47 protein-coding genes and 3 pseudogenes (2 of these 50 running past the window's edge) are annotated in these 56867 nt (G+C 74.4%); 18 read left to right on the plus strand and 32 right to left on the minus strand.

Translation table 11 applies throughout. From position 1 onward, the window contains the following. From ACE1OA_RS30975 to ACE1OA_RS31020, 10 genes are all read right to left on the minus strand, one after another. Nucleotides 1-2147, minus strand: partial view of an amino acid adenylation domain-containing protein gene (locus ACE1OA_RS30975; RefSeq protein ID WP_432753721.1) — the 5' portion only. The gene continues 1207 nt to the left of window position 1, outside the view; 2147 of the gene's 3354 nt are visible here — the first part of the coding sequence; its start codon is at nt 2145-2147; its stop codon lies beyond the left edge, outside the window. A 32-nt stretch (nt 2148-2179) separates the two neighbouring features. Then, nucleotides 2180-3535, minus strand: a complete 1356-nt coding sequence (locus ACE1OA_RS30980) for a M20/M25/M40 family metallo-hydrolase (RefSeq protein WP_432753722.1) — start codon at nt 3533-3535, stop codon at nt 2180-2182. 20 nt (nt 3536-3555) lie between these two features. Then, nucleotides 3556-4641, minus strand: coding sequence for an acyl-CoA dehydrogenase family protein (locus tag ACE1OA_RS30985; RefSeq protein WP_361314611.1), 1086 nt, complete (start codon nt 4639-4641; stop codon nt 3556-3558). Next, nucleotides 4638-5873 (minus strand): acyl-CoA dehydrogenase family protein, encoded by a 1236-nt coding sequence (locus ACE1OA_RS30990; protein WP_432753723.1) that lies wholly within the window; start codon nt 5871-5873, stop codon nt 4638-4640. Before ACE1OA_RS30990 ends, ACE1OA_RS30985 begins: the two co-directional genes overlap by 4 nt. Then, nucleotides 5870-9286 carry a non-ribosomal peptide synthetase gene (locus ACE1OA_RS30995; RefSeq protein ID WP_432753724.1) on the minus strand — a complete coding sequence of 1139 codons (3417 nt, stop codon included), beginning with the start codon at nt 9284-9286 and terminating at the stop codon, nt 5870-5872. Before ACE1OA_RS30995 ends, ACE1OA_RS30990 begins: the two co-directional genes overlap by 4 nt. Before the next feature lie 2 nt (nt 9287-9288). Then, nucleotides 9289-10161, minus strand: a complete 873-nt coding sequence (locus ACE1OA_RS31000) for a [LysW]-aminoadipate kinase (RefSeq protein WP_384870012.1) — start codon at nt 10159-10161, stop codon at nt 9289-9291. Nucleotides 10162-10250: 89 nt separating this feature from the next. After that, nucleotides 10251-11276 (minus strand): N-acetyl-gamma-glutamyl-phosphate reductase, encoded by a 1026-nt coding sequence (argC, locus tag ACE1OA_RS31005; protein ID WP_356605431.1) that lies wholly within the window; start codon nt 11274-11276, stop codon nt 10251-10253. A gap of 3 nt (nt 11277-11279) precedes the next feature. Beyond that, nucleotides 11280-11450, minus strand: coding sequence for a lysine biosynthesis protein LysW (gene lysW, locus ACE1OA_RS31010; RefSeq protein WP_147980279.1), 171 nt, complete (start codon nt 11448-11450; stop codon nt 11280-11282). A 155-nt stretch (nt 11451-11605) separates the two neighbouring features. Beyond that, a complete protein-coding gene (locus ACE1OA_RS31015) occupies nt 11606-12622 on the minus strand; it encodes a BtrH N-terminal domain-containing protein (protein ID WP_356779698.1) in 1017 nt (338 codons plus the stop codon). Beyond that, nucleotides 12612-13205, minus strand: a complete 594-nt coding sequence (locus tag ACE1OA_RS31020) for a hypothetical protein (RefSeq protein ID WP_432753725.1) — start codon at nt 13203-13205, stop codon at nt 12612-12614. Before ACE1OA_RS31020 ends, ACE1OA_RS31015 begins: the two co-directional genes overlap by 11 nt. A 21-nt stretch (nt 13206-13226) precedes the next feature. Here ACE1OA_RS31020 and ACE1OA_RS31025 point away from each other — a divergent pair, with 21 nt between their 5' ends. After that, complete coding sequence (locus tag ACE1OA_RS31025) at nt 13227-14084, plus strand: GNAT family N-acetyltransferase (RefSeq protein WP_432753726.1); 858 nt, start codon at nt 13227-13229, stop codon at nt 14082-14084. Nucleotides 14085-14115: 31 nt separating this feature from the next. Here ACE1OA_RS31025 and ACE1OA_RS31030 read toward each other — a convergent pair whose 3' ends face one another. From ACE1OA_RS31030 to ACE1OA_RS31060, 7 genes are read right to left on the minus strand one after another with little or no spacing between them, the layout of a single operon-like run. After that, nucleotides 14116-15117, minus strand: a complete 1002-nt coding sequence (locus tag ACE1OA_RS31030; protein ID WP_432753727.1) for a transketolase family protein — start codon at nt 15115-15117, stop codon at nt 14116-14118. Continuing rightward, complete coding sequence (locus tag ACE1OA_RS31035; RefSeq protein ID WP_384870019.1) at nt 15114-16070, minus strand: transketolase; 957 nt, start codon at nt 16068-16070, stop codon at nt 15114-15116. The genes ACE1OA_RS31030 and ACE1OA_RS31035 overlap by 4 nt, the downstream gene beginning before the upstream one ends. Next, nucleotides 16067-17419: a DegT/DnrJ/EryC1/StrS family aminotransferase gene (locus ACE1OA_RS31040; RefSeq protein ID WP_356605419.1), complete on the minus strand. Its 1353-nt coding sequence runs from the start codon at nt 17417-17419 to the stop codon at nt 16067-16069. The genes ACE1OA_RS31035 and ACE1OA_RS31040 overlap by 4 nt, the downstream gene beginning before the upstream one ends. Next, nucleotides 17416-17802 (minus strand): hypothetical protein, encoded by a 387-nt coding sequence (locus ACE1OA_RS31045; protein WP_384870021.1) that lies wholly within the window; start codon nt 17800-17802, stop codon nt 17416-17418. Before ACE1OA_RS31045 ends, ACE1OA_RS31040 begins: the two co-directional genes overlap by 4 nt. Then, entirely contained in the window at nt 17799-18671 is an 873-nt protein-coding gene (gene lysX / locus ACE1OA_RS31050; RefSeq protein WP_384870023.1) for a lysine biosynthesis protein LysX, read from the minus strand. Before lysX ends, ACE1OA_RS31045 begins: the two co-directional genes overlap by 4 nt. Then, on the minus strand, nt 18668-19798 hold the full coding sequence (locus tag ACE1OA_RS31055) for a M20/M25/M40 family metallo-hydrolase (RefSeq protein ID WP_356605413.1): 1131 nt from the start codon (nt 19796-19798) through the stop codon (nt 18668-18670). The genes lysX and ACE1OA_RS31055 overlap by 4 nt, the downstream gene beginning before the upstream one ends. An 8-nt stretch (nt 19799-19806) precedes the next feature. Next, the gene (locus ACE1OA_RS31060; RefSeq protein ID WP_384870025.1) at nt 19807-20589 is read right to left on the minus strand and encodes a 2OG-Fe dioxygenase family protein; all 783 of its coding nucleotides are present in this window, start codon (nt 20587-20589) and stop codon (nt 19807-19809) included. Nucleotides 20590-20754: 165 nt separating this feature from the next. Between ACE1OA_RS31060 and ACE1OA_RS31065 the strand changes: the two are divergent. The 4 genes and pseudogenes from ACE1OA_RS31065 to ACE1OA_RS31080 form a co-directional block, all read left to right on the plus strand. Continuing rightward, nucleotides 20755-22206 (plus strand): annotated as a pseudogene (locus ACE1OA_RS31065) (condensation domain-containing protein); the annotation flags it as partial. Beyond that, a pseudogene (locus ACE1OA_RS31070) lies at nt 22195-22887 on the plus strand (AMP-binding protein); the annotation flags it as partial. The pseudogenes ACE1OA_RS31065 and ACE1OA_RS31070, both read left to right, overlap by 12 nt. A gap of 3 nt (nt 22888-22890) precedes the next feature. Then, a complete protein-coding gene (locus ACE1OA_RS31075; protein ID WP_432754112.1) occupies nt 22891-26055 on the plus strand; it encodes a MupA/Atu3671 family FMN-dependent luciferase-like monooxygenase in 3165 nt (1054 codons plus the stop codon). Beyond that, nucleotides 26052-26633, plus strand: coding sequence for a flavin reductase family protein (locus ACE1OA_RS31080; RefSeq protein ID WP_356605407.1), 582 nt, complete (start codon nt 26052-26054; stop codon nt 26631-26633). Before ACE1OA_RS31075 ends, ACE1OA_RS31080 begins: the two co-directional genes overlap by 4 nt. On the opposite strand, the gene ACE1OA_RS31085 is transcribed toward ACE1OA_RS31080, so the two are convergent. Beyond that, nucleotides 26621-27625 carry a helix-turn-helix domain-containing protein gene (locus ACE1OA_RS31085; protein WP_147980270.1) on the minus strand — a complete coding sequence of 335 codons (1005 nt, stop codon included), beginning with the start codon at nt 27623-27625 and terminating at the stop codon, nt 26621-26623. The two genes, ACE1OA_RS31080 and ACE1OA_RS31085, sit on opposite strands and share 13 nt — an antisense overlap. Before the next feature lie 362 nt (nt 27626-27987). Between ACE1OA_RS31085 and ACE1OA_RS31090 the strand changes: the two genes are divergently transcribed. Together ACE1OA_RS31090 and ACE1OA_RS31095 are read left to right on the plus strand one after the other, a co-directional pair. Then, nucleotides 27988-28221 (plus strand): hypothetical protein, encoded by a 234-nt coding sequence (locus ACE1OA_RS31090; RefSeq protein ID WP_356605405.1) that lies wholly within the window; start codon nt 27988-27990, stop codon nt 28219-28221. Nucleotides 28222-28284: 63 nt separating this feature from the next. Beyond that, nucleotides 28285-29193 (plus strand): LysR family transcriptional regulator, encoded by a 909-nt coding sequence (locus ACE1OA_RS31095; RefSeq protein WP_356605403.1) that lies wholly within the window; start codon nt 28285-28287, stop codon nt 29191-29193. Nucleotides 29194-29200: 7 nt separating this feature from the next. On the opposite strand, the gene ACE1OA_RS31100 is transcribed toward ACE1OA_RS31095, so the two are convergent. The 9 genes and pseudogenes from ACE1OA_RS31100 to ACE1OA_RS31140 all read right to left on the minus strand — a co-directional run bounded on the left by ACE1OA_RS31100 (nt 29201) and on the right by ACE1OA_RS31140 (nt 38452). Continuing rightward, nucleotides 29201-30241, minus strand: coding sequence for an oxygenase (locus ACE1OA_RS31100; protein WP_386541499.1), 1041 nt, complete (start codon nt 30239-30241; stop codon nt 29201-29203). A gap of 5 nt (nt 30242-30246) precedes the next feature. After that, entirely contained in the window at nt 30247-31380 is a 1134-nt protein-coding gene (locus tag ACE1OA_RS31105; protein WP_384870032.1) for an aspartate kinase, read from the minus strand. Further along, entirely contained in the window at nt 31377-32417 is a 1041-nt protein-coding gene (locus ACE1OA_RS31110; protein ID WP_386541501.1) for an aspartate-semialdehyde dehydrogenase, read from the minus strand. Before ACE1OA_RS31110 ends, ACE1OA_RS31105 begins: the two co-directional genes overlap by 4 nt. 76 nt (nt 32418-32493) lie before the next feature. Next, nucleotides 32494-33435 carry a transporter substrate-binding domain-containing protein gene (locus tag ACE1OA_RS31115; RefSeq protein ID WP_386541503.1) on the minus strand — a complete coding sequence of 314 codons (942 nt, stop codon included), beginning with the start codon at nt 33433-33435 and terminating at the stop codon, nt 32494-32496. Continuing rightward, complete coding sequence (locus tag ACE1OA_RS31120; protein WP_432753728.1) at nt 33432-34745, minus strand: methylaspartate mutase; 1314 nt, start codon at nt 34743-34745, stop codon at nt 33432-33434. Before ACE1OA_RS31120 ends, ACE1OA_RS31115 begins: the two co-directional genes overlap by 4 nt. Continuing rightward, complete coding sequence (locus ACE1OA_RS31125) at nt 34742-35200, minus strand: cobalamin B12-binding domain-containing protein (RefSeq protein ID WP_386541507.1); 459 nt, start codon at nt 35198-35200, stop codon at nt 34742-34744. Before ACE1OA_RS31125 ends, ACE1OA_RS31120 begins: the two co-directional genes overlap by 4 nt. Nucleotides 35201-35473: 273 nt before the next feature. Continuing rightward, nucleotides 35474-36070 carry a DUF4328 domain-containing protein gene (locus ACE1OA_RS31130; RefSeq protein WP_386541509.1) on the minus strand — a complete coding sequence of 199 codons (597 nt, stop codon included), beginning with the start codon at nt 36068-36070 and terminating at the stop codon, nt 35474-35476. Between the two features lie 191 nt (nt 36071-36261). Then, a pseudogene (locus ACE1OA_RS31135) lies at nt 36262-37811 on the minus strand (glycoside hydrolase family 53 protein). A 98-nt stretch (nt 37812-37909) separates the two neighbouring features. Next, on the minus strand, nt 37910-38452 hold the full coding sequence (locus ACE1OA_RS31140) for an NUDIX domain-containing protein (protein WP_384870045.1): 543 nt from the start codon (nt 38450-38452) through the stop codon (nt 37910-37912). Between the two features lie 152 nt (nt 38453-38604). Here ACE1OA_RS31140 and ACE1OA_RS31145 point away from each other — a divergent pair, with 152 nt between their 5' ends. The 4 genes from ACE1OA_RS31145 (at nt 38605) to ACE1OA_RS31160 (ending at nt 41763) form a co-directional block, all read left to right on the plus strand. Continuing rightward, nucleotides 38605-39015, plus strand: a complete 411-nt coding sequence (locus tag ACE1OA_RS31145; protein WP_384870047.1) for a PadR family transcriptional regulator — start codon at nt 38605-38607, stop codon at nt 39013-39015. Further along, nucleotides 38981-39556, plus strand: coding sequence for a hypothetical protein (locus ACE1OA_RS31150; protein WP_432753729.1), 576 nt, complete (start codon nt 38981-38983; stop codon nt 39554-39556). The genes ACE1OA_RS31145 and ACE1OA_RS31150 overlap by 35 nt, the downstream gene beginning before the upstream one ends. Before the next feature lie 295 nt (nt 39557-39851). Next, on the plus strand, nt 39852-40055 hold the full coding sequence (locus tag ACE1OA_RS31155) for a cold-shock protein (protein WP_147980257.1): 204 nt from the start codon (nt 39852-39854) through the stop codon (nt 40053-40055). 268 nt (nt 40056-40323) lie between these two features. Next, on the plus strand, nt 40324-41763 hold the full coding sequence (locus ACE1OA_RS31160; RefSeq protein WP_384870050.1) for a DEAD/DEAH box helicase: 1440 nt from the start codon (nt 40324-40326) through the stop codon (nt 41761-41763). 222 nt (nt 41764-41985) lie between these two features. Here the strand turns inward: ACE1OA_RS31160 and ACE1OA_RS31165 are convergent, their stop codons facing one another. Further along, nucleotides 41986-42726 carry a hypothetical protein gene (locus ACE1OA_RS31165; RefSeq protein ID WP_432753730.1) on the minus strand — a complete coding sequence of 247 codons (741 nt, stop codon included), beginning with the start codon at nt 42724-42726 and terminating at the stop codon, nt 41986-41988. Next, the gene (locus tag ACE1OA_RS31170) at nt 42723-44363 is read right to left on the minus strand and encodes a serine/threonine-protein kinase (RefSeq protein WP_386541431.1); all 1641 of its coding nucleotides are present in this window, start codon (nt 44361-44363) and stop codon (nt 42723-42725) included. Before ACE1OA_RS31170 ends, ACE1OA_RS31165 begins: the two co-directional genes overlap by 4 nt. A gap of 424 nt (nt 44364-44787) precedes the next feature. On the opposite strand from ACE1OA_RS31170, the gene ACE1OA_RS31175 reads away from it, so the two are divergent. Further along, a complete protein-coding gene (locus ACE1OA_RS31175) occupies nt 44788-46851 on the plus strand; it encodes a phosphocholine-specific phospholipase C (RefSeq protein ID WP_432753731.1) in 2064 nt (687 codons plus the stop codon). Nucleotides 46852-46993: 142 nt separating this feature from the next. Here ACE1OA_RS31175 and ACE1OA_RS31180 read toward each other — a convergent pair whose 3' ends face one another. Continuing rightward, nucleotides 46994-47797, minus strand: coding sequence for a DeoR/GlpR family DNA-binding transcription regulator (locus ACE1OA_RS31180; protein WP_356605371.1), 804 nt, complete (start codon nt 47795-47797; stop codon nt 46994-46996). A 345-nt stretch (nt 47798-48142) separates the two neighbouring features. Between ACE1OA_RS31180 and ACE1OA_RS31185 the strand changes: the two genes are divergently transcribed. Further along, nucleotides 48143-49180 carry an SIS domain-containing protein gene (locus ACE1OA_RS31185; protein ID WP_432753732.1) on the plus strand — a complete coding sequence of 346 codons (1038 nt, stop codon included), beginning with the start codon at nt 48143-48145 and terminating at the stop codon, nt 49178-49180. Beyond that, nucleotides 49180-50034, plus strand: coding sequence for a class II fructose-bisphosphate aldolase (locus ACE1OA_RS31190; protein WP_384870056.1), 855 nt, complete (start codon nt 49180-49182; stop codon nt 50032-50034). The genes ACE1OA_RS31185 and ACE1OA_RS31190 overlap by 1 nt, the downstream gene beginning before the upstream one ends. Here the strand turns inward: ACE1OA_RS31190 and ACE1OA_RS31195 are convergent. Next, complete coding sequence (locus ACE1OA_RS31195) at nt 49982-51808, minus strand: VanW family protein (protein ID WP_386541424.1); 1827 nt, start codon at nt 51806-51808, stop codon at nt 49982-49984. The two genes, ACE1OA_RS31190 and ACE1OA_RS31195, sit on opposite strands and share 53 nt — an antisense overlap. A gap of 127 nt (nt 51809-51935) precedes the next feature. Here ACE1OA_RS31195 and ACE1OA_RS31200 point away from each other — a divergent pair, with 127 nt between their 5' ends. Both ACE1OA_RS31200 and ACE1OA_RS31205 read left to right on the plus strand, forming a co-directional pair. Beyond that, nucleotides 51936-52268 carry a putative quinol monooxygenase gene (locus ACE1OA_RS31200; protein WP_356605365.1) on the plus strand — a complete coding sequence of 111 codons (333 nt, stop codon included), beginning with the start codon at nt 51936-51938 and terminating at the stop codon, nt 52266-52268. A gap of 114 nt (nt 52269-52382) precedes the next feature. Then, the gene (locus tag ACE1OA_RS31205; RefSeq protein WP_384870062.1) at nt 52383-53411 is read left to right on the plus strand and encodes a LacI family DNA-binding transcriptional regulator; all 1029 of its coding nucleotides are present in this window, start codon (nt 52383-52385) and stop codon (nt 53409-53411) included. A gap of 188 nt (nt 53412-53599) precedes the next feature. Here the strand turns inward: ACE1OA_RS31205 and xylA are convergent, their stop codons facing one another. After that, entirely contained in the window at nt 53600-54769 is a 1170-nt protein-coding gene (gene xylA / locus ACE1OA_RS31210) for a xylose isomerase (protein WP_432753733.1), read from the minus strand. A 176-nt stretch (nt 54770-54945) separates the two neighbouring features. On the opposite strand from xylA, the gene xylB reads away from it, so the two are divergent. Together xylB and ACE1OA_RS31220 are read left to right on the plus strand one after the other, a co-directional pair. Next, the gene (gene xylB / locus ACE1OA_RS31215; RefSeq protein WP_432753734.1) at nt 54946-56433 is read left to right on the plus strand and encodes a xylulokinase; all 1488 of its coding nucleotides are present in this window, start codon (nt 54946-54948) and stop codon (nt 56431-56433) included. Nucleotides 56434-56681: 248 nt separating this feature from the next. Then, nucleotides 56682-56867, plus strand: partial view of a phosphatase PAP2 family protein gene (locus ACE1OA_RS31220; RefSeq protein ID WP_432753735.1) — the 5' portion only. Its footprint extends 831 nt past the window's final position; only the first 186 of its 1017 coding nucleotides appear in the window; it begins with the start codon at nt 56682-56684; the stop codon falls past the right edge of the window.

Here is a 56867-nt window from a genome sequence, read left to right on the forward strand (position 1 = left end):
GCCAGCACGCACCGGCCGCCGACCATCAGCGGCCAGAACAGCTCCCACACGGACACGTCGAACCCGACGGGGGTCTTCTGCAGGACCCCCTCGCCCTCGGCCAGGCCCAGGGTGCGGTGCATCCACAGCAGCCGGTTGACCACCGCGCGGTGCTCGTTCATGGCGCCCTTGGGGCGGCCCGTGGAACCGGACGTGAAGATCACGTACGCCAGGTCGCCCGCGCCGGCCCCGGAGTCCGGCCGGTCCTCCGGCCGTCCGTCGATCAGGCCGGCGTCCTTCCGGTGGCAGAGCACCCGGGCCCCGGCCGCCGTCGCCGCACCGACCAGTCCGGCCGGCACGGCCGTGGTGTCGGTGACCACCACCTCGGCCCCGGCGTCGGCGAGCATCGTCTCGATGCGGGCCTGGGGGTAGTCCGCCTCCAGCGGCAGGTACGCGCCGCCCGCCTTGAGCACCGCGAGGAGGGTGACCATCAGCTCCGGAGAGCGCGGCAGCGCCACGCCGACCGGCTTCCCCGGCCCCACCCCCAGCTCCCGCAGCGCCCACGCCAGCCGGTTGGCCCGGCGGTCGAGCGCGGCGTACGTCAGGGTGCGGCCCTCGCACTCCACCGCGACCAGGTCCGGAGTGCGGTCCGCCTGCGCCTCGATGTGCGCGTGCACCGTCGGCCGCGGAGCGGGGACCGGGGGCACCCCGGCGCCGCTCCAGTCCGCCACGAGCCGGGTGCGGTCCTCCTCGGTGAGCACGGCGAGCGCGGACAGCGCGGTCTCCGGGTCACCGGTCTCCAGCACCAGGCGCAGGGCCGTGCCGATCCGGGCCGCGGTCTCCGCGTCGAACAGCTCGGTGCTGTACTCGATCAGCCCGTCGAAGCCGCCGTCGGCGCGCGGGGTGAGGTCGACGGCCAGGTCGAACTTGGCGGTCCCGGTGTCGAGCCGTACCGGCACCATCTCCAGCTCGCCGACCACGACGGACGCGCGCGGGCGCTCGTCGCTCTGGAAGAGGTGACGGACCAGCGGGGTCCGGCCGCCCGCGTCGCGCTGCGGGCGCAGCTCCTCCACGAGGTGGTCGAAGGGCAGGTCGGCGTTGCCGCGCGCGTCCAGGACCTCGTCCCGCATCCGGGTCACCAGGTCCCGCAGGCTCGGGTCTCCGGACAGGTCGATCCGCACCGGCAGGGTGTTGACGAAGAAGCCCACCAGCGAGGCGACCTCGGCCCGCCCCCGGCCCGCCACCGGCGTCCCCACCACCACGTCCCGCTGTCCGCTGAACCGGCCGAGCACGGCCGCGAAGGCGGCGATGCCCACCACGAACGGGGTGGTGCGGCAGCTGTCCGCCAGGTCGGAGATCCGGCGTCCGGCCTCGGGCCCGACCCGGAAGCGGGTCTGGGCGCCGGCGAACGTCGGGGCCGCCGGGCGCGGCCGGTCGGTGGCGATCTCCACGAGGGCCGCCCCGTCGAGCCGGGACCGCCAGTGCCCCAGCTGACCGGCGGCGGCGGGGGACTCCAGCCACCGGGACTGCCACGCCGCGTAGTCGGCGTACTGCACCGGCAGCTCCGGCAGGCGCGGCTCCGTCCCCGTCGTGTACGCGCCGTACAGCTCCACCAGCTCCCCGACGAGGACCTGGAGCGACCAGCCGTCGGACACCGCGTGGTGCATCGCCAGGACGAGCAGGTGCTCTCCCTCGGCGCTGCGCAGCAGCCGGCAGCGCAGCAGCGGCCCCTCCGTCAGGTCGAAGGGTTCGGCCGCGATGCGTCCGGCGAGCGCCACGGCGGCGTCCGCGCCGGCCTCGGTGACGGCGACCAGCGGGATGGGCGTGTCCGCCGCGGGCAGCACCAGCTGTTCCACGGACCCGTCGGGACCCGGCCGGAACACCGTGCGCAGCGCCTCGTGGCGGCGGACGATCGCACCGAGCGACCGTTCCAGGGCCGCCGTGTCGAAGGGTCCGCGCAGCCAGACCCCGCAGCCGATGTTGTACACCGGGCTGCCGGGGCGCAGTTGGTCGAAGAACCACAGCCGGCGCTGACCACCGGACAGGGCGGCGGGGGCGTCGGGGTCGGGACGCCGGGTGACGCCGTCCGTGGCGACGGCGAGGCCGCGCTGCTCGCGCAGCCGCTTCAGCAGCGCGGCGCGCCGGGGGGAGAGGAGGTCGGAATCCATGAGGTCACGGGCCTTCGTCCGCAGGGGCCGGGTCAGGGGTGGCTGCGCAGCAGCTCGATGAGGCGCTCGGTGCCGAACTCGAGGGCGTCGACGGGCACCCGCTCGTCCGCGCAGTGCAGCAGCCGTCGGTGGTCGCTGCCCGCGGGCAGCCGCAGCGGCAGCCAGCCGTAGCAGCGGATGCCGAGCCGGGCGAAGATCCCGGCGTCCGTGGAGGCGGGGCTTACCATCGGGAGCGGTACGGCCTCGGGGTCCGCCGTCCGCAGGATCGACTCCAGGCGGTCGTAGAACGCCCCGAACTCCGGTTCCGCGATCAGCTCCGGGCGCACCCGGGGGTCCTCGTGGAGGAGCTCGACGGCGACGTCCTCACCGATCAGCGGACGGATCTCGGCGATCAGGTCCGCCACCTCGAACGCGCCAGGCAGGATCCGCCCGTCGACGTCCACGGTGATCTCCGCCGGGATCACGTTGATCTTCCGCCCGGCGCGTACCACGGTCGGGTTGACCGTGTGCCGCAGCACCGAGTCCAGTTGGAGGGCCTCCTCCAGCGGCAGCCCGGTGGGCGGCGCGTCGTCCGCGTCGTCCGTCCGCAGGCGCTCGACGGAGGCGGCGAGCGGGCCGGGCAGCGCCCCGGCGAGGGAGGCGAGCATCCGGTCCGCGGCCGGGGTGCGGTGGCGGGGCAGCCGCACGCCGCTCAGCGCCGTGAGCACCCCGCCGAGCCGGGCCACCGGATTGCCCGGGGCGGCCAGCCGTGAGCCGTGCCCGCCCGGGCCGCGCAGCGTGAGCCGCAGCCAGCCGGGACGCTTCTCGGCGACGACGACGGGGTGGAAGCGGACGCCCGCCAGCTCGATGCCGGCGCCGCCCTCCTCGCCGATGCCGTAGCGGACGCCGTCGAAGAGTTCGGGATGGTTCTCCACGAGGTACGTCGCCCCCGCGGTGCTGCCGTTCTCCTCGTCGGCGACGACGGCCAGGATCACGTCCCCGGCCGGCCGCTCGCCCCGCTCCCGCAGCCGGAACAGGGCCGCCAGCATCATCGCCAGGCCGCCCTTCATGTCGATGGCGCCCCGGCCCCAGACCTCGCCGTCGACGAGGCGACCCTCGAACGGCGGATGCGTCCACCGCTGCCCGGTCACCGGGACGACGTCCGCGTGGGCGTGCAGCAGCAGGGGGGGAGCCTCGCCCCGGCCGGGGAAGCGGACCACGAGATTGGCGCGTTCCGGGCTCGGGCCCACCACCTTGTACTCGCTCACGCCCGCGTCCACCAGGAGGCGTTCGAGGTGGGCGATGAGGGCGCTCTCGTCGCCGGGCGGATTGGTGGTGTCGATACGGATCAGGTCCCGCAGCAGGGGCACGGGATCGAGGAACGGGGACACGGCGGGATCGGCCGGCATGGAAGGGGGACCTTTCGGGGTCAGGGGGCCCGGTGGGCGGCGGTCAGCAGCGCGGCCGTCTCCCGCAGCAGCTCCGTGCCCGTGCCGAGCCACTGGGCGTCGACGGCGGCGCGGCGGTGGAAGAGCTGGGCGTCGCACTCCTCGGTCATGCCGTACGCGCCGTGCAGGTGGACCGCCTCGGCCGCGGTACGGCGGGCCAGCTCGCCCGCCAGGTGGAGGACCTGGGCACCGTGCCGGCGCACGTCCTCCCCCCGGTCGGCGGCGGCCGCGCACGCGCGGGCGAAGGCGAGGACGGTGGAGATCTCGGCGGCCAGCGCGGCCAGCCGGTACGCGGGCGCCTGATGGCGCGCCAGCGGCTCGCCGAAGACGTGGCGGGAGAGGAGCCGGTCCCGGGTGAGCTCCAGGGCGCCGCGGGCCGAGCCCGCGAGCAGCGCCGCCTGCCGGACGCGGGCGCGGGCCAGCACCGCGGGGTAGGCGGCGTCGACGTCGTGGACCGAACCGAGCACGGCCGCGCGGTCGAGGACCACCTCGTACAGGTCGCCCCGCCCGATGTCGTCCTGGCGGCGCAGCCGCACCCCCGGACCGTCGGCCGGCACCAGCGCGAGCACCACGCGGCCGTCCACGGTGCCCGTCACGGCCAGCCGGCCGCAGTCGGCGGCGAAGGCCACGAAGACCCGGGTGCCGCTCACGGTGGGCGCGCCCGGCTCGCCCTCGATCACGAGCGGACCGGGGGTGGCCGGCCCGGTGCGTCCCTCGGCACGGACGGCGAGGGCCACCGTCGCGGCGCCCTCGGCGATCGCGTCGAGCACCGGCCGGTACTCCGGCGCCCCGGTCGCCGTCAGGAGTTCGGCCGCCGTCACCGTGTCCGCGAACGGACTCTGGTGCAGGGCCGCCCCCATGAGCTCGACGGCCTCGACCAGGTCGGCCTGCCGTTCCAGGCGCAGCGCGCCGAGCTCGGCCAGGGTGGCCCACACGGCCGCCCGGATCCCGGCGTCCTCCTCGTCCGGAGGCGCGTCGGCGCCCGCGCCGCGAGGGCGCTCGCCGAGCCGGCGCAGTACCGGGGCCAGGTCGTCGGTGTACAGCTCCTGCAGCGCGGTCGTCGTCACAGCAACCCCAGCCCGTTGGTGGCGATCAGGTAGAGCATGACCTCCGAGGTCCCGGAGGCCAGCCGGTGCGAGGGGCCGAGGCGGATCCCCGCCTCCAGCAGGCCGCCGTCGGGCGCGCCGCCGTCCCACGCGGTGAGGACGCCGTCGAGGCCGCCGACCTCCAGGCCGGTCTCCAGGACGGGCCGGATCTGCTCGGAGACGTACCACTTCGCCATCGCCGAGGAGACCGGGTCGGGGCGGCCGGCGCCGAGCCGGCGGACCTGCTCCCAGGCCATCGCGTGCCCGGCGTTGAGCCGGGCGTCCAGTGCGGCGATCGGCAGCGCGTAGGCGGGGTCGTCGAGCCGGCCGCCGGCCGCGGCGCGCTCGATCACGAGATCGAGCAGGCGGCGTGCCTTGGCGTGGAAGTCGATGCCGGTGCGCTCCAGTTGGAGCAGTTCGGTCATCAGCCGCCAGCCGTCGTCGACCTCGCCGACGACGTCCGCCCCGGTCAGCCGCACGCCGTCCATCACCACCAGGTTGAACCGGTCGTTGCACATCGCGGGGACGGGCTCGACGTGGACGCCGGGGGAGCGCAGGGGCAGCAGGAACAGCGTGATCCCGTGCATCGCGACGGGCGAGTCGGTCGTGCGCGCGGCGCACAGCGCCACCTCGCCGTACAGCGACTTCATGTTGTAGATCTTGCGGCCGTACAGCCGCCAGCCGTCGCCGTCCGGGCGGGCGGTGGTGCGCAGCCCGGACAGGTCGGACCCGGCCTCCGGCTCGGTGAACAGGACGGTCGCGATCTCCTCTCCGGCGGCCAGCGGCGGCAGGTGACGCTTCTTCTGCTCCTCGGTGCCCACTTCGAGGAGGAACCGGCCGACGATGTCGACGCTCAGGACATGCACGTCGTCCGGGATCCCGGCGCGGGTCATCTCCTCGGTGACGATCGCGGCCTCGGCCGCGCCCAGACCCGAACCGCCGTACTCCTCGGGCCAGTTCGGGGCGAGCCAGCCGCGTTCCCCGAGACGCCGGCGGACGTCCAGATGGGCGGCCTCGACTCCCGGGGGGTACGCGGCTATCTCCTCGGCCAGGCGCCGGACGGAGTCGTCCGCGAGGAGCTCGCGGACCTGGTGGCGGAACGCGGCCTCGCCGGCCGAGAGCCCGGCGAGGGTGCCGGCGCCGGCCCGGGTCCCGGTGCCCGGGAGGGAGCCGGTCGGAGCGGGGGTACGGGTCGGGGTCCCGGGGGCGCTCATCGGGCGTCGTCCTGTTCCGCGAGCTCCAGCAGGGCCAGCAGCTCGGCTTCGTCGACGGACTCCAGCTCACGGCGCTCGATCAGGTCCGCGAGCTGACCCAGCGTGCTGTTGACGAACAGGTCCCGCAGCTCCAGCTCGACCCCGAACCGGGCCCGGACCCGGGCACCGAACTGGGTGATCTTCAGGGAGTTGCCGCCGACGCCGAAGAAGCTGTCGTGCACGCTGAAGCCGTCGCGGCCGAGGATGTCCGTCCAGATCCCGGCGAGTGCCAGCTGGGTCGCCGTGGCGGGCGCCTCGAAGGCGGCCACGGGCGCGGCCGCGTCCGGCTCGGGAAGGCGCTTGCGGTCCAGCTTGCCGCTGGCCGCCCGCGGCAGCTCCGCCAGCGGGACGAAGACGGCCGGCACCAGATGCGCGGGGAGTCGGGCGCCCAGCCGGTGGCGCAGCGACTCGACGTCGAGTTCCGCGCCGGGCACGGCGGTGACGTAGGCGACCAGCCGGGCGTCGGCGCCCTCGCCGTGCGCGACGACCACGGCCTCGGCGACCTCGGCCTCCGCGGTGACGGCCTGCTCGATCTCGCCCGGCTCGATCCGCAGTCCGCGGATCTTGATCTGCTGGTCGACCCTGCCGAGGAAGTCCAGGCGGCCGTCCGCCCGGCGGGACACCAGGTCTCCGGTGCGGTACAGCCGCCCACCCGGCGCCCCGAACGGATCGGGGACGAACTTCCGCTCGGTCTCCTCGGGGTTGCCGAGGTAGCCGCGGGCGACCCCGACCCCGCCGACGAGCAGCTCGCCGGGCACCCCGACGGGCACCAGGGCGCCGAAGCGGTCGACCACGTGGGCCTGGTAGTTGGCCAGCGGCAGACCGATCGGCGGCATCGCCGTGTGCTCGGTCTTCTCGCACCGGTGGTCGACGCAGGCGACGGTGGCCTCGGTGGGCCCGTAGCCGTTGTGGAACTCGCGGCTCCCGGTGTTCCAGCGGTTGACCAGCTCCCCGGGGAACGCCTCCAGCCCCACGAACAGGGTGCGCAGGTCGGGCAGTCGACCGGGGTCGAGCGCACCGAGCACGGCCGGCGGGAGGTCGGCGACCGTCACCCGCTCGGCGCGCATCAGCCCGGTCAGCAGGTCCGGGTCGAGCAGCGTCGCGCGCGGCGCCTGGACGAGTGCCGCCCCGCTGGTCAGCGCCGAGAAGAAGTCGAAGAGGCTGACGTCGTACGACGGGTTGGCGAACTGCAGGACCCGGTCGTCCGGGCCCATCCGGAACAGCTCGGTGATGGCCCGCGCGAAGTTGACGATCGAGCGGTGCTCCACCTGGACGCCCTTGGGGCGGCCGGTCGAACCGGAGGTGAAGATGACGTAGGCGAGGTTCTCCGGACCCGCCGCGGCGGGCAGCCGGTCCGCCGGCCGGGAGCCCAGCGCCGGATCGTCCACGAGGACGGCGGTGACCGTGTCGGGGAGGGTCCCGGCGAGCTCCGCGGTGGTGACCACGACGGTCGCGCCGGCCTCCGCCAGCAGCAGCTCCCGGCGGGCCGCCGGATGGTCGGGGTCGAGGGGCAGGTAGGCGCCGCCGGCCTTGTGCACGGCGAGGAAGGCGGTGGGCAGGGCGGGACCGCGCGCGGCCAGCACGCCGACCACGGACTCCGGTCCCACACCGGTCTCCCGCAGCGCGTGGGCGAGCCGGTTGGCCCGCTCGTCGAGCTCCCGGTAGCCGACGCGCTCGTCCTCGTACGTCAGGGCCACCGCGTCCGGGCGGGCGTCGGCGGCGGACTCGAAGAGCTGGTGCAGGCACAGGTCCTCGGTGCCGAACTCCCGGCCCGTGTCGTTCCAGTCGGACAGGAGCCGCCGGCGCTCCGGCCCGGTCAGCAGAGGCAGTTCGCTCAGCCGCAGGCCGGGATCGGCGGCCACCGCGCGCAGGATCCGGGCGTAGTGGCCGAAGAGGCGCTCGATGCGGTCCGCGTCGAAGAGCTCCGTGGAGTACTCGGCCCACAGCCGCAGGCCCTGGCCCGGCACCTCGGTCAGCTGGACGGCGAGGTCGAACCGGGCCGTGCCGGGGTCGACCGGGTACGGTTCGGCGGACAGCTCGCCCACCCGGGCCTCGCCGGCCGCGGCGTGCTGCAGGGTGAAGCAGGTCTGGAAGAGCGGGTTGCGACTGGGGTCGCGCTCGGGCGCCAGCTCGTCCACGAGCATCCCGAACGGCAGGTCCTGGTGGAAGTGGGCGCCCATCACCGTCTCGCCGGTGCGGGCGAGGAGCTCGCGGAAGGTGGGGTCCCCGGCCGTCGAGGTGCGCAGCACCAGGGTGTTGGAGAAGAAGCCGATGAGCTGCTCGATCTCGGGGCGGGTGCGGCCGGAGAAGACCGACCCGAGGACGATGTCGTCCTGTCCGGTGTAGCGGGACATCAGCCCGTTGAACGCGGCGAGCACCACGGTCAGCAGCGTGGCACGCTCGTTCAGCGCGAGCCGGTGCAGGTCCGCCAGCAGGTCCGGCGGCAGCAGCTCCACCCGGGTGGCGCCGGCCCGGGTCGGCTCGGCGGGCCGGGGCCGGTCCGCGGGGAAGTCCAGGGTCGGCAGGCCGGTCAGCCGCTCCCGCCAGTAGGCGAGCTGGCGGTCCAGCACGTCGCCGGTCAGCCGGCCGCGCTGCCATACGGCGAAGTCCGCGTACTGGACGGGAAGGTCGGCCAGCACGGGAGCCCGTCCGGCGCTCTCCGCCCGGTACAGCTCGACCAGTTCGTGGGTGAGGATGTCGGTGGACCAGCCGTCCGTGGCGATGTGGTGCATGGCCAGGACGAGGATGTGCTCCTCGGGACCGAGCCGGGCCAGCGAGGCGCGCAGCGCGTGCTCGGCGGCGAGGTCGAAGGAGTGCCGGACCTCGGCGAGGACGTGCTCGCGCACGGCCTGCTCGGGGTCCTCGGCGCCGGTCAGGTCGACGACCGCCAGGGGGACCTCGGCCGGAGCCGGGTCGACGTGCTGGTAGGCCACGCCGTTCTGTTCGGGGTAGCGGGTGCGCAGGATCTCGTGCCGCGCGAACAGGGCGGTCAGGGCCCGGCGGAAGGCGGCCAGGTCCAGCGGGGCGCGCAGCCGCAGCACCGAGGGGGCGTTGTAGACCGGCTGTCCCTGCGACCACTGGTTGAGGAACCACAGGCGCTGCTGGGTGAAGGAGAGGGGCAGGGCCCGGTCCCGGGTGGCGCGGGTGATGGTGTCCGTGGTGGCCTTGGCCGTGTCGCGCTGGCGCTCGCGCAGCGCGAGCAGGGCCTTGCGCGTCTCGGCGAGGCTCCGGGCGCCGCCGGTTGCGCCCGCGGCCGTACCGCGCGCCGGCGTGGCCGGCGGCGTCGTGCCGTGCGCGGCCGACGGTCCCGCGGGGCCGTCGGTCCCCGCCGCCCGCGGCGACGCGGAGGTGTGGGTGTTCGTGGTGTCCGGCATCGTCATCGGCTCCCCACCGTGGTCAGCGGCGCCGCGCCGCCCGCGTCCCGTGCGGCGGTCGTCCGCACGGTGGTTCCGGCACCCTCGATCGCCGCGGAGACCGGGCGGCCGGTGCGCCCGTCCGCCACCAGGACCTCGGCCACGCCCCCGAGCAGGGCGTCCCGGGCGGCCTGGAGCTTGGCCTTCATGCCGCCGACGGCGGCGTCTCCCACCGGGCCCTCCGCCGGGACCTCGTAGCCGGAGAGCAGCGAGGACTCGTCCCGGTGGTCGGCCAGCACGCCCGGCGCCCCGGTGAGGAGCACCAGCCGGGCCGCGCCGAGCGCCACCGCCACGGCGGCGGCGGTCCGGTCGGCGTCCACGTTGACCGCGGCGCCGTCCTCCGCGAGTGCCGGCGGCGACAGGACCGGGACGATCCCCTCGTCGAGCAGCAGCCGCAGCAGGGCCGGGTCGATCCGGCTGATCCGCCCGTTGTGGTCGTCGCGGATCATGACCTTCCGCCCGTCCAGGACCGCCCGGTGCGCGGCGGTGCGCCGGGCGGTGACCGTGCGGCCGTCGAGGCCGGTCAGCCCGACCGCGCGGGCGCCGCCCCGGCCGAGGGCGGCGACCAGGGCCGGCTTCACCTTCCCGGCCAGCGCCAGCTGCAGCACCTCCAGCGTCGCCGGGTCGGTGTAGCGGCTCGACGAGCCGCTCGGGGTGGTGAGCCGGCGCTGCGGGACGCCGAGCCGGTCCGCCAGCCGGTCGACCTCGGCGGCGCCGCCGTGCACCAGCACCACTCGGTGGCCGCCGGCGGCGAGCGCGGCGATGTCGGCGCACATCGCCTCCCGGTCGATCTCCGGGCTGCCGCCGCACTTGACCACGGTGACGGGGTGATTCATCTCTTGCTGCCTCTCGGAAGCGGATCGGATCGGCGTGAGGGAGCCGGGAAGAGGGGAGGGGGACGACGTGGGAGGACGACGTGCGGGGCTCAGAGCGGGTGCAGGCCCGTGAAGTCGAGCCCGGTCCGCTCGTCCCAGCCCATCCGGATGTTCAGGCTCTGGACCGCGTTGCCGGCACCGCCCTTGACCAGGTTGTCCAGCGCCCCGATCGCGAGGAGCTGACCCGAGGCGGGGTCGTACGCGAAGCCGACGTCGCAGTGGTTCGAGCCGAGCAGGATCTTGGGCTCGGGGAAGCGGTAGTTTCCCCGCTTCTGCGCGACGACCCGGACGAACGGCTCGTCCGCGTAGTGGGCGCGGTACGCCGAACGGATCTGCGCCTCGGTGACGCCGGGCCGGGCCGTGGCCCGGCAGACCGCCTGCACGCCGCGGACCGCGTCCACCCCGGTCGCCGTCATCAGGGCGTCGAGCCCCGTCGCCTGGCTGATCTCGGCCTGGTGCCGGTGGTTGAGCGGGGCGAACACCCGCAGGACACCGCTGCGTTCGGAGTGCAGGTTCATCTCGCCCGCCGACGCCCCGGAGCCGCTGGAGCCGACCCGGCCGTCGACGGTGACGGTGGACTCGATCAGTCCCTCGGCCGCCAGGGGGCGCAGGGCCAGGATGGAGGCCGTGGCCATGCAGCCGGGCACGCTCACGAGGTCGGCGGTGCGCAGGTGCTCGCGGTGGGTCTCGGGAAGCCCGGTGACCGCCTCGGGAAGGAGCTCCGGCGCGGGGTGCTCCCGGCCGTAGTGCTTGCGGTAGAGCGCGGGGTCCTTGAGCCGCAGATCGGCGCTCAGGTCGTAGACGATCTTGGCCCGGGCGGCCAGCTCGGCCCGTCCCGCCAGGTCGTCCAGGCTGGAGGACGTGAAGAACAGCACGTCGCAGTCGGGGAGTTGGGACGGGGACACATAGCTGAGGTCGGTACGGCCCCGCAGGTTGGGGTGGCTGCCGTCGACCCGCCTGCCGGCCAGGCGGGTCGACGTGGTGGCCACGACCTCGACCTCGGGGTGGCCGGTCAGCATCCGGAGCAGTTCGCCCCCGATGTACCCGGCTCCTCCGACGATTCCGGCGCGGATCACTTCCTACTCCCCCCAGTCCTCTTCGGCCTCGGGAGCCATGGCCATGATGAACGGGTCGCGCGAGACGACCTCGAGCTCCGCCATGCATTCCGCGCATTCCACGATCTCGTTCAGCTCGATCTCGGGGGCCACGGTGACATCGCCCGCGCATTCGGGGCATGCTTCCTTGAGCAAGGGAATTCCTTTCCGGTGGGACAGGTGAACGGAACGGTGTGGTCGTCCGGGAATCCGGGCCGCACCCGGGCCTTTTCGTGCGGTCGGCGCATTCGCTTTCCGCGCCGGGTCGAGCCTCCCTTCACACCACGGTGCGAGGCAGTCGGGGATAACCCCTACGCGGTCCGGGACCAGCGCTCCAGGCCGTCGAGGACGTGGTCGTACGCGTCGAGGAGGGCCGCCGTCCGGCGCAGCAGCCCGGGGACCGAGGAAGCCCGTTCGGGCCCCGCCGTGGCCACCGCGATCCGCAGGGCGGACCAGTGGTGCGCCACCCGGTCGACCTCGCGGGCCAGTTCGAGCAGACGGGTGTCCCCGAAGCGGCGGCCGGCGTCGCGCAGGAACTCGGCGTGCAGCCCGGTCACCGCCAGGACGGGGCCGACCACCACGAAGACCTCGTCGCCGACCGCGGGGTCGGCCGGCAGCCGGTCGAAGGCGTCCGTGAGGAAGCGGCGCAGCCCCGCGAGGCCCCCGGTGGCCCCGGCGGCGTCCGGCGCGCGGAAGCCCGCCAGGTTCGCGGTGACCACCCCGCGCACGAACGGCGGGTCGAAGACGGGCTGGTCAGCGTCGACGTCGATCTCCAGCCAGCGGTTGCCGATCGGGTTCGCGGTGAAGAACATGTCCCGGTCGTGCACCACCGGGTTGCCGGAGTCCCGGGCCGCCGTCAGCGCGGCCAGCGGGATGGTGCCCTGGAAGGCCGGTGGCACCGGGTCGGCCACGAACACGTCCCCGGTGGTGTCGTCGAAGCCGTAGAGCACCATCAGGTGGTTGGTGTGGACGTCGCGGTAGGCGGGCCGGAAGGGCAGGTGGAAGTTGTCCGCCGCCACCGCGACCGGCGTACCGGCCATCAGCGCCTCACGGACCTGCCGCCGGCCCTCCTCCGCGTCGGCGGGGGTGTGCCAGCGGGAATGGATGCGGTGGTGCGGGGCGAGCCCGCCGAAGAGGTCCTCGGCGGCGCCCGGCAGGTAGTACTCCTCGCTGCGGACGTCCCCCGGCCGGTAGTCGAAGCCCCAGCCCGCGCCCAGGACGTGGACCGGGTCGAGGCCGTGGAACCCCAGCAGGACCCCGGCGGTGGTGTGCAGGCAGTGCGACAGCTCGTGCCGCCAGTATCCGACCGGTGCCAGTTCAACGCGCAAGGCGGCTCTCCTCGTCCACTACGGCGGTCATCGCGAAGACGTGCATGGCGGGGTTGTCCGGCAGCCGGACCGCGGCCAGCGGCTCCGGGCGGACCACCGCGATCCGCTGCTGCCAGAGCGCGGGCGCGTGATGGCGGTGGGTGTGGCGCGGGTACCGCATGCTCGCCGTGCGGAAGGCCAGGGGCTCGTCGAAGTAGGCCGCGGTCTGGGGCCAGAAGTCGGACATGCGCAGCCACGCCCGGCTCACCGAGCCGTCGCGGTAGTGCAGTTCCACCTCGTCCTCGGTGCGCCGCTCGGCGGCCCCGACGAGGCCGATCCAGTCGTAGCGGCCGCCGGTCGGCCCGGCCGGGAGCTCGACGAGCTGGCCGCGGCAGCGGATGTTGTCGCCCCCGGCGGCGGGCCGGGGCGGGAACGCGAAGGCCGTCCCGGCCACCTCGACGATCGATCCGGGCTCCGGCAGTTCCTCCGCCGGAAAAGTATTGCGCCAGATATTGAACCCGAATTCACCGGGCTCGTCCGGCGGCTGTATTCCGCGGTTGTCGTAGTGCGCGGAAAGGTCGATGACGGTGTTTCCCAATCTCATCACATCCAGTATGTTGCGGCTGTGTTCACCACTGAAACGGCGGCCGAAGCCGTCGAAATCCGATACGTCGAAGCCCCTTCCGGCCCGCTCGCCGAGCGGGTGGCCGCGGTGACCTCGGCGGCCTACGAGGTCGGGGACCTGGTCCCGGGACTGCCGGTGGCCGATGGGGCGCGGGAGACCGCCCGGGACGTGCGGGACGATCTCGCCGCGGGCCGGCCGCTCTGGGTGGCGACCGTCGACGGCGACGTCGCCGGCAGTGTCCGGGCGACGATCCGGGCCGACGGGGACTGGGAGGTCCGGCGGCTCGCCGTGGCCCCCTGGGTGCGGCACGGAGGGCTCGGACGCCGCCTCCTGGCCCGGCTCGAGGACGCCGCCGTGACCGCGGGCGCGGCCCGGGTGGTGCTCGACGCCGTCGTGGAGCGCGGGAATCCCGCGTTCTACGCGCGGGTCGGGTTCCGCACGGTCCGCCACTTCGGGGCGCCGGACAAGCCGCTCTCCGAGGTCCACATGGTGCGCGACCCGCGCGAGCCGGTCGAACGCCGCTCCGGCGCCGACGCGTTCGCCGGTGCGTACGACCGCGACGTCGCCGGCTGGGTGGCGACCTGGTGGTCCGTGCCGGGCGGCACCCGGCGCGTGACCGGCACCGGGATGCCCGGGGCCGGGGCCGACGGGCTCGTCGGCGTCGACTGCCTGCCCGCCGCCACGGCGGCCGAACGCGCCTTCCTGGAGCGGGAGTCGGCAGGCGCCGCCGACCGCGTGGACGACGACGGGTCGCAGTTCTTCGGCCGGCCGGCCGCGCGCGTTCCCGCCTTCGTCCAGCCCCGGCTGGTCCACGGCGGGCTGCTCGCCTGGTGGCGCAGTCCCGCCGCCCGGGGCTGACCCGCCGTCCGGTCCGCCGCACCCGGCCGGGTCATCCGGCGGGCCGCACCAGCGAGGCCGCGGCCAGGGTGATCCGTTCCGGACTCACACCGGCCTCGACCAGCAGCTCGCGCTCGTCCGCCACATGGTCGAAGAAGCGGTCCGGGACGCCGATCCGGCGCACCCGGCAGGGCGCCTCCTCGGTGACGACCTCCGCCACCGCCGCGCCCAGACCGCCCGCGACGAGATGGTCCTCGACCGTCACGATGCCGGCCGTCTCCCGCGCCGCCCGCAGCACCGCGTCCCGGTCCAGCGGCTTGATGGTGTGCATGTTGAGGACGCGCGCCGAGATCCCCACGGCGGCCAGCGCCTCGTGCGCCTCCAGCGCCATCGAGACCGGGTACGGGCCCGTCGCCACCAGCGTGACGTCCTCGCCGGCCCGCAGCAGCCGGGCCTCGCCGAGCCGGAACTCGTACGGCTCGTGGTGCACCAGCGGCGTCGCCGCCCGGCCCAGGCGCAGGAACAGCGGCCCCGGCAGATCCGCGGTGGCGCGCACCGCGTACTCCGTCTCGACCGCGTCCGCCGGCACCACCACAGTCATGTTCGGCAGGGTCCGCACGATCGCCAGGTCGTCCACCGCGTGGTGCGTGGGACCGTAGTGCCCCGCCGACAGGCCGGCGTGGGTCACCACCACCCGCACCGGCAGGTCGTTGCCGGCGACGTCCACCTTCAGCTGCTCGCAGGCGCGTGTCGCGGCGAAGCCGGAGATCGTGTGGGCGTAGGGCAGGAGGCCGGTGGCCGCCATGCCCGCCGAGACGCCCATCAGGTTGGCCTCGGCGATGCCCACGTTCACGTACTGCGCGGGCAGTTCCTCGCCGAACAGCGTCTCCAGGCCGCCCATGTCGGAGTCGACGCAGAAGACGCGCGGATCCTCCCGGGCCAGCTCCACGAGCGTCCTGCGGTACACGTCGCGGGAGGCGACCCCGTACCGCTCCTGCCAGTCCGGCTCCGGCGCCGCGCCGGGGCGCGCCGCCTCGATCGTCGGGGTCGTCATCGTGCTCTCCTCGCGTTCAGGCCGGTCATGGCACGCTGGAACAGCCGGGGGCTGAGCTGCACCGAGTGGGACTTCTTCTTGCCCTCGAAGAGGGGCACGCCCCGCCCCTTCACCGTCCGCGCGAGGACGGCCGTCGGACGCCCCGGCGTGTGCGGCAGCGAGGCGAACACCTCGTCCAGGGCCGCGAGATCGTGCCCGTCCACCTCGACGGTCGCCCAGCCGAAGGAGCGCCAGCGCTCCCCGAGCGGTTCGAGGCCCACGCAGTCCTCGGTGGAACCGGTGATCTGGAGCCCGTTGCGGTCCACGACCGCCACCAGGTTGTCCAGGCCGTAGTGGCCGGCGGTCATCGCCGCCTCCCACACCGAGCCCTCCTGCAGCTCGCCGTCGCCCAGCAGGGCGAACGCGCGGCCGGCCCGTCCGGTGCGGCGCAGCGCGAGGGCCACACCCGACGCCAGGGACAGACCGTGCCCCAGCGACCCGGTGGGGAACTCCACCCCGGGAAGCCGGCGCAGCGGGTGGCCGGCCAGCCGGCTGCCCGGTCTGCTGTACGTGTCGAGCTCCGCGCGGTCGATGAAGCCGCGCTGCGCCAGCACGGCGTACAGGGCGGCGCTCGCGTGCCCCTTGCTGAGTACGAACCAGTCGCGCCCGGCCCACGCGGGGTCCTCCGGCCGCAGCCGCAGCACCCGGTGGTAGAGCACGGTCAGGATGTCCGCGGCCGACAGGCTGCCGCCGACGTGGGTGCCGTGCGGGCTCGTCCCCATGCGCAGGACCAGCTCCCGCACCTCATGGGCGAGATCGGCGAGATCGGCGAGATCGGCCGGTCGGGCGGGGTCCGTCGGTGCGGCGAGGCCGGCGGCCCCGGCGGGCACGGCGGCCTCACGCGCCGCGCCGTCGACGGGGCCCGTCCCGCCCGGGGCCGCAAGGGCGGGTGCGGTGTCGAGTGCGGTGGTCACGGGGTCTCCTCGGGGGCGTTCATCGCCGCGTGCCACGGAGGCCGGTGCTCCGCCGCTCGGGCCAGGGGCAGCAGGTCGTCGATCCGCGCCCAGACCTTCTCGAAGGCCTCGGCGCAACGGTCGAGCACCGGGCCCGCCGCCGGGTTGAGGTGGATGCGCTGCAGCGTCAGCGAGTCGTCGATCACGGCGAGCGACACCGGGAAGTTCTCGATGCGGTGGTCCGGCCGCTCCACCCCCGGGATCCGCCAGGGGTACCCGCCGAGGCCGGTCAGCCGCTGGAACGCCCGCTGGCCGGGCAGCGGAACGACCTGGTACGGCTGCACGGGCACGCCCTCGGCCCGCAACGCCCGCTGGACCACGGCCCGCAGCGCGCCGTCGGAGATCTCCGGGTGGCCCAGGGCGGCGGCCGAGAACCGCAGCCGCAGGATGTGCCAGGCGTGCGTGCGGTCCGGCGGGCAGTACGGGGCGACGACGCCCGGGAGCCCGCCGATCCGGTCCAGGAAGCCCGTCACGTTCTTGGCGCGCAGCAGGTGGTACTCGTCGAGCCGGGCCAGCTGCCGCCGGGTGAAGGCGGCCTGGACGGCGCTCAGCTTCTCGTTGCCGGCCAGCATCCGCGAGATGTAGTCGCGGTCCTTGCCCGCGCGCAGGTCCTCGCCGAACTGGCGGCGCAGCACGACCCGTTCGTACAGCTCGTCGTCGTCGGTGGTGATCAGCCCGCCCTCGCCACAGGTGGGGAGGTTCTTCACCACGTTGAGGCTGGTCGCGTTGATGTCGCCGATCGAACCCGCCCGGCGGCCCTGGTAGTGCGCGCCCTGCGCCTGCGCGGCGTCCTCGATCAGCCGCAGCCCGTGCCGGTCCGCCAGCGCCCGCAGCGCCGTCATGTCGGCGGGCAGGCCGTGGAGATGGACCACGACGATGGCCTTCGTCCGGGGCGTGATCGCGGCTGCGGCCCGCTCCGGGTCCATGGTGAAGGTGACCGGGTCGACGTCCACGAAGACCGGGACCAGCAGCCGCTGGACGACCGGGACGGCGGTGCCGATGAAGGTGAGCGCCGGGACCAGCACCTCCGAGCCCGGTTCCAGGTCCAGCGCGGCCAGCGCCAGCTCCAGTGCCGCGGTGCCGTTGGACACGGCGGCGCAGTGCCGGACGCCGGTGTACTCGGCCCAGTCCCGCTGGAGCGCGGAGACCTCGCCCCGGCCCGCGTCGTTGGAGGTGAACAGCCCGCCCTCGAGCACGCCGCGCACCGCGGCGTGCTCCTCCTCGGTGATCACCGGCCAGCCGGTGAGCTCCTTGGTCATGTCCTGCCGGCGCAGCGTCTTCGCCCCGCCGAACATCGCCAGCTTCGTCATGTCGTCACCAACTCGTCCGCCTCGTGCGTGTTCCGGCGGGTCGCCGGAGGACGTATCGCGGTCACCGCGAGCAGCGTGAGCGCCGGGTGCTCGGGCAGACCGACGGCCCGCAGCTCGGCCCGCCGGGCCACCGGGACCCGTACCGCGACCGACTCCCCGGCCGGCACGTGCAGGGTCTCCGGGTCCGCGCCGGTGGCGTAGTGCAGCCACCACGTCACGGTCGCGGCCTCGGTGGCGCGGAACCGCACGTGCAGCCAGTCGTACCGGCCGGCCGGCAGCTCCAGCCGTCCGCCGTCGAGGCCCCGCGGCCCCGCCAGCGGCACCGGGGCGTGCCGGCCGTCCGCGGTCCGCACCCCGGCCGGGCCCCCGCTCTCCGTGCTCACTCGGCGTCCCAGACGGCGAGCCGCTTCAGCACGTAGTCGACGTAGGCGCCGACGAGATCGGTGCCCAGGACCTCGATCGCCCCGTGGAACTCGGGCGTGTGGTTGACCTCGTTGACGACCATGCGGCCGTCCCGGTGCTCGATCACGTCGACCCCGAGGACACCCTCGCCGATCGCCTCCGCCGTCGCGGTGAGCAGTTTGACCAGGTCGTCGGTGAGGGGGCAGACCTCGGTGCGGCCGCCCAGCGCGGTGTTGGTGCGCCAGTGCTCGGAGATCTTGTAGATCGCGCCGACCACCTCGCCGCCGAGGACGTACGCCTTGATGTCCCGGCCCGGCTTGTCGATGTACTCCTGCACGTACGTGATCTGGTGCTGCGGGCCCGGCAGCGCGGCGCGGTGCTCGAAGATCGCCTCGGCGGTCTCGTGGTCGTGCAGCCGGGCACCCATCCGGCCCCAGGAGCCGGTGAGCGGCTTCACCACGGCCGGGTAGCCGAAGTCGTCGAGCTCGTCGAGCGCCGCGTCCGGCACCAGGCCGACCATCGCCCGCGGGGTGGGCAGCCCGCCCTCGCGCAGTGCCAGCGTGGTGAGCAGCTTGTCGCCGCAGAGGTTGATGATCCGGGAGCTGTTCAGCACCGGGACCCCGGCGTGCTCCAGCAGCCGGCTGGCGTAGGCGTTGCGGGTGTGCGAGATCTCCCGGCTGAGCGCGCCCCGGTAGGGGAGCCGGCCGGGGCCGTCCAGCGAGAACGTCAGACGGCGGGTGTCGAGCTGTTCGAACTCGATGTCACGCCTGCGCAGTTCCTGGAGGAGCAGGCGCTCCTCCACACGGACCCGCGAGGTCAGGACTGCCAGCGGTCGTCGGACTGTGGTCACGGCGTTCCGCCTCCCATTCCAGTGAGGGCACCGGGTGCGGTGCCGAAGGGCGCCGTCGCGGCCGCGAGCCGCGGCAGCGCCGCGGTCAGGACGTCGACGGCGGTCAGGTATTCCGGCAGAGCGATGTGCTCGTTCTCGGTGTGGCAGAGGCGGGAGTCACCGGGGCCGTACGCGGCCGTCGGCACCCCCCAGACCGGGCCCACCACGTTCCAGTCCGCGGTGCCCAGCTTCAGCTTGGGGACCGGCCGGGCGCCGGTCTCCCGGATCGCCGCGGACAGGGCGCGGACGACGGGGTCGGTGCGTGCCGCGCGTACGGCGGGGACCTGCTCGATCACCGTGACCGGCCGGCCCGCCGACCGCTCCTGCAGGAACGCGCGGAACGCGGCGGCGTCGAAGTGCACCGGCACCCGGCAGGACACCTCGATCCAGGCCCGGGTGAGGTCGCCCCCGATGCCGACGACCGAGGGCAGCGCCTGGTCGAAGAGGGGGACGGAGGTGCGCCCCGGCGGGGTCCCGGGCGGGACGTCCGGACCGTAGCGCAGGGCCAGCCACTCCCGGACCGCGAACCAGAGGTCGGCGACCAGTTCGGCGGCCGTGGGCTCCGGCGAGCTGGTGTGGGCGGCCGGCTGCTCGGCCGTCATCCGGAACCGGAAGACGCCCTTGTAGCCGATGCCGACGCAGTGCGCCCCGCTCGGTTCGCCGATCACCACGGCGTCCGGGCGGAGCGTGCCGGCCAGGTGCCGGGCACCGGCCGACGCCCGCTCCTCGTCGACGGCGCCGACGACGGTGATCCGGGCGTCCGTGCGGTGCGCCAGCCGGGCCGCGGCGCACACCATGGCCGCCAGCGGCCCCTTCGCGTCCACCGCGCCCCGCCCGTACAGGACGTCGCCCGACACGCGGACGGGCACCTCGCCCGGCACCGTGTCCATGTGGCCCAGCAGCAGCAGTTCGGGGCCGGTCGCGGCGCCGGTGCTGCCGTGCACGTTGCCCGCCTCGTCGATCCGGGTCTCGAAGCCGAGCCGCGTCATGAAGCCGGCGAGGTACGCGCCGATCTCCCGCTCGGTGCCCGAGACGGACGGGATGTCCACCAGCGCCCGCAGCAGGCCGATCTCCGCTGTGCGGTCCATCGGCGGCGTCACTCCCCGGCCGGGGCCGGGTTGAGGTCCACGAGCAGCATGTCGCGGACGCCGGTGCCGCCCAGCGGGCTGATCGGCGACACCTCGTGGGTCACCCGGGCGTCGTCGACGAACATCGAGTCCAGCGGGTCCAGCAGGGTCAGCCGTACCGGGGCGCCGCCCTCCGGGTGGACGGTGGACAGGCCGCCGCCGCAGCGCTCCCTGCGCAGCAGGTGCATGCCGACGAAGCAGTGGCCGTCACGGTGCCGGCCCTCCGGCGTCGGCTCGCCCTCGCCGCCCGGCTCGGCCAGGATCCGTACGAGGTGGACGCCGACCTCCCAGGCCGTGACACCGGAGACGGCGGTCGCGATCCGGGCGTCCAGACCGACCAGGGCCCGCATGCCCTCGTGCAGCAGCACCTCGGACGCGATCGGCGCGAACACCCGCTCCTCGCCCCGCCACATGCGGATCACGTCCTGGCGGAACGCGGTGTGCGGCAGCGGCGCGAACGACACCGCGGTCTCCACGCCGGAACCGCCGGGCGCGACGTCCACCCGGATCCGGCCGTAGCGGCGCCGCCGGAACAGCTTGCCGCCCGGAATGCACGCGTCGAGCTCCAGGTCCTCCCAGGCGCCCTGGAACTCCGCCAGCGCGCGCTCCGACAGCAGCGGCCGGACCGCGTCGCGCCGCAGCGCGACGAAGCCCTCCCGGGCCGTCCGCGCGGCGTACCGGCCCACGCCGTACGCGGCGGCGTACTCGTCGACCGGTGGACCGGGCCGTACGCCGGTCGCTGTCGCGGTCACTCCCGTAGTTGTCACGATCGCCCCTCACACGTGATGCGTTTGACGGGCGCTCACGCTGTCAGCGGGCGGGCCGCGCGGCCGAGTCCGGATTTCCCCCGACTCCACCGCCGGCGGCCCGGCAGGGATGCTGCCGCAGAGACACACACGTCGACGAGGAGCCCCGGTATGCCGCGAAACGTCAACGACCGACTGGCAGGGCTCAGCCCGGAACAGCGCGCCGCGCTGATCCAGGAGCTGCGCGCCCACCGCGAGCGCCGGGCAGACAGCGACCGCATCCCCGTGGCCGACCGCACCGAGCCCCTGCCGCTCTCCTACGTCCAGCAGAGCCTGTGGTTCCTCGACCAGTGGTCCGACGGCTCGGCCTTCTACAACACGCCGCTGGCGCTGCGCATGCGCGGCCCGCTGGACGTGCCGCTGCTGCGCGCCGCGCTCACCACGGTCACCGCCCGCCACGACACGCTCCGCACCCGCTACACCTCCACCCCGGACGGGCCCCGCCAGATCGTCGACCCCGCCCGGGGCGACACCGCCCTGCGCGTCCTCGACCTCTCCGGGCTGCCCCGGGACGAGCGGGAGGAGCGGACCCGGGCCATCGCCGCCGAGGAGGCCCGCCGCCGCATCGACCTGTCCACCGGGCCGATGCTGCGCGCCACCCTCGCCCGGCAGGCGGAGGACGACCACGTGCTCGTCCTCGCCATGCACCACATCGCCACCGACGGCTGGTCGACCACCCGCATGGTCCAGGAACTCACCGAGTGCTACCTCGCGGGCCGCTCGGGCCGAGCCCCGGTGCTCCCCGAACTCCCCATCCAGTACGGAGACTTCGCCGTCTGGCAGCGAGAGCGGCTGGCCGGCCCGGACGGCGGCCGTTCGCTGGCGTACTGGCGCGACCGGCTCGACGGGCTGAGCGCCCTCCAGTTCCCCGGCGACCGCCCCAGGCCCGCGGACCCCCGGTGGACCGGGGACACCGTCGCGGAGCACCTGCCGCCCGAGCTGCACCGTGACCTGAACCGGCTCGCCGAGAGCGAGCGGACCCGGCTGCTGCCGGTGGCCGTGGCCGGACTCACCGCCCTGATGTCCCGCTACACCGGCCAGGACGACATCGTCCTCGGCTCGGTCTTCTCCGGACGCACCCGCACCGAGTTCGAGCCGCTCATCGGCTACTTCGCCAACACCGTGGTGCTGCGCACCTCCACCGCCGGCGACCCGACCTTCCGCGAACTGCTGGCCCGCACCAACGACACGGTCTTCGGCGCCCACAAGCACCAGGACCTCCCCTTCGACCAGCTCGTCGGAGAGCTCCGCCCGGACCGCGACCAGAGCCGCAACCCGCTGTTCCAGCACGCGATCTACCAGCTCGGCACCCCGGTCGAGACCGTCCGCATGGACGACATCGAGATGACCGGCCTGCCGCTGCACATGGGCACCACCAAGTTCGACTGGACCATCGGCCTGTCCGAGCGCTCCGCCGGCGGCGTCGACCTCATGGCCGAGTACGCGACCGAGCTCTTCGACGCCGACCGCATCTCCCGGCTCCTCGGTCACTACCGGCGGGTCCTGGAGTCGGCCGTCGCCCACCCCGACGCCCGGCTCGGCGAACTCGCCCTGCTCACCCCCGAGGAGCGCGAGCGGACCGTCGTCCGCTGGAACGACACCCGCACCCCGGTCGAGAACGCGGGCAGTGTCCCCGCCGCCTTCGCGGCGCAGGTCGCCCGTACCCCCGACGCCACGGCCGTCGTCCACCGCGGCGACTCGCTCGACTACGCGGCGCTCGACCGGCGCGCCAACCGCATCGCGCACCGGCTGCGCGGCCTCGGCGTCGGCCGCGGCTCGCTGGTCGGCGTCTGCCTCGGCCGCTCCCTCGACATGCCCGCCGGACTCCTCGGCGTCCTCAAGGCCGGGGCGGCGTTCGTCCCGCTCGACCCCGACTACCCGGCCGCCCGCCTGGCCCACGTCCTCGGCGACGCGGCCCCCGCCGCCGTCCTCGTCGACACCTACAGCACGGAGCGGCTCTCCGCCGCCGCCGAGGCCGCCGACGGGCCGGCGCGCCCGGTCCTCGTCGACCTGTCCGCGGACAGCCTCGGGGATGTCCCGGACACCGCCCCCGACACCGTCGTCGAACCGCACGACCTGGCGTACGTCACGTACACCTCCGGATCCACCGGCCGGCCCAAGGGCGTCATGGTGGAGCACGCCCAGCTCGTCAACCTCTTCCAGGGCCTCGACGAGCGGCTGGGCGAGCACTCGCCCGGCACCTGGCTCGCCATCAGCAGCATCTCCTTCGACATGTCCGAAGTGGAGATGTTCTGGACGCTGACGCGCGGCTTCAAGGTCGTCGTGGCGAGCGGCCGGCCGCACGAGCTGCTGCGCTCCGCGCCGTCGGTGCCCCGTCGCCGCACACGGCCCATGGAGTTCGGCCTCTTCTACTTCGCCAGCGACTCCGGGGACGGAGCCGACGGCGGCGCCGCGGGTGCCCCCGGCGACGCGCCGGCCGGCGCTCCCGACCGGTACCGGTTGCTCATCGAGGGCGCCAAGTTCGCGGACCGCAACGGCTTCTCCGCCGTCTGGACCCCCGAGCGCCACTTCCACGAGTTCGGCGGCCTGTACCCGGCCCCGTCCGTGACCGCGGCCGCCCTGGCCATGGTCACCGAGCGCGTCTCCATCCGCTCCGGCAGCGTCGTCCTGCCGCTCCACCACCCGGTGCGCGTCGCCGAGGAGTGGTCCGTCGTCGACAACCTCTCCGGCGGACGCGTCGGCATGGCCTTCGCCTCCGGCTGGCTGCACGACGACTTCGTCTTCGCGCCCGAGAACTACGCCGACCGCAAGCAGGTCATGATCGACGGCATCGCCACCGTGCGCTCGCTGTGGCGCGGCGAGTCCGCCACCCTGAAGGCCGGCAACGGCAAGGACGTCGAGGTCCGCATCCGGCCCCGCCCGATCCAGCCCGAGCTCCCCGTCTGGCTCTCCTCCGGCGGCACGCCCGCCACCTTCAAGGCGGCCGCCGAGCAGGGCGCCAACATCCTCACCCACCTGCTCGGCCAGGACCTCGACCAGCTCGCCGAGTCGATCCGGCTCTACCACGACACCTGGCGGGAGAAGTTCGGCACGGACGGCGGCAAGGTCACCCTGATGCTGCACGCCTTCCTCGACGAGGACCGCGAACGCGCCCTGGAACTGGTCCGCGAGCCCTTCATCGGCTACCTGCGCACCTCCCTCGACCTGGTCCGGGTGCTCGGCCAGCGGATGGGCGTCGACATCGACCCGCGCAACATCGGCGAGGACGACCTCGACGCGCTGCTCAACCACTCCTTCGACCGCTACGTGCACACCAGCGGCCTCTTCGGCACCCCCGAGGACTGCCTCGAACTCGTGGACCGGCTCAGCGAGATCGGGGTCGACGAGGTGGCCTGCCTGGTGGACTTCGGCATCGACGCCGACCACGTCCTCGACGGACTCGTCTCGCTCGACCGGCTCCGCCGCCTGGTCGAGGCGGGGACCGAGGAGGAGACCACGAGCGACGGCGGCGCGACGGCGGACGACGCCCCGGCCGAGGCCACGCTCGCCGAACTCGTCGGCAGGCACGGCGTCACCCACCTCCAGTGCACCCCGTCGCTCGCCCAGCTGATGCTCGACGACCCCACCGGCGACGCCCGGCGCGCCCTCGGCGCGCTCGACGTCCTGCTGGTCGGCGGCGAGGCGGTGCCCACCGCCCTCGCCCTGCGCCTGCGCGAGGCCACCGGCGCCGCGTTCCACAACATGTACGGGCCCACGGAGACCACGGTCTGGTCCACCGGCGGACCCATCGACGGCCGCGACACCGAGGCCCCCACCGTGCCCGTCGGCACCCCCCTCGCCAACACCTCGGTGTACGTCCTCGACGCCCACCGCGCACCCCTTCCCGTCGGCGTCCCCGGTGAGCTGTACATCGGCGGGGACGGCGTCTCCCGCGGCTACCTCCACCAGCCCGGGCTCACCCGCGAGCGGTTCCTGCCCGACCCGTTCAGCCCGCACGAGGGCGCCCGCATGTACCGCACGGGCGACCACGCCAAGTGGCTCCCCGACGGACGCCTGGAGTTCCTCGGCCGCGGCGACGACCAGGTCAAGGTGCGCGGCTTCCGGGTGGAGCTCGGCGAGGTGGAGACCGTGCTGCGCGACCATCCCGCGGTCGGCTCGTGCGTGGTCGCCGCCCGGGGCCCCGCCGGCGCCCAGTACCTGGCCGCGTACCTCGTCGCCGCCCCCGACCATCGGGCGCCCGACGCCGAGGAGCTGCGTGCCCATCTGCGCGGCCGGCTCCCCGAGTTCATGATCCCCGCCCGCTACGTCCGGCTCGACGAACTGCCGCTCAACGCCAACGGCAAGGTGGACCGCCTCAGGCTGCCCGACCCGGCGGCCGGCGACGCGGCGCAGGCCGCCGAGGCCCCGGTCACCCCGCTCCAGAAGGAGCTCGCCGAGGTCTGGAAGCAGGCCCTGGAGATCGAGTCCGTCGGTATCCGGGACAACTTCTTCGAGCTCGGCGGCCACTCGATCACCGTCATCCGGGCCGTCGACTTCGCCGGCAAGCGCGGCATCCGGATCACCGCCCGCCAGCTCTTCCAGCACCAGACCATCGCCGAACTCGCCGAGTCCGCGGGCGAGGGGAACGCCGTCGCCGCAACCGGTGCCACGGTGACCCCCATCAGGTCCGGGGGCACCCGCCCCCCGCTCTTCTGCCTGCACTCCAGCACCGGCACCTCCGCCTCGTACTACCCGCTGGCGGCGCACCTCGGCGAGGACCGCCCGGTGTACGGCGTGGACGCCGCCCCGATCGTGCCGGGCGCAGCCGAGGAGTCGCTCGACGACCTCGCCGAGCGCTACTGCGCGAGCATCCGGAAGATCCAGCCCGAGGGTCCCTACCACCTGCTCGGCTGGTCCCTCGGCGGTGGCATCGCCTGGGCCGTCGCCTCCCGGCTCCAGGCCGACGGCGACACGGTCGGTCTGCTCACGCTCCTCGACACCCAGCCCCCGGCCGAACTCGCCGAAGCCCTCGGGCACGCCGAGTCGGCGGGCGCCTTCGCCGACAGCTTCGCCCTCTCGATGGGCCGCCCACCGCTCGCGATCGACCTGGCGGCGCTGCGGCCCCTCGACACCGAGGCGCAGTTCGGGGCCGTCCTCGACCGGATGACCGAGGCCGGGCTCGTCCGGGACGGGGAGAGGACCGAGATCCTGGCCCGCGCGCGGATGTTCACCGCCATGACCAGGGCCGCGTCCGTGTGGAAGGCGACCCCCTACCGCGGACCCGTCGAACTGCTCGTCGCGGACCAGCCCGGCGACGTCGACTGGTTCGCCCAGGGCTGGGCGCGCCACAGCGACGGTCCGGTGCGCACCCGGCTCGTGCCCGGTGACCACTTCAGCGTCATGCGGTCCGGCAGCGCGCCGGCCCTCGCCGAGGTGATCGGCGAGCTGCTCGAAGGAAGCCGGGTCGGATGACGATCACCACGACACCGGGCGCCACCGGACAGCCCGTCACCCGCGCCCCGGGCGGGCCGCAGTCCGCTCTCGACGGGCTCTTCCGGTCGGCGTTCCGGCGCCATCCCGCCGGCGTCGCGGTCGTCACCGCGCGGGGCGGGGACGGGCGGCCGTACGGCTTCACCGCGACCTCGGTGGTCTCGGTGTCCGCCGCACCGCCGATGCTCGCCTTCACGGTCGGCACCGACGCCTCGACCTGGCCCGCGCTCGCCACCGCCACCCACCTGGGCGTCCATCTGCTCGACGAGGGGCAGAGCGCGCTGGCCGCGCTCTTCGCCCGCAGCGGCGCGGACCGCTTCGGCGGCACGGACTGGGAGCCGGGCCCGTGGGGCGTGCCCCGGCTGACCGGCTGCCCGGTGCGGCTGGTGTGCCGGGTGGCCGGAAGGGTCCCGGCCGGCGACCACCGGATCGTCGTCGCCGAACTGCTCACCGGCGACTGCCCGCCCGGGGACAGGCCGCCGCTGCTGTACCACGCGGGCCGGTTCGCCGGTCTGCGGCCGCTCGACCCGGCCGCCCCGCGCGCCGGTCACGGCTCGTAGGGCAGCCAGCCGCTGCGGACCGCGCGGACGCCGGCCTCGAACCGGCTCCGCGCCCCCAGGCGCTCCATGAGCACGGTCGCGATCCGGCGGGCGGTGCGGTGCGAGACCCCGAGCCGCTTGGCGATGCCCTCGTCGGTGTGGCCCTCGGCGAGGAGCCGGAGCGCGGCGAGTTCCTGCCGGCTCGGCCGTTCGTCGTCGCCCCGTGACGGGCACGCCTCGCCGAGCGGCTGGGCTCCCTCCCAGGTGGTGTCGAAGAGGGTGCACAGGGCGGTCAGGGTGCCGTGGCCGGTCAGGGCCACGGCCCCGGCGCTGCTGTCCTCGCTGTTGACCGGGATGAGCGCGGTCTTCCGGTCGATGATCGTCATCCGCGTCGGCAGCGTGGCCACGGTGCGCACCTGACCGCCTTGGCTGGTCAGCCAGTTGGCGTGCTCGACGGTGGCGGGGCTGTTGCGGACGCTGTCGACGTAGATCGTCCGCATCACGACCCCGCGTTTGAGGAGCCGCTCGTTCAGCGGGCGGGAGGCGGCCATGTTCTCCCGGGTCTGGGCGCCGTCCGGGACGAAGGCCATGACCTCGCTCTGCACGTCGTTGGTGAGCTGGGCGAGGCGCGCGCGGATCTGGTCGACGCCGTTCAGATGCTCGACGCTGGCGTGCCCGGTGGCCGGCTGCTGGAGTCCCGCGTACTCGGAGATGAGCCGGGACGCGGCCGCGCGCGAGGCGGCGATGCGCTGCCGGTGCTCGGCGAACTCGGCCTGCTGGCGGGCGAGGAGGTACTCCAGGCCCAGCTCGGGGCTGATGGCGTGCCGCAGGCCGGTTCCGTCCCCGAGCTCGCGCACGAGATCGAGCTCGGTGAGCCGCTCCCAGGCCCGGTGGATGTCCTCTTCCGCCTGGTCCAAACGTTTCGCCAAAGCCGCGGCATCATCCCCCGGATTCGCCAGCATGCAGCGGTACACGGCTTCGGTGGGACCGTCCAGGCCCAGAGATTCCAGCATCCGTACCCCCGATATGAAGCGCCGTCGCCATCGCTTCGGGTCGATGATGCCAAAGACGCCACGGCGGATCGAGGGGATCACCGGAACGCGTGCCGGCCGGCCGCGGCCCGAACCGGCCACTCCGCCCCCACCACCCCCGCCGCGGGACCCTCCGCGGGCCCCGCGCCCCTCCTTCCCCCGCGTCTCCGGCGGGGTGTTCCACCGACGGCGCCCTGGTGGCCTCTATGGGCCACGGCCCCTTCGGGCCAGGCGCCTTCCCTTTCCTCAGCCCCGTGACCGGGCGGATGCTTCTTGCACGGCGGGGTCGCAGCCCCACCGGACTTCTCGGAGACAACGAGCGCGTCAACCGCGGGACGCGCCACGTGACCTCCACCCTCATGTCACTCCACCAGCACCGGATGGGATCCGTCATGTTCCGCGCCCGCATCGCCTCGACCGCCGCCGCCGCCGCCCTCGCCGCCGCCCTCCTCGTCCCCGTCGCCTCCACCGCGGCCGGAACGGTCCTCGCCGACGGTGCCACCGGCACCACCACGGGACAGACCGGCGGCACGAGCACCACCACGGACGGTCCCAAGGACGACATGGGCTGGCAGTAACCCGCCGCTCGCCACCGGACCGTCACGCACCGCCCCGGCCTCTCGGCACCTCACGGAGACCACGTGGACATCAGACAGCTGACGACCTTCCACCGGGTGGCGACCCGGCTGAGCTTCACCCGGGCCGCCTCCGAGCTGAAGTACGCGCAGTCCAGCGTGACCGCGCAGATCAAAGGGCTGGAGAGCTCACTCGGCGTCGAGCTCTTCGAACGCCTCCGGGGAGGGATCCGGCTCACCCCCGCCGGGGAACGCCTGCTTCCCTACGCGGAACGGATCATGACCCTGGCCGACGAGGCCCGGGGCGCCACCGCCGGCTTCTCCGACCCCGCCGGCCTCCTGACGATCGGCACCATGGAGAGCCTCACCTCCTACCGCATGCCGCCGGTCCTGGAACTCTTCCACCACCGCTTCCCGCGCCTCCACCTGGTGCTGCGCCCCAGCCTCGGCGTCGAGACCTGCCACGCCCTGCGCCAGGGCGTCTTCGACCTGGCCTTCCTGATGGAGGCCGAGACCGAACACGCCGGCGTGCAGTCCGTGGTCCTCGGCGCGGAGCCCCTGGTGGCGGTCGCCGCCCCCGGCCACCCGCTGGCCCACGCCCGGCACGTGACGACCGACGACCTGCGCACGGTGCCCGTACTCGCACCCGAGGCCGGCTGCGCCTACCGCGACCTCTTCGAGGCCGAGCTCGCCGACGGCACGGGCGAGGCGGCCCCGTTCCTGGAGTTCGGCAACATCGAGTCCGTCAAACGGGGCGTCGCCGCCGGCCTCGGGGTGGGGCTGCTCCCGCTCATGACCGTCACGGAGGCCGTCGACGCCGGCACCCTGGCCGTCCTCGACTGGGAGCCGCCGTTCGAGGTGTTCACCCAGATCGCCTGGCGCAGGGGCAAGCGGCTGACCCGGGAGATGCGGCTCTTCGTCGACCAGGCGGTCGGCTGCATGGCCGAGTTCTACCGGACCCCGGTCGCGGCCTGACGGAGGCTCAGAGATGGATCCGTCGACCCGCCTCCGGCGCGGCCCGGTGCCGGATGGTCCACAGACTGCGGCGCACGTAGGTGCGCTGGAGCCAGCGGTCGAGCCCGTCGTAGCGCGGCGTGAACGCCGAACGGGCGTGCACCCCCTTGCGGTTGTTGATCAGCAGAGCCTGGCCGGGCTCCAGCCGCACCGGCTGGGCGACGGACCGGCAGGTCTCGCGCAGCCGGTCGAGGGCCGCGCCGGCCCGGCTCGTCATGGCGTGCACGCCGTTGGCCGACACGGCGATCTCCGGGTACGCGCGGCTGCCGCTGATGATCGGCACCGGATCGGAGAGGACCTCCGCGCCGCCCGCGTGCTGCCGGGTGTAGCTGCCGGGCGCGTTCAGCCGGAACAGCGGGCTGCGCAACGTCGACAGCACGTCGTCGGCGAGCGCGGCGGAGATGTCACGGGCGTCCGCGTAGGAGGTGACGGCCCGCCGCTCGTGGTCGTCGCGCAGGCAGACCAGGACGAGGAAGTCCGGGTTGGCCAGGTCGTAGCGGCCCACCGGGTCGTGGACGATGTCGTTGTGGAAGTTAAGGGACGCCTCGGAGCCCTGGTTGGTCTGGGTTCGCTCGCCACCGGGCACGGGCACCACGTCGTGGATGATCCGCCCCTCCTTCTCGGAGAGCATCCCGACCGGTTCGCCGAGCAGCGAACTGAGCCCGAGGAGGACGCCCTCCGCCACGTACCCCGGCTTGTCCTGGCACGGACGCCCGTCCCGCGGCGTCGGCGGCAGCACCGGGTCGACGGGCAGGTTGCCGATCAGGGCCACCCCCGGGGTGTCCGGATGGCGCCCGAAGTCCAGGATCCGCTGGAGCACGTCGAGCGGCAGGCCGGCGAAGACCTGGTGGCAGCGGGTGGACGCGCGGTCGACGTCGGCCCCCGGGTCGGCCAGGCCCGCCAGCTCACGCGCCAGCCGGTCCCGGTCGGTGTCGGACAGGCCGAGGACGGCGAGGGCCGAGCCGCTGCCCGGCCGCACCCCCCGGATGTCGGCGACGGTCATGGTCATCTGACTCACACTCCCGTGAGACGAAGGGCTCGCGGCGCGCCCGCTCCCGCGGGGCGGAGACGCCGAGGCGCACCGCCGGAATCGTCGAGTTCGTCGTGCAGCCGGCGGGCGAGGGCCAGCGCCCCGTCCCCGTCGGCCGCGAGGTGGGTGGTGCCCGTCGCCCCGCGCAGCACGGTCACGGGCACGCCCGCCGGGACACCGGGCCGCAGCCCGTGCCGGAGGTGGAAGTCGTCCAGGTCGACGTAGCCGCCGACCACTGCGACCAGCGGCCCGTCGGGCAGCCGCACCGCCTCGACGTGCGCCGCGTGCAGGGCCGCGAACGCCAGGTCGGCGGAGTGCTCGGAGGCGTAGCGCAGGCACGTCGACCGGCGGTCGAGGACGACGGACGCGACCGGGGCACCGGCGGGCCCGACGGTCGTGCCGGTGTCGTACGGGGGCCTGTTGTCCCGGAGGACCAGCTCGATCCGGTGCCGACGGGCCAGCTCCACCGCACGCCGGTGGATCACCTTCGCCCCGTACCGGGACATCAGCGCCGCCGCGTCGTACGAGATCCTCGGCACCAGCCGGGCGCCCGGCAGCAGGTGCGGATCCCCGGTGTACACGCCGTCGACGTCCGAGTGGATCTCGCAGCGGTCCGCGCCCGTCGCCACCGCGGCCGCCACCGCCGACAGGTCCGAGCTGTTCTTCCCCAGCCAGGTCGGCCGGCCGTGACCGTCGACGGCCTGGCCGCCGGGCACGACCACCACCTGGTGCCGGGCCACCGCCTCCCGCAGCGGCAGCGGGTCGATCCGCGCCAGCCGGGCCCGCAGGAACACCTCGTCGGAGACCAGCCCCGTGCGGTGCCCCGTCAGCACGCCGACGCCGAGCCCGCGCCGGTGCACGGCCGCCGCGAGAAGCCGGGCCCCCACGGTGTCGGCGAGCGTGATCAGGCCGGCGGCGTTCTCGTCGCACGGCCGCGGATCGATCCGGTGCAGCCGCTCCCGCAGCCCCTCCGTCTCGCCCGGCCCCGCGCTCACCACGACCACCAGAGGCCGCCCGTCCCGGGCGATCCGCCGTTCCAGGCCCGCCGCCACCCCGTCGTACGCCTCGGGGGAGGGGAAGCTCGACCCGCCGAACTTCAGGACCGCCGGCCCCGTCACAGCGTGCCCCTGGCAACGAGTTCCTCCGCGATCTGCACCGCGTTCAGGGCCGCCCCGATCCGCAGGTTGTCGGCGACCAGCCACAGCCAGAAGCCCCGCGGGTCCGTCGGCGACACACGGATCCGTCCCACGTGCACCCGGTGCGGGTCGTCGAGCGTCGCCGGAGTCGGGAACGCGCCGCCCCCGCCGTCGTGCACGGTGACCTCCGGCAGCCCGGCCAGCAGCGCCACCAGCTCCCCCCGGTCGACCTCGGCGGCGCACTCCACCCACACCGCCTCCGAGTGGCCGTTGATCACCGGCACCCGGACGCAGGTCGCGGTCACGTCGAGGTCCGGCAGCCCGAGGATCTTGCGCGACTCGTGCAGCAGCTTCTCCTCCTCGCGGGTGAAGCCGCTGTCCAGGACGCGGTCGATCAGGGGCACCACGTTGAAGGCGAGCGACGGCACGAACTCCTTGGACAGCGGCTCCGCGCCGGGGTCCTGCAGCGCGAGCGCCGTCGCCTCCTGGAGCTCCTCCACCCCGGAGTGACCGAGCCCGGACGCCGCCTGGTAGGTGCTGACGACCACCCGGCGCACCCCCCAGCGGCGCTCCACGTCCCGCAGCACGCGCACCAGGGGGATCGTCGAGCAGTTGGGGTTGGCGACGATCCCGCTCGCCGGACGCGCGTCCAGCGCACCGGCGTTGACCTGCGGCACCACCAGCGGTGTCGACGGATCCATCCGGAACGCGACGGTGTTGTCGACGACCAGGGCGCCCGCGGCCACCGCCACCGGGACCCAGCGCTCGCTGACGGCCGTCCCGGCGGAGAAGAACGCGAGGTCCACCGAGCCGAAGTCGAACTCCGCCACGTCGTGCACGGTGTAGTACCGGCCCTGGACGCAGATCTCGCGCCCGGCCGACCGGGGCGAGGCCAGCAGGTGCAGCTCCCGGTAGCGCAGGCCGCGCTCCTCGACCAGGTCGATCAGGGTGCCGCCGACCGCGCCGGTCGCCCCCACGACGGCGATGCGGGGGGCGGCGGGGTCGCTGACGAGTGTCATGGGGTGTGTCTCCGATCTGAGGGTGCCGCCGGGTGCCGTGGGGTACGGGCCCGCGGCGCGGCTCGGGCAGGGTGGTTCAGTGCAGGGGTACGGGATGGTGCAGGCCGCCGCGGGTCCACAACGCGTTGAGACCGCGCGGCACGTCGAGTCCGGAGCCGGGGCCGAGGGCGCGCTCGTACACGTCGGCGTACGTGCCGACCGCGTCGAGCACCCGCGCCGCCCACTCCGCGTCGAGCCCGATCGCCGGCCCGTGCCGGCCCGCGGCCCGCGCGACCCCGGCCAGGGCCCGGTCCCGCGCGTCCGGGCCGGCCTCGGCCACCTCGTGCTCGGCGGCCAGGAGCAGATGCAGCACCCACCGGCACAGTCGCAGCCAGTGGGGGTCGTCGTCGCGCACGGCGGCGGCCATCGGCTCGCGCGAGATGACCGTGTCGAGGATCCGGTGCCGCTCCGGAGCGGCGAGCCGGGACCGCTGCCCCGCCAGCGCCACCCGGTCCAGCACCAGGGCGGCGCACCGGCCCTCCGCGTAGGCGGCGAGCGCGCCGGCCACCGAGTCCGACACCACGGTCCGCACCTCGGTGCCCCGGCGCCCGAACCAGGCGGCCAGGTTGGCCGCGCTCGTCGTGCCCGCCTGGACGGCGACCGGCCGGCCGGCGAGGTCCCACGCGTCCGCGAAGCCGTCGTCGGCGCGGACCAGGAACCCCTCCCCGTCGTAGCAGGTCACCCCGGCGAACAGCACCGGGTACTCCGCCTCACGGCCCATGGTCCACGTGACGTTGGCGACGGTGAGCTCCGCCGTGCCCGCCAGCAGCGGCCGCAACCGCGCGTCGGGGTCGGCGGGCAGCCACTCCACCGCCTCCGGGTCCCCGAGCGCCGCCGCCGCGACGGCCCGCGCCACGTCCGTGTCCAGACCGCTCCAACGGCCCTCCGGCGTACGGTACGAGAGCCCCGGCACGTCCCGGCTCACCACGGCGCCGACGGCGCCTCGGGCCCGTACGGCGGCGAGCGTCGGCGGGGTCACGCGGACACCCCCTCTGCCGGCCGGCGACCCAGCAGGTCCTCGGCGTCGCAGCGCCGCTCGTGGAAGCTCAGCATGCCCAACAGCCCCCAGGGACCGACGGGTCCGCGCGACGGGACCGTGTCCCGGGCGACCGGCACGCCCGCCGGGTCCGCCCAGCGCAGCACACCGTACGGATCGACCCGGGCCCGGGCCCGGTTGGCGTTGTCGGGATGCAGGCAGTACGGCACGTCCAGCAGTCCGGCCGCGAACGCGCGCACCAGCGCCTCCCCGACGTCGTCGGCGAGTTCCAGCACGCGGTCGACCAGCAGCGCCGCCTCCTCGTACACGCCCGTGACCCGAGCCGGACCGGCGGGGGCGCCGCGGCCGGCCTCGTCGGCGGCGACGGCCGCGGCGAACTCCAGCGCGTCGACGTTCTCCGCCACCGTCGGAATCCGGTGCGCCTCCGCGGGCGTCTTCACGACCAGCCGGTCCGCGCCGCCCCGCACGGCGAGCCGGGCGCTCTCCTCGACCAGCCGGAAGGCGCCGACCGGTGTCCGCGGGAACACCCCCATGAACGTGTAGAGGACCACGTGCCAGTCCGTGCCGGTGAGCCGCTCACCGGCCAGCCGCCGCAGCGCGGACAGCGCCTCCAGATCCTGCCCGGGGTGGGTCTGCTGGGCATAGCTCACCGAGACGCTGCGCACCCCGTGCGCACGGAAGAACAGGGCCTCCAGGACGGTCAGGGCGACCAGCACCGACGGCGGGCACAGCTGCCCCAGCATGCTCCCGCCGAAGCTCTCCAGGTGCATCGGCTCGTCCTGGGCGGCGATCAGTTCGCAGCAGCGCGCCCACGCGAGCACCGAGTCGCGCAGCGGAACCCTGCCGTAGGGAAGGCAGTACGAGACCGGGCCGCCCTCGGTGGCGTCGACGCCGGCGGCGGCCATCGTCCGGAGCAGCCGCAGCGGCAGGGCGCACCCGTGCCGCACCTGGAGGGGGAAGTCCTCGGCCACGATCCCGGCGAGCATCGCGCGGGTCGCCTCGGGGCCGTGGACCACCAGCGGAAAGCCGTTCAGTTCGGCGCCCGACCGCAGCGCGCGCAGCGCCCCGCGGTGGTCGTCGACCCGGGTGAAGCTGTCGAGCGTGACGGTGCCCGCCGTGACGGCCCGGGGGTCGGGGCCGACGGCCAGGTCCCGCACCGCCGCCAGTCCCGCGCGCATCCGCTCGGGGGTCGCGAAGCCCATCCGCGGCTGCACCACCAGCCGGCCGGCGGCGCGCGACCGGTGGACATGGCGGGAGAACCGGCCCACGGGGGGCGCCACCGTGCCGTTCATGCCGCCGACTCCGCGGGGGCCCGCCGCCGGGGCCGCAACTCGCCCAGGAAGTCGGCGAACTCGTCCAGCGCGTCGTCGGAGTCGAACACGGCGTCGTACCCGGCCTCGGCCAGCGCGTCGCCGTGCTCCTCGCGGCCGGCCTCGCCCGCCACGCCGAGCTTGCCGCCGATGACCACGCGCAGGTCGGCGAGTTCGGGGTGGGCGCGCAGGACGCGGATCAGCCGCAGCCCGTCCAGCCGGCCGTGCCCGTTGACCGTACTGATCACCAGGACGTCCGGACGCGTGGCCAGGCAGGCGTCGACGATCTCCTGATCCGGCGTGCAGGGCCCCAGGTTGACCACCTCGTGGCCGTACTCCTCCAGCATCAGCTGCAGGAAGACCAGGTTCCACGTGTGCGCGTCGGAGGAGACGGTGGAGACGACGAACGTCCCCGGGCGGCGGTTGGTCTTCGGCATGGAACACCCCGTGTGGGAAGGCGCGATGGGCGTGGTCCGATCCTCACGGCAGCCGGCGTCGCACTCAACGCGTCGGGGATGGGGATGCTCGATCACGGTGATCGAAATCTTCGATGGCCGCGGTCGCACGAGGCCGCGGTCCGGCTCCCGAGAGCCGCCGCGATCCTGTCAGGGCCGGACACGACTCCGGCCGGCCGGGACGGCCGCCGGTCCGGCGCGCGTCCTCGGCCGGCCGGGTCACGGCGGCTGCCTCCCGGGAGGGAGGTCCGGGGCTCAGGTCATGTTGAAGTACGGCAGGGGTCCCGCCGGCTGGCCCGCCGTCACACGGCGGATCACCGCGATCGCCAGGATCGACGACAGGATGCCGAGACCGTGGTCCACCGGGGTGTGGTAGTCCGTCCGGTGGAGCACGAGCAGGTGGACCGCGACCGACACCGGGCCGTCGCAGAGCCAGGCGAACCACCAGGCGTTGATCAGCGCGGCGTCCCGCGGCGGTCCGCCGGCACGACGGATGTCGAGGGTGATCCGGCGGGGCAGCCACCACATGGCGAGCGGGATGATCCAGGCGCCGAGGGCGAAGCCCGGGGCGTACCTGTGGGTGCCCGGGGCGAGCACCTCGGCGTTGCAGCGGCAGCGGTGGAACCAGAAGAGGAACGTGATCCAGCACGTTATCTGGAGCACACCGAGGAGCGCGTTCGCCTCCGTGACCAGGGGGGAGCCGGCGCCGCCGGTGGCGATGACGAAGACGTCGGCCAGGGCCGACGTGGCGATCAGGCACTGGGCGACCAGCGCCGGTGCGGCGGGGTCGCGGAACCGGTAGCGCGGCCCGCGCACCGCCGATGGACCCACGGGCACGTCGTACTGTTCCACGGATGCTCCCCCCGGAGTGAACCCCGTCACCGTGATGATCGACGGTGGTCACCGTCATGCTAGGGATGCGTCGCACAGGTGTTCAAGGTCCCTGCGGGGTCGGGCCGTCGGGACGTCCCGGCACGCGCGCCGAGTCCGCCACGGCACCGGCCCGGCCGTCGGGTCGCCGGCCACACCGGGATCCCGGTCCCTCAGCGGTGGCGGAACCAGCGCGCCGCCTCCAGCAGCCGCCCCTCGGGACCGAAGAGCGCCTGGTGCTCCCAGCCGTCGAGCGAGGCCGGACCGGCCGGATCGGTGCTGCTCGCGAGCGCCGTCCACGCCGGTTCCCAGTAGACGACGCCCAGACCGCGCCCGCCCGGGACGGCCTCGACGACGCTCATCACGTCCCGCAGATGCGCCGCCTGCCCGGCCGGGGTCGCCGGATAGCCGGCCACCGGTTCGGCGGGAGTGGCGACCGGGTGCCCCAGGAACCTGCCGTCGCCCGGCGCGTGCGGGTAGCCCGTCTCCACGACGAGTACCGGCCGGCCGTACCGCGCGGCGACGTCGTCGAGGTTCGTCTGCAGGGCGGCGAGCCCGTCCTGCCAGTAGCCGTAGTAGGAGAGGGCGACGACGTCGAACGGCACCCGGTGCGCGACGGCCTGGTCGAACCACCGGCGGGTCGCCGCGTTGTCGGTGCCGCACGCGAGGTGCAGCGCCACCCGGGTGCCCGGGGAGGCCGCCTCGACCGCGCGGGCCCCGGCGGTCAGCAGTCCCGCGAGCCCGTCCCAGCACGAGGTGCTCCCGTCCTCCCACAGCAGCCCCGCGTCGATCTCGTTCCCGATCTGGACGATGCGGGGTGGGGTGCCCTGCGCCGTGAGGGCGCGCAGCACCCCGTACGTGTGGGCGTGCACCTCCTTGAGCAGCCGGCGGTACGAACATGCCGCCCAGGCGGCCGGCTTGACCTGGTTGCGCGGATCGGCCCAGGTGTCCGAGTAGTGGAAGTCCACCAGGATCCCCAGGCCGAGGACCGCGGCCCGCCGCGCCATGGCGAGGACGCGGGCCGTGCCGTCATAGCCGTCCGCCGGGTTCACCCAGACCTTCAGCCGGACCAGGTTCATCCCGGCGTCGCCGAGCACGGCCAACGCGTCGCCGCGCGTGCCGTCGGCGTACCGGTGGACCGCCCCGCGCTCCTCGTTCCTCGGCAGGCTCGACAGATCGCCGCCCTTCACCGCCAGTCCGGTCGCGCCAGGCGTCAGCGCGATGTCGGACAGGTGCGCCCACTGGCCCGCCCCGGCGTCGGAGCGGAGACCGACCGTGCACCGGCCGCCGGTCACCTCGGCGGACACGACCACGCGGATCCACTCGCCGGCCGGTGTCGGCGGCAGGTCCGTGCGCTGCTCGACGCCGGCGTGGTCGCGCAGCACGAGGTGGACGGCCCGCTGCCCGCCGCCGGAGCGGGCCCAGGCGGTCAGTGTGTACGGCCCGTCGGGCAGCCCCGACAGGTGCCGACTCGTCTCACCCGGTACGCCGACGGCGACCAGTGCGTCAGCCGGAGGCCGTCGCCCCCGTCGTGCCCACCCTGCTCGACCAAGGAGGCGTCGAGGTCGCCGGTCACGGACCAGCCGGACCGGTCCGCCGGTGCCGCCGCACCGGGGGAGCCGGCCCCGGAAGGCGACGGAGCGAGCGGAAGGGCGCCGGACGCGGGGAGCGGCGTGGACGGGGCGCCGGCGTGCGTGACCCTCCACGGCTGGGCGGTGACCATGGCCCCACGGTAGGGCCGAGCCCCTCACGCGGCCCGCCCCGGCGCACCGACACGCGGGGCCGCCCCCGACCGGGACCCACGGCAGGCGCCCGGGCGATTCACGCGGACGGGCCGCGGGTCCCGAGGGGCCCGGCGCCGGCCGGGCGGTTCCGCGCGGCGAACGGGTAGTGGTGGAACGCGCCTTCTTCGAGGGGGAGTTCGGGGTTCCATGCCTTCAGGGCCTGGGCGGAGGGCCGGAACAGCGGCCGCGGCAGCCGGTCGAGCGGCGTCCACTCCCAGCGCTCGATCTTGTCCGGCTCGGCCACCGCCGGGCTGCCGGTGAACGCCCGCACCACCGTCACCGCGGTCATCCGGGTCAGCGTCGGCGAGGTGAGGGAGTCCAGCAACAGGGCGACGACCTCCACGTCGGCCGGGTCCGCCACGAGCGTGGTCTCCTCCGCCAGCTCCCGCGCCGCCGCCTCCTCGATGGACTCGCCGGGATCGACCTTCCCGCCCGGCAGCTCCCACGTCCCGGACGGGTGCAGACCGAGGAGCACCCGCCCGGCCCCGTCGGTCACGACCACCCCCGCGCCGAAGGAGGCCTGCGCCGTCGGCGGCTGGACGTTGCGGTGGGGCACGGTCGGCTGCTCGGCCGGCGTCATGGCGTCTCCTCGTGCGGTGCGGTCGGGGGTGTCCCGGTGCGCACCATGATGCGTCCGGCGGGTCCGGCGCGACGCGGAGTCCGCTCGCCGATCACCCGGCCGGGGGCCGACTACCTTGCGGCGCAAGACAGTTCGTCACTATCATGCACCGCATGACAAAGGAGCTGCCGACCGCCGCCGACCAACGGCGGAGCCAGCTCCTGCGCGGAGTGCTCGACCTCTGCCTGCTCTCCCTCATCGCCGAACGTCCTCGGTACGGCTACGAGTTCGTGGAGGCCCTCGACGAGAGCGGCCTGGAACTGGTGAGCGAGGGCAGCATCTATCCGCTGCTGGCACGGATGGAGCGGGCCGGGCTCGTCGCGCCGTACCGCGCCCCGTCCTCCAGCGGCGGGGCGCCGCGCAAGTACTACCGGCTCACCGAGGAGGGCCGGACCGCACTGGACCGGGGGCGTACCGTGTGGCGGGAGTTCACCGTCGCGACGGGCCGGATCCTGGCCGACACCGACGCACCGACGGGGGAACCACACCATGACGAACGAGCGGATACTCGCCGTCTGCCGTAGCAACTGGGAGTACCGGGGGATCGACGACGCCGCCGTCCGCGAGATGCTGGCCGAGCTGGCGGCCCACCTCGAGGACGCCGCGACCGCCGGCCGCGCCCCGCGGGACGTCGTCGGCGACGACGTGCAGGCCTTCGCCGCCTCCTGGGCGAGGGCCCGCCGCCCGCTGTACCGGCGAGCGCTGCGGATGGCGGCGCTGATCCCCCTGGTCGCCGGCGTCCTGCTGCTGTTCGTGCACCTGCGCCGGTGGTCCCCGGCGGTGGACGTCACCCCGGGATCGCTGGCCTTCTGGGTCGCCCTCGCGGCGGCGACGGTGCTGCTGGAGCTGCGTCGCGGATCTCTCGGCCTCGGCCGGACGTGGGTGGTCGGCCTCGTCGTCGGCCTGCCCGTCGCGGTGCTGACCGAGCGGGTGGCGGGGGACGGGACGCTGTTCAGCGTGCCGCTGTGGCTGACGGTCCTGGTGATGCTGCCGGGACTCGGGTACGCGGTGACCGAGCACCGCGCCGCGAAGAGCCGGCCGGTGGTGGAGCCCCCTGCGGCGTAGCGGGGCGCCCTGCCGCGCCCTCCGGACTCCCGGTCCGATCGGCGAGGCGCCCCCTCGGGGCATTCCGGGCGGGTGCGGAAATCCCCGCGGCGCATTCCGCCCGCACCGGCGGTCCGTTTTGTGCTACAGTCGACAGCTGTTGCAGTTGTGGTTCCCATATGACTTCAAGTGCCTTGGCGATAGCGATATCGCCGGGCATTTTTGTTTTTCGGTGTTTTTCCGACGGGCAATCATCGCGACGACACCGGGATTCGCACCGTGTGAATCCCCGGGTACTGCCCCGAAGGAGAAAAACATGGCCACCGGAACCGTGAAGTGGTTCAACTCGGAAAAGGGCTTCGGCTTCATCGAGCAGGACGGCGGCGGCCCCGACGTCTTCGCCCACTACTCGAACATCGCGTCTTCCGGTTTCCGGGAGCTGCTCGAGGGCCAGAAGGTCACCTTCGACGTCACGCAGGGCCAGAAGGGCCTGCAGGCGGAGAACATCCTCCCCGCCTGACGTCGCCCGACGTTCCGAAGCACGCGCCGAGGCCGGCGTCCCCACCCCCAGGGTGCGGGCGCCGGCTCGTCGCCGTTCTCCGGGGAATCGACCGTCCGCGGATCCCCCGCGGTGTCCGCCCGGTCATTTCCCGCCGCCGCCCGCGCGTCATGCCGCGGAGCCGCGGACGGATTTCCCGCGGACACCACCCCTCCGCTCGACCGCGCAATTCGGCCGGTGAATTCCCGGCGCGAACCGCGAGACGCGCGGGCTGTCGAGGAAGGCACCCATGAACCGCTCGGACCGCACGAACGACACCCGTCGGCCCGTTCCGTCGAAGGGGGAGTTCGCGCTTCCCGTCACCGTCACGCCCGGACTTCCGGCGGCCGAGACCTTCGACGCCATGGAGCTGCCCGCCGCGGTACGGACGACGCTGGCCGACCTCGGCGTCACCACCCCGTTCCCCATCCAGGCCGCCACCCTGCCGAACGCCCTCGCGGGCCGCGACGTCCTGGGCCGCGCCCGCACCGGCTCGGGTAAGACCCTCGCCTTCGGCCTGGCGCTCCTGACCCGCACCGCCGGCCGCCGCGCCGATGCCAGGAAGCCGCTCGCCCTCGTCCTCGTCCCCACCCGTGAGCTGGCCCAGCAGGTCACCGACGCGCTCACCCCGTACGCCCGCGCGCTCGGGCTGCGGCTGGCCACCGTCGTCGGCGGCATGTCGATCGGCCGGCAGTCCGCCGCGCTGCGCGCCGGCGCCGAGGTCCTGATCGCCACCCCCGGCCGGCTGACGGACCTCGTCGAACGCCGGGACTGCCGACTCGACCAGGTCGACGCCGTCGTGCTCGACGAGGCCGACCAGATGGCCGACATGGGCTTCATGCCGCAGGTCACCGCACTCCTCGACCAGGTCCGCCCGGGCGGCCAGCGCCTGCTGTTCTCCGCGACCCTGGACCGGAACGTCGACCACCTGGTGCGCGAGTACCTCGACGACCCGGTGGTCCACTCCGTCGACCCGTCCGCCGGCGCCGTCAGCACGATGGAGCACCACGTGCTCCACGTCCACGGCGCCGACAAGTTCGCCACCGCCACGGAGATCGCCGCCCGCGACGGGCGGGTGATCATGTTCCTGGACACCAAGCACGCCGTCGACCGGTTCACCCGCCACCTGCTCGGCAGCGGCGTCCGGGCGGCGGCCCTGCACGGCGGGAAGTCCCAGCCGCAGCGCACCCACACCCTGGACCGTTTCAAGCGCGGCGAGATCACCGTGCTGGTCGCCACGAACGTCGCCGCCCGCGGCCTCCACATCGACGACCTCGACCTGGTCGTGAACGTCGACCCGCCCGCCGACCACAAGGACTACCTGCACCGCGGCGGCCGGACGGCACGGGCGGGGGAGGCCGGCAGCGTCGTCACCCTGGTCATGCCCGACCAGCGCCGGGACATGGCCCGCGTCATGACGGACGCCGGCATCCGCCCGCAGATCACCCAGGTCCGCTCCGGCGAGGCCGAACTCACCCGCATCACCGGCGCCCAGGCCCCCTCGGGCGTCCCGATCGGCGGCAGCGCCCCGGCCGAGAAGGAACGCCCCCAGCGCGGCGGCGCCGCCTTCCGCGGCATCGGCACGACCCCCGGCCGCCCGGGCCGGGCCAAGAACGAGTCCCGCCGCGCCGCCGAGGCCCGCCGCACGGCCGAGGCCCGCCAGGCCGCCCGCATCCGCCGCGGCGGCTGACCGGGTCCGGCCCGGCGCGGCCCCAGGGCGGGCGGCCGTGGCCCGACGCCGAAGGGCGGTTCCTCTGGGAGGCGGGGGCCGCCGAGTCGTACGGGCGGTCGCAGCCGAGGTTGTGGCTGACGCCGGCCGAGCATCCCGAGGGAGTCTGGGCCGCGCTCGTCACCGGTTGACGGGCGGCGGCGGCCGCGCGGGCGGCTGCGGCGCGCCCCGGCCGTCCCGTGCTCAGCCGCAGCGGTAGCGGAATGTGCCCGTGGCCGTGGCACCCGCGGGAGAGTCGATCACCAGGGTGGCCGTCGCCGCGTGGGAACCCTGGCCGTGGAACGTCCACAGCAGGTGCAGCCGCGCCTCCTTCTGACCTCGGGTCACCTCCTCGCGCAGCGGTCCGGAGGTGGTCCCGTCGCTGCGTTCCCAGCGGTAGGTGATCGTGCCCGGGCGCCCGTCAGTCGCCAGTACCGCCACGACGTCCGCCGTGGCGTCGCAACCGAGCGTCTCCCGTGGGGCGTCGACCGTCACCCGGTGTACGGAGACGGCGGGGCCGAAGCGCTGCCAGCCCAGGTAGCCGAGCACCGCGAGCAGGACGACCGCGGCGAGCGCGTACCGGCTCAGCGCCCGCAGCCCGCGCCGCGGTGGGGGAGGGGCGACGCCTCCGGCGCCCGCCAGGGTGCCGTGCCAGATCATCTCGGCCGTGGTCGACGTACCGCCCCCGCGCCGGAGCGCGGCGGCCGTCACGCCCGGTCCGAAGCGGAGCACCTCGCCCTCGACGCGGTCCGGCGCGACCTCCTCCGCCGGGCGCTCGAACCAGTGGCTCCCCAGGACCGTCGCGCTGTACTCGGCGGTCCCCGCCTCCGGGCCGGACGCGGGCCCGGAGGCCGGACCCGCCGCGGGACCGTCGTCGGGGGCCGGATCGGACGCCGACCGGCGGACCGTTTCTTCGGAGTCGTAGGGGACCCGGGGATCGTTCATCGGATCATGCACCGCCTGATCAGGATCTGCTGGGTGGAACCGCCGTTCGCCGCGACGGGGTTCGTCGTGGCGCGCACCCCCCAGTAGCAGCCGCCGCCCTGGAAGGCGTGCGTCAGCGTGAGGGCGTAGCGGGTCGCCCCGCTGCGCCGGTAGGTCGCGGAGCCGTCCGGTACGCCGAGCTCACCCTTGACGTCGCCGGTGTACCAGGCGACGGTCACGGTCACCGGACCGGTGCCGTCGGTCGTGACGTCGAACGTCGCCTCGGCGGTGCTCGTGCCGGTCTGGCGCAGGCCCGTCACCGAGACCGAGCGGACCCCGGCCGGCCGGGTGCTCGGACTCGGGGAGGTGGGTTCCGGGGTCGGAGCCGTCGTGGTCGGCGTGGCCGGTGCGGTCGTGGTCGGCGCCTCCGTCGGGGCGTCCGTGGGTGTGTCCGTGGGCGTGGGCGCTTCGGTGTCCGCGGTGCCGGAGGCGGTCGGGTCGGCGCTCGGAGCCGTCGGGCTCTCCGACGGGGTGGCGGATCCGGGTGCCTCGGCCGTCGGGCCGGTCCCGGCCGGTGTCGCGACCGGAACGGCCGTGGTGACGGCCGTGGCCCGGTCCGTGGTGTCGCCCCGGGCCTCGTCGCCGGCGCGGGCGGTGAGGGCGATCAGGAGGCTGAGGACGAGTGCCGCCGCGGTCGCCGGCAGCCCCCGCAGGGCCCACCGGCCGAGGCGCCGGGGAACGTCGTGGAAGCGGGTCGTGGCGAAGGCCGTGGTGCCCGCCGCCACCCCTCCGGCGGACGGCAGGAGCAGCGGCAGCAGGGCGGCGAGCGCGGCGAGTTTCCGCTGTCCTCGCTCCTCCCAGTCCGGTCCGTACGCGGCCACGGCCGCCGACTCCAGTTCGGTGACGAACTCCGCCGCGTTCCCCGGCCGTTGATCCGGCTGCTTGGCGAGGCCGCGCCGGATCAGCGGGCGCAGCGGTTCGGGCGCGGCGTCGTCGGGCACGGGCGCGTCGAGGTGCTGCAGTGCCAGCTCGGCGAAGTTCTCGCCCGAGTACGGCTTGCGCCCGGTCAGGCACTCGAAGAAGGTCGCCGTCGCCGCGTACACGTCGGCGGCGGGCGAGGCGGGCTCGCCGTTCCACTGCTCCGGCGCCATGTAGGCGGGCGTGCCCGCGACGCCGGGCCGGCTGCCGTCGTCCACGGCGATGCCGAAGTCCACGAGCTTGGAGGAGCCGTCCGGCGCGACCAGCACGTTCTCGGGCTTGTAGTCGCGGTGCACGACTCCCGCCCGGTGCGCGGCGGCCAGGCCCAGCAGGGAGCCCTTCAGGACCACGAGCGCCGCCTCCGGCCCGGTCGAGCCCTCCCGGGCGAGCAGCGCGCGCAGCGCGACGCCGTCGACCAGCTCCATCACGATCGCCGCGCCGCCCGGCGCCTCCACGTACTCGTACAGCCCGACGACGTACGGAGAGTGCAGCGCCCCCAGCAGCCGGGCCTCCGCCCGGAAGTCGCGGACGAAGCGGGAGTCGGACCGCATCTGCTCACTGAGGTACTTCACCGCCACCGGAATGCCGGTCCCGTCGTGGACGGCGAGGACGACGCGTCCGCTGCCGCCGGATCCCAGCTCCCGGGACTCGGTGTACCCCGGGACCGTCCATGTGCTCATCCCCGCCCCCCTCGGCGTCGTGGGTGCGATCGCCCCCTTGAGGGACAGTTTCCGGACATGTGCGGTTCCCGTCCACGGCCGGGAGCACGCGGAGACGTACGGCACACGGGACGGGCGGTCCGCCGACGGGTGCGGGAACCGGTCGCGGGACGTCCGGTCCGCGGACGGGATCCGGTCCGCCCGGGAAGTCCCCGTCCGCGCATGGACTTCCGGTACGACTCCATGGACTCTTCGACGACCGCCCCCGCGGCCCCCGGCCGTCCCCCTACGGTGAACCCGGCCGTGCGGGCGCCCGTTCGGCCGGCCGTTCACGTCCTGTACCGCGCCCCCACGTGTCGTCGCCACGCGCCGTCCTCCCGCCCCACTGATCTTGGGCTCGCCCGGACCACCGTTCCCCCGGAATCCATCAGAGGTGCTCAGACACATGACCGAAATCGATCGGCGCCGTTTCCTTGCCATCGCCGGCGCCACCGCCGGCTTCGCGGCTCTGAACAGCAGCATCGCCCGTGCCGCCGCGATTCCCGCCGCCCGCACCACCGGCTCTCTCGCCGATGTCGAGCACATCGTCGTGCTGATGCAGGAGAACCGTTCCTTCGACCACTACTTCGGCACCCTGCGCGGTGTCCGCGGCTTCGGCGACCCCCGCCCCGTGACGCTCCCCAGCGGCAAGCCCGTCTGGTACCAGGCCGACGGTGGCAAGGAGGTGCTGCCCTACCACCCGACGGCCGCGAACCTCGGCATGCAGTTCATCGCGGGGCTGAACCACGACTGGGCCGGCGGCCACAAGGCCTTCGCCGACGGCCGGTACGACCAGTGGATACCCGCGAAGTCCCCCGGCACCATGGCGTACCTGGACCGAGGCGACATCCCGTTCCACTACGCGCTGGCCGACGCGTTCACCGTGTGCGACGCCTACCACTGCTCCTTCATCGGGGCCACCGACCCCAATCGCTACTACCTGTGGACCGGCCACACGGGCAACGACCGCACGGGCGGCGGACCCGTGCTCGGCAACGACGAGGCGGGCTACGGCTGGACCACGTACCCCGAACGCCTGGAGCAGGCCGGGATCTCGTGGAAGGTCTACCAGGACGTCGGCGACGGGCTGAACGCCGCCGGGTCCTGGGGCTGGATCGAGGACGCCTACCGCGGCAACTACGGCGACAACTCCCTGCTGTACTTCGACAACTACCGCAACGCCCAGCCCGGCGACCCCCTGTACGACAAGGCCCGCACCGGAACGAACGCCAAGAACGGCGACGGGCTCTTCGACGTCCTGCGCGCCGACGTCGCCGCGGGCACCCTGCCCCAGGTGTCCTGGATCGCCGCCCCGGAGGCATTCTCCGAGCACCCCAACTGGCCCGCGAACTACGGCGCCTGGTACATCGCGCAGGTCCTCGACGCGCTGACCTCCGACCCCGAGGTGTGGAGCAGGACCGCCCTGTTCATCACCTACGACGAGAACGACGGCTACTTCGACCACGTCGTCCCGCCCTACCCGCCGGCCTCGGCCGCCCAGGGACTGTCCACGGTCGACACCTCGCTGGACCACTTTCCCGGCGACGCCCGCTACGCCGCCGGACCGTACGGACTCGGCCCGCGGGTCCCGATGCTCGTCGTCTCGCCCTGGAGCAGGGGCGGTTACGTCTGCTCCGAGGTCTTCGACCACACCTCGATCATCCGCTTCATGGAGCGCCGCTTCGGTGTGGCCGAGCCGCACATCTCGCCCTGGCGCAGGGCGATCTGCGGCGACCTGACCTCGGCCTTCGACTTCGGGCTCGAGGACACCGCCCCGGTGGCGCTGCCCGACACGGCGGGCTACCGGCCGCCGGACGGCGACCGGCACCCCAGTTACGTCCCGAAGCCGCCGGCGAAGCCGGCCCTGCCGGTGCAGGAGCGCGGCACGCGGCCCACCCGGGCGCTGCCCTACGAACTGGTCGTCGACGGCTCGGCCACCCCCTCCACCGGCCGCTACACCCTCACGTTCGGCGCCGGCGCCAGGGCGGGCGCGTTCTTCCACGTCACGGCGCCGGTCCGCACGGACGGGCCGTGGACGTACACGGCCGGGCCCGGCAAGACCGTCTCGGACACCTGGAACTCCGCGTACTCCAAGGGGGTCTACGACCTGACGGTGACCGGCCCCGGCGGGTTCCTGCGCACCTTCCGCGGCCCGGGCACGACCGCCGGCCCGGAGGTGACGGCGCGGCACGACGCGGTCAGCGGCAACCTGGTGCTGACCCTGACCAACCCGGGCGCCGTCGACGTCAACCTGACCATCACCCGCGCCGCCGCGTACGGCGGCGGGTCGCAGACCTTCAAGGTGGCGAAGGGCGCCACGGTCCGGCACACCGTCGACCTGCGCGGCAGCGGTCGCTGGTACGACGTGTCGGTGGTCTCCGACCGCGCCGCCACCTTCCTGCGCCGCTTCGCGGGGCACGTGGAGAACGGCGCCGTGGGTGTCAGCGACCCGGGCATCGCCACCGGCTGAGCCGGGCGCCCCGGGAGACGTCCCGCCGGACACGCCGAGCCTTCGCCGGCCGGCACGGCCGTCGGGACGCCTCCCCCGGGGGCCGGAGCGGAGGGGCGGACCCGATGCCCGGCCGGAGCGGCGGGCCGGACGGCGCGGGCGGTCAGACGGTGACGACCTTCACCCCGGCGTCCGTGAGCTGCCGCACCGCCTCCGAGGGGATCGCCGTGTCCGTCACCAGGACGTCCACCCGGTCGAGTCCGCAGATCCGGGCGAAGGCGCGCCGCCCCATCTTCGAGGCGTCGGCGACCACGACGACCCGGCTCGCCCGCTCGGCGAAGAGCCGGCTGATGCCCGCCTCGTCCTCGTGGTGCGCCATGATGCCGAGCCCCGGGTCGATGCCGTCGACGCCGAGGACGACGACGTCGAGCACCACCTCGCCGAGCACCCCGGCGGCGAGCGGGCCGACGAGTTCGTACGTCTGGGGCCGGGCCACGCCACCCGACACCACGAGCTTGATCTGGGGCCGCACGGCGAGTTCGGCGGCGATGTTCAGCGCGTTGGTGACCACGGTCAGGGCGGGGGCGGTCGGCGCGCCGGGGGACGCCTCGGGCCGCGCCGCGCCGAAGCCCAGCGCGAGAGCGCGCGCCACCTCGGTCGTCGTGGTGCCGCCGTTGAGCCCCACCACCTCGCCCTCGTGGACCAGTTCGGCCACCGCGGCGGCGATCCGCTGCTTCTCGGAGGCGTGCCGGGAGGACTTGTAGCGCAGCGGAAGCTCGTAGGAGACGCCCTGGGGGACGGCGCCGCCCCGGGTGCGGACGAGCAGTCGCTGCTCGGCGAGCTCGTCGAGATCCCGGCGGATCGTGGCCGGCGACACGTCGAGGGTCGCCGCCGCGTCCTCGACCTCCAGCCGGCCGGTGGCCGCGAGCAGTTCGAGGAGCGTGTTCCACCGCTCGTGCTTCGACATCGGGATTCCTTCCGGGCGGTGCACCGCACGCCGTGCGGGATCGCGAGTCTAGCCCCGCTCGCGCACGGAACGAGCACCGTGCGAGCACCGAAGACGCACGGAACGGGCAGGGCCCGAGCACCGAAGACGCACGGAACGTGCACGGTCCGAGCGTCCGAGGAGCACGCAGCGAGCAGGGTCGGGGTACGTGCGCGGGCAGCCGACGCGTGTGGTCGACGGGTTCGCGACGCTGGACCGCGGGCCCTGGCTGATGGATACTGCGCATCATCATGATGCTCGGAAGTGCTTGAAAGTCTGCTGTTTCACGCACAAGCAAGCAGAAGCCACTCTGTGAAGGAGCCGCACGTGCCCACCACGGGTCCCTCCCGCACCGCCGTCGAGATCGCGTCCCAGCCCGCCTGCTGGCGCGAGGCCGCCGACACCCTTCCCCATCACCGGGCCGCTCTGCCCGTGCGCGGCGAGCGGGTCGCCGTGGTCGGCTGCGGCACCTCCTGGTTCGTCGCCCAGGCCTACGCACAGCTGCGGGAGAGCGGCGGGCACGGCGAGACCGACGCCTTCGCCGCCTCCGAGTTCCCCCTGGGGCGCGACTACGACCGGATCCTTGCCATCACGCGTTCGGGTACCACCACCGAGGTCCTCGACCTGCTCGCCAAGGTCCGGGGCACCGCCGTCACCGGGGCCCTCACCGCCGACCCGGCCACCCCCGTCATGACGGCGGCCGACGCCGTCGCGGTCCTGGACTTCGCCGACGAGGAGTCGGTGGTGCAGACCCGGTTCGCCACCACCGCGCTCGCCCTGCTCCGCGCGCACCTGGAGGCCGAGGACGCGCTTCCGGCCGGCGTCCGCACCGTGGCGCAGGCCGCCGAGGACGCCGAACGCGCCGTCGCCGAACCGCTGGCCGACGCGGTCACGGACGCCGAGCAGTTCACCTTCCTGGGTACCGGCTGGACCTACGGCCTGGCGCTGGAGGCCGGGCTGAAGATGCGGGAGGCCGCCGGCGCCTGGACCGAGGCGTACCCGGCGATGGAGTACCGGCACGGGCCGATCAGCATCACCGGACCCGGTCGGGTGGCCTGGGTGTTCGGACCGGTACCCGCCGGGCTCGCCGACGACGTCGCCCGCGTCGGCGGCACGCTCGTCGCGGATTCGGATGCGGATTCGGGCGCGGATTCGGGCGCGGGTCCGGGTTCCGGTTCCGGGCCGGGTTCCGGCGCGGACGGCAGTGATCCGTCCACGTCCGCCGCCCTCGATCCGCTCGCCGACCTCGTCCGCGCCCAGCGGCTCGCCGTCCTGCTCGCCGAGGCCCAGGGGCAGGATCCGGACCGGCCCCGCAACCTCACCCGTTCCGTGGTCCTCTCCGTACCCGCCGGAGAGGACGCTTGATGCCGCTCGTCCCCACCGGCGACATCGTCCTCGGGGCACGCGAGGCCGGAACCGGTGCCGGCGCCTTCAACGTCGTCCAGATCGAGCACGCGCAGGCCATCGTCGCCGGCGCCGAGGCGGCCGGCCGCTCCGTGATCCTGCAGATCAGCGAGAACACCGCCCGCTACCACGGCTCCCTGGAGCCGATCGCGCTCGCCACCCTCGCCACGGCGCGCCGCGCGAGCGTCCCGGTCGCCGTCCACCTCGACCACGCCGAGGCGCCCGACCTCGTCCACGAGGCCGTCCGGCTCGGCTTCGGCTCCGTCATGTTCGACGCCTCGAAGCTCCCGTACGAGGAGAACGTCGCCGCCACGCGCGAGACGACCGCGTACTGCCACCGTCACGACGTCTGGGTGGAGGCCGAACTCGGCGAGGTGGGCGGCAAGGACGGCGCGCACGCCCCCGGAGTGCGCACCGATCCCGACGAGGCGCGGGAGTTCGTGGCCGCCACCGGCGTCGACGCCCTCGCCGTCGCCGTGGGCAGCTCGCACGCGATGCTCACCCGGGACGCGGTCCTCGACTTCGCCCTCGTGTCACGGCTGAGGGACACCGTGCCGGTGCCCCTCGTCCTGCACGGCTCGTCGGGCGTCGGGGACGTGGACCTCAGCTGGGCGGTCAACGCCGGGATGACGAAGGTGAACGTCTCCACACACCTGAACAAGGCGTTCACCCGGGCCGTACGGGACCACCTGGCGGAACACGCCGGCACCGTCGACCCCCGCCGCTACCTCGGCCCGGCGCGCACGGCCGTCGCGGACGCCGTCACCCACCTGCTCGGGATACTGGCGGCGGAGGCGCCGCTCCTTCGCACGTGACGCGGTCGCGCGGGGTGTAGTGCGTGTGGAAGGTCTCCCGCCCGACCTCCGCCCCGCCCTTGTGGAACACCCGGTCCACCGAGACGTCGAAGCCCTCCAGCGGGGTCTGCGGTTCGCACTTCTCGCCCGTGCCCTTGCGTTCCGCCGGCTTCGTGAGCTTGGTGTGGGGGCCTTCGACGGCCTCCACCCGGTCGTACTTCTTGGTGCCGAGGAAGCTGACGGTCACCGAGTGGTCGGTGGCGCGCGCCGAGATGTAGATGCCGTGCCCGGAGTCGTTGCGGAACTTCAGGTCGAGCGAACCCCAGGCGACCGTGGCCTCGCGGCCCGCCGGGTACCGCTCGATGTAGAACGAGTGCGCCCCGTGCTCGATCGGCTTGACCCCGGCGAAGAAGAGCGCGTTGAAGGTCGTGGTGGCGACCGCGGAGACCCCGCCGCCCGGCGCGGAGTGGTACTGACCGTCGAGGATCATCGTGCCGTCCACGAAGCCGTTCGCCTTGGTGCGTTCACCGACGGTCTTGTTGAAGCTCCAGACCTCGCCCGGCTTCACGACCGAGCCGTTGATGAGCTCCACAGCACGCCCGATGTTCGTCGTCCGGTAGGGCGCGGTCGGGAACTCGACGGTGAAGCTGGACATCTGCTCCTTGATCCCGAGCTCCGCCACGGACTTCCGGGTGAGCTCCGGCTGGATGAGCCGGGTGGCGACGGGCGCGGTGCGCGCGGCGTCGCCGGTCTTCGTCAGCAGGGGGCGGACGGCGTCGCCCAGTGCCGCGGCGGTCACCTCGTGCCCGGCGCGGCCGTCGGACTCCACCACCACGCGACCGCCCTGTACGCCGAGCTTCGCCTCGACCGGGCCGGTGGCCAGCGCGTCGAGCGGACGGGCCACGTCCGGGTCGCGCCGGAGCCCCTCCGCGTCGAGCGACGCGGAGAGCCGGCCGTGGTCGTCCGCCTTCACCTTCAGGTGGTCGGAGAGCGTCGCGGGGGAGATCCGCAGCGGTGCGCCGTCGACGGTCAGGGTCACCGGACCCGACATCGCCGGAGTACCGAACTCCTTCATGAAACGGGCGACCTCGGCTTCGCCGACCGTGGGACGGGACACCGCCGTCGGCAGTGCCACCGGGCTCCGGCCGGTCGAGGGGTAGGCGCTCCGCAGCGCGTCCACGGCCCGGGCGGTGTCCAGCTTCAGTCCGGTGCGCGCCTCGGCCACCACGGCCTTGCCGGCCTTGAAGGAGACGGCGCCCTCGGCCTTCTCGCGGTCGTAGGTCCGCGAGGCGGCCGTCAGGCCCTCCGCGGCGCGTCCCTGGTCGAAGGCGACGACCGGCTCGACGGCCCGTTCGCCGGAGGAGAAGAGGCGGCCGATCACCGTCACCGGGTCACGCGAGGAGTCGGCGGCCCGCTCGGCGGTCTTCGCGGTGTCGACCCGCAGGCCGACGGTTCCGGGGGCGACCGTGCCGGCGCTGTCGCCGACCCGTATCGGTATGGCGCGTGTCCAGGAGTCGGGGGCGGAGGCGTCCAGTCTGGACTGCGCCTCGGCGCGGCTCATCCCCCCGATGTCCACGCCGGCCACCGTGGTCCCCTGGGATATGTCGTCCCCCGCGGCCACGAGCCCGGCGATGTACAGGCCCCCGCCGGCGGCGACGGCGGCCGCGGCGACCGTGACGGCGATCCGTGTGCGGCTGCGCCGTCCCGAAGGGTGCGAGGGGGTCGTGTCGACGTCGTTGATGGGGCGGCGCACACGGCCTCCGTTTGCGTTCGGGGATCGGGACGGGCGGGACATACCCGGACGAGAATACGCCCAGTAGGGTGATATCTGCCGGAAATGTGAGTGTCGTCCCATCGGGCTGCACGCCTGCCCCGCCGGTCGCCCACTGGCCCCGCCGCCCCGGCGGGCCCAGGCTGGAGGCATGATTTTCATCGCCGTACGCTTCACCGCCCGCCCCGAGATCGCCGACTCCTGGCTCGAGCTCGTGGCCGACTTCACCAGGGCCACCCGAGCGGAGCCGGGGAACCTCTTCTTCGACTGGTCGCGCAGTGTGGACGACCCGCACGTGTACGTCCTCCTGGAGGCCTTCGCCGACGCCGAGGCGGGCGCCGCCCACGTCGCCTCCGACCACTTCGCGGCGGGGCTCGACGCCATGGCGGGCGCGATCGCCGCGACGCCCGAGATCATCAATGTCGAGGCGCCCGGGCAGGGCTGGGGCGCCATGGCCGAACTCGCCCCGCGGGGCAACCCCTGACCAGGACTCCCGGCGCCCGCCCGGGGCCGGGGTGGGTCGACGGCGAGAAGGTCGTGGGAGCGCTCCCATCGGGATAGGGTCAGCGGCACACCGGTACGTGAGGGGAGACGGCAGATGGTGGTGAGCGGGCGTCGGACCGGCAGGCCGACCCTGGAGGAGGTCGCGGCCAGGGCCGGGGTGGGCCGTGGCACGGTCTCGCGGGTGATCAACGGCTCGCCCCGGGTGAGCGACCAGGCGAGGAAGGCCGTCGAGCGGGCCGTCGCCGAGCTCGGGTACGTCCCCAACCGGGCGGCGCGGGCGCTGGCCGGCAGCCGTACCGACGCGGTCGCCCTGGTGATCCCCGAGACCGAGGCCCGACTCTTCACCGAGCCGTACTTCCTCGACATCATCCGCGGCGTCAGCGTCGAACTCGCGGAGGCGGACAAGCAGTTGCTGCTCACGCTGATCCGTGACGAGAAGGAGCGGCAGCGTTTCGAGCACTATCTCGCCGCCCAGCGCGTCGACGGCGTGCTGCTGGTGTCCGTGCACCGCGAGGACCCGTTGCCCGACCAGGTGCGGATGCTGGGTCTGCCCGCCGTGCTCAACGGACGCCGGTCCGAGGAGGAGCCGGTGGCGTTCGTCGACTCCGACAACGTCGGCGCCGGTCGCTCCGCCGTCGCCCACCTGGCCGGCCGGGGCCGGCGCCGCATCGCGACGATCACCGGTCCGCTCGACATGTACGTGGCCCGCTGCCGTCTCGACGGCTACCGGGCCGGTCTGACGGAGGCCGGCCTGGCGCCCGACGAGTCGCTGGTGGCGACGGGTGACTTCACCGAGGAGGGCGGCCGGCTCGCGATGCGCGACCTGCTGGAGCGGAACCCGGACCTGGACGCGGTCTTCGCCGCCTCCGACGTGATGGCGGCCGGCGCGCGGTCCGTGCTGCGGGAGGCCGGGCGCCGGGTCCCGGAGGACGTGGCGTTGGTCGGGGTGGACGACTCGGCGGTGGCCCGGCACATGGACCCGCCGCTGACGAGCGTGCGCCAGCCGATCGAGGAGATGGGCCGCACCATGGCGCGCCTGCTGTTGCAGGAGATGGCGCGGGAGTCCGCCGAGCAGCCCCGCCGCGTGCTGCCGACGGAGCTGGTGGTCCGCGCCTCGTCCTGACCGCAACGGGACGGGAGGGTCAAGACGAGGCGCGGGGGCCGGGGCAGGGCCGGAGCGAGGTCGCGCCGGCCCGATCGGGCGTCCGGGGTGGGGATCCACCCGACGCCCCGACCGGTCATGAGCAGGTGTCCTGCCGGGCTCCCGGCGTGCCGGCCCGGTCGGCAGGACGTCCCTGAGGGCGGCTCCGGTCAGCGCACCGCGAGCAGGTGCTCCAGGGCCAGCTGGTCCAGGCGTTCGAAGGCGAAGGACCGTTCGGCCACCGCCGTCGCGTCGAAGTCCTCGTACGCGGACCGGTCCGCGAGGAGGGCGGCGAGACCGTCGGCCGCCGTGGGGACCGCGAGCTCGGGCAGCCGGGAGGCCGCCAGTGCCTGCTGGACCTCGGCGTCGGCGCGGAAGGCGGCCGCGCGGTCCTTGAGGATCAGGTAGTTGCGCATGCAGTTCTTCGCGGACTCCCAGACGCCGTCGAACCCGTCGGTCCGGACGGGCTTGAAGTCGAAGTGCCGCGGTCCCTCGTACCCGGCCGACTCCAGCAGGTCCACCAGCCAGAACGCCTGCCGCAGGTCTCCGGCCCCGAAGCGGAAGTCCTGGTCGTACTTGATCCCGGACTGGCCGTTGAGGTCGATGTGGAACAGCTTGCCCGCCCATAGCGCCTGCGCGATGCCGTGCGGGAAGTTGAGGCCGGCCATCTGCTCGTGGCCCGTCTCCGGGTTCACGCCGACCAGCTCCGGGCGCTCCAGGCGCTCGATGAAGGCGAGGGCGTGTCCGATCGTCGGCAGCAGGATGTCGCCGCGCGGCTCGTTCGGCTTGGGCTCGATCGCGAAGCGCAGGTCGTAGCCCTGCTCGGTGACGTACTGGCCGAGCAGGTCGAAGGCCTCCTTCATCCGGTCGAGGGCGACCCGGACGTCCTTCGCCGCGCCGGACTCGGCACCCTCGCGGCCGCCCCACGCGACGTAGGTGGTGGCGCCCAGCTCGACGGCCAGGTCGATGTTGCGGATCGTCTTGCGCAGCGCGAAGCGGCGCACCTCGCGGTCGTTGGCCGTGAAGCCGCCGTCCTTGAAGACGGGGTGCGTGAACAGGTTGGTCGTGGCCATCGGCACCTTCAGGCCGGTGCGCTCCAGCGCGGCCCGGAAGCGCTTGACCGCCGTCTCGCGCTCGGCCTCGGAGGCCTCGAACGGGATGAGGTCGTCGTCGTGGAACGTCACGCCGTACGCGCCGAGGCCGGCCAGGCGCTCGACCGACTCGACGGGGTCGAGGGCCGGGCGGGTGGCGTCGCCGAAGGGATCCCGGCCCTGCCAGCCGACGGTCCACAGGCCGAAGGTGAACCGGTCCTCGGGGGCGGGTACGAAGGGGGCGGGCATGGTCCGGTCCTCTCGTTCGGGGGTCTGGGCGACCGATTTGTTTTCTGTGATAACTAATACGGCACCATGCGCGTCCGCGCCAGAGGGAATCGGGATCCGACGGTCCGGATCCCGTCGGCCGGCCGACGGCACCCGGACCGGTGCGACGGCGCACCATCGACAGAGAGGCGGCATCCATGCCCGTGCAGAACCCCGTGGTGATCGGCGTGGACAGTTCGACACAGTCCACCAAGGCGGCCGTGGTCGACTCCGTCACCGGCGCGCTGCTCGCCGTCGGCCGGGCCCCGCACACGGTCACCGGCACCGACGGCGCGCGCGAGAGCGACCCCGAGCAGTGGTGGTCGGCGCTGCGGGAGGCGGTCGGCCGCGGCCTGAAGGAGTCGGGCGTGCCGGCGGGTGACGTCGTCGGGATCGCCGTCGCCGGTCAGCAGCACGGTCTCGTCGTCCTCGACGCGGCGGGCAATCCCCTGCGGGCCGCACTGCTCTGGAACGACACCCGCTCCGCCCCGCAGGCCGCCGCCCTCACCGAGGCGCTCGGCGGACCGGGCGCCTGGCTGGAGCGCGCCGGATCGGTTCCGGTCGCCGCGATGACCGCCGCCAAGTGGGAGTGGCTGCGGGCCCGCGAACCCGCCACCGCCGCCGCGGCCGCCGGGGTGCGGTTGCCGCACGACTTCCTCACCGAGCGGCTGGCCGGCGTCGCCGCGACCGACCCCGGCGACGCGTCCGGCACCTGCTGGTACTCCACCGCCGACCACGCGTACGACCCGGGGCTGCTCGATCTCCTCGGCCTCGACCCCGCCCTGCTGCCGGCGGTGGCCGCCACCGGCGCCACCCGCGTCGGCACCCTCACGCCGGCGGCCGCCCACGCACTCGGCCTGCCCGAGAGCGTCGCCGTCGCCGCCGGCACCGGTGACAACATGGCGGCGGCCGTGGGCCTCGGTCTCGGCGAGGGCGGGCTGCTCGACCACCCGGTCGTCAGCCTCGGTACCTCCGGCACCGTGTTCGCCGCGACCCGGACCCGCCCGGCCGCCCCGAGCCTCGCCGGGTTCGCCGCCGCCGACGGGACGTACCTGCCGCTCGGCTGCACCCTGAACTGCACCCAGGCCGTGGACCGGTTCGCCCGGCTCCTGGGCCTCGACCGGGAGGATGCCGTGCCGGGTGACGGCGTGGTCGTCCTGCCGTACCTCGACGGTGAACGGACCCCCGACCTGCCGCACGCCACCGGCCTGCTCACCGGGCTGCGGCACACCACGGCCCCGGGCGCCATCCTCGGGGCGGCCTACGAAGGCGCTGCCTTCACCGTCCTGCGGGCCCTGGACGAGCTCCTCACCGCGTGCGGCCAGGATCCCGCGGACCCCGCCGTGGCCGACCGCCCGCTGCGCCTCGTCGGCGGCGGCGCCCGGGGCCGGGTGTGGCGCGACACCGTCCGCCGGCTCTCGGGACGCTCCCTGGTCGTCCCGGCGGAGACCGAACTCGTCGCCCTGGGCGCGGCGGCGCTCGCGGCCGGCGCGGCCGGCGGCGGCGACCCGGTCGCGCTGGCCGACGCCTGGGGAACGGGTCGCGGCACGGTCCTGCCGGCGCTGCCGCGGGACCTCGGGACCTGGGACCGGATCGCGGCGGTCCTGGACGGCGCGGGACCGTTCATGCGCCCGTCGGCCGGCTGACCGTTCCCCGCCGGGCCGTGGGGCGTCCCCGCGCCGGGACGCGCGGGAGCGGGCCGGGCGTGGGGTGTCCCTGTGCCGGGACCCGGGGGAGCGGGGGAGCGGCCCCAGCGCTGAGCCCGGGACGCGGGAGGGCGGCCCGCCTCCGTCCTGCCCGGTGAGCCCGCAGCACCGCCGGGTGCCCGTTCCTCGGCGTGTCGTTCGGGTGCCTTCAGCGGGCGCGGGACGGCGCGCCGGGTTCGAATCGGGACATGGCTCCCTTCGACAGGCCCCGTACGGACGGCTTCACGCCGCCCCCGGCGCCCGGCACCTGGTGGTACGCCGCCGTCGCCGGTGAGGCCGCCGACTCCTTCTGCGCCCGGGTGCGCAAGCGCATGCAGGCCGCCTTCCTCGGCTCGGTGGGCCTGCTGGCCGTCGTCTACGCCGCACTCGTGCTC

The sequence above is a fragment of the Streptomyces sp. JL2001 genome, assembly GCF_050917515.1.
Lineage (GTDB): Bacteria > Actinomycetota > Actinomycetes > Streptomycetales > Streptomycetaceae > Streptomyces.

Bases quoted from the DNA above. Each gene is read 5' to 3' on its own strand.
- ACE1OA_RS31125 (WP_386541507.1), bottom strand. From the start codon at position 35,200: ATGCCGAAGACCAACCGCCGCCCGGGGACGTTCGTCGTCTCCACCGTC.
- ACE1OA_RS31000 (WP_384870012.1), bottom strand. From the start codon at position 10,161: ATGAATCACCCCGTCACCGTGGTCAAGTGCGGCGGCAGCCCGGAGATC.
- ACE1OA_RS31180 (WP_356605371.1), bottom strand. From the start codon at position 47,797: ATGTCGAAGCACGAGCGGTGGAACACGCTCCTCGAACTGCTCGCGGCC.
- ACE1OA_RS31110 (WP_386541501.1), bottom strand. From the start codon at position 32,417: ATGACACTCGTCAGCGACCCCGCCGCCCCCCGCATCGCCGTCGTGGGG.
- ACE1OA_RS31140 (WP_384870045.1), bottom strand. From the start codon at position 38,452: ATGACGCCGGCCGAGCAGCCGACCGTGCCCCACCGCAACGTCCAGCCG.
- ACE1OA_RS31100 (WP_386541499.1), bottom strand. From the start codon at position 30,241: ATGACCATGACCGTCGCCGACATCCGGGGGGTGCGGCCGGGCAGCGGC.
- ACE1OA_RS31030 (WP_432753727.1), bottom strand. From the start codon at position 15,117: ATGACGACCCCGACGATCGAGGCGGCGCGCCCCGGCGCGGCGCCGGAG.
- ACE1OA_RS31170 (WP_386541431.1), bottom strand. From the start codon at position 44,363: ATGAGCACATGGACGGTCCCGGGGTACACCGAGTCCCGGGAGCTGGGA.
- ACE1OA_RS31040 (WP_356605419.1), bottom strand. From the start codon at position 17,419: ATGACGAAGCTGGCGATGTTCGGCGGGGCGAAGACGCTGCGCCGGCAG.
- ACE1OA_RS31120 (WP_432753728.1), bottom strand. From the start codon at position 34,745: ATGAACGGCACGGTGGCGCCCCCCGTGGGCCGGTTCTCCCGCCATGTC.
- ACE1OA_RS30980 (WP_432753722.1), bottom strand. From the start codon at position 3,535: ATGCCGGCCGATCCCGCCGTGTCCCCGTTCCTCGATCCCGTGCCCCTG.
- ACE1OA_RS31145 (WP_384870047.1), top strand. From the start codon at position 38,605: ATGACAAAGGAGCTGCCGACCGCCGCCGACCAACGGCGGAGCCAGCTC.
- xylB (WP_432753734.1), top strand. From the start codon at position 54,946: ATGCCCGTGCAGAACCCCGTGGTGATCGGCGTGGACAGTTCGACACAG.
- xylA (WP_432753733.1), bottom strand. From the start codon at position 54,769: ATGCCCGCCCCCTTCGTACCCGCCCCCGAGGACCGGTTCACCTTCGGC.
- ACE1OA_RS31075 (WP_432754112.1), top strand. From the start codon at position 22,891: ATGTTCTGGACGCTGACGCGCGGCTTCAAGGTCGTCGTGGCGAGCGGC.
- ACE1OA_RS31175 (WP_432753731.1), top strand. From the start codon at position 44,788: ATGACCGAAATCGATCGGCGCCGTTTCCTTGCCATCGCCGGCGCCACC.
- ACE1OA_RS30990 (WP_432753723.1), bottom strand. From the start codon at position 5,873: ATGAGCGCCCCCGGGACCCCGACCCGTACCCCCGCTCCGACCGGCTCC.
- ACE1OA_RS30995 (WP_432753724.1), bottom strand. From the start codon at position 9,286: ATGCCGGACACCACGAACACCCACACCTCCGCGTCGCCGCGGGCGGCG.
- ACE1OA_RS31155 (WP_147980257.1), top strand. From the start codon at position 39,852: ATGGCCACCGGAACCGTGAAGTGGTTCAACTCGGAAAAGGGCTTCGGC.
- ACE1OA_RS31205 (WP_384870062.1), top strand. From the start codon at position 52,383: ATGGTGGTGAGCGGGCGTCGGACCGGCAGGCCGACCCTGGAGGAGGTC.
- ACE1OA_RS31200 (WP_356605365.1), top strand. From the start codon at position 51,936: ATGATTTTCATCGCCGTACGCTTCACCGCCCGCCCCGAGATCGCCGAC.
- ACE1OA_RS31150 (WP_432753729.1), top strand. From the start codon at position 38,981: ATGACGAACGAGCGGATACTCGCCGTCTGCCGTAGCAACTGGGAGTAC.
- ACE1OA_RS31165 (WP_432753730.1), bottom strand. From the start codon at position 42,726: ATGAACGATCCCCGGGTCCCCTACGACTCCGAAGAAACGGTCCGCCGG.
- ACE1OA_RS31055 (WP_356605413.1), bottom strand. From the start codon at position 19,798: ATGGACCGCACAGCGGAGATCGGCCTGCTGCGGGCGCTGGTGGACATC.
- ACE1OA_RS31080 (WP_356605407.1), top strand. From the start codon at position 26,052: ATGACGATCACCACGACACCGGGCGCCACCGGACAGCCCGTCACCCGC.
- ACE1OA_RS31160 (WP_384870050.1), top strand. From the start codon at position 40,324: ATGAACCGCTCGGACCGCACGAACGACACCCGTCGGCCCGTTCCGTCG.
- ACE1OA_RS31190 (WP_384870056.1), top strand. From the start codon at position 49,180: ATGCCGCTCGTCCCCACCGGCGACATCGTCCTCGGGGCACGCGAGGCC.
- ACE1OA_RS31195 (WP_386541424.1), bottom strand. From the start codon at position 51,808: ATGTCCCGCCCGTCCCGATCCCCGAACGCAAACGGAGGCCGTGTGCGC.
- ACE1OA_RS31085 (WP_147980270.1), bottom strand. From the start codon at position 27,625: ATGCTGGAATCTCTGGGCCTGGACGGTCCCACCGAAGCCGTGTACCGC.
- ACE1OA_RS31020 (WP_432753725.1), bottom strand. From the start codon at position 13,205: ATGAGATTGGGAAACACCGTCATCGACCTTTCCGCGCACTACGACAAC.